Here is a 57,671-nt window from a genome sequence, read left to right as displayed (position 1 = left end):
GACCGCGGCCGCGGAGGACTTCGGTCACATCCTCCACCGCACGCCGTGGGCGGTGCTCGTTCCCGGCTCGGTGAAGGACATCGTGGCCATGGTCCGTTTCGCGCGGCGCCAGGGCCTGGAGATCGCCGCCGCTCGGGGCCTCGGTGAGAGCCACAGCACCTTCGGCCAGTCCCAGGTGGCGGCGGGCATCGTCATCGACATGTCCACGCTGTCGACCATCCACGAGCTTGGCGAGGACAGCGCCTGGGTGGATGCGGGCGTCCGGTGGCACGAGCTGCTCCAGGCCTCGCTTCCCCACGGCAAGAGCCCGCCAGTGCTGACCGACTACATCGAGCTGAGCGTCGGTGGGACCCTGTCCGCGGGGGGCATCGGCGGGCAGGCGTTTCGCTGGGGCCTCCAGGTGGACAACGTCCTGGAAATGGACGTCGTCACGGGTCGGGGTGAGCTCGTGCGGTGCTCGCGCTGGCGTGAGCGACCCCTGTTCGACGCCGTGCGCTCGGGCCTGGGCCAGTTCGGCATCATCGTGCGAGCGAGGGTGCGGCTCGTCGAAGTGCCGCCCCGCGCTCGGACGTACATCGCGCGGTACAACGACCTCCACCGCATGATGGAGGACCAGCGGCGGCTCATCGAGGACGGTCGCTTCGACTACGTCGAAGGCTCCGCCGTCGCCTCCAACGGGGGCTGGGCATATCAGCTCGAGGTGGTGAAGTACTTCACGCCGGGCTCGGAGCCGAACGATGCGAGACTGCTCGCGGGCCTGGGCTTCCAGCCAGGAACGCTCCAGGTGAGCGACGGCAGCTACTTCGACTTCGCCAACCGGCTCGCGCCGCTGGTCGAACTGCTCAAGCAACTCGGCGTCTGGGGCTTCCCCCATCCGTGGCTGGACATGTTCGTCCCCGCCCGGTCCGCCGAGTCCTTCGTCCAGGAGGTCCTCTCGCAGACCACCGAGGCCGACATGGGGCAGGGGCCCATCCTCCTCTACCCCATCCGCTCCTCGGAGCTGACCACGCCCTTCCTGCGCACCCCCAACGACAGACACGTCTTCCTCTTCTCACTGCTGCGCACCGCCATTCCACCGACGCCGGAGAACGTCGCATCCCTCCTGCGGAAGAACCGCGCCATCTTCGACCGGCTCACGGCCATCGGCGGGAAGATCTATCCCGTGGATGCCGTGCCCTTGAGCCCCGCCGACTGGCGCCGCCACTTCCACCCCGCCTGGGAGCGCTTCGAGCACGCGAAGCGGCGCTACGACCCGGACCACATCCTCACGCCGGGACAAGGTATCTTCTGATCAGCCCCACTCCTCCAGCCCCGAAACACATAAGGGCAATGGCATGACTTTGACATTTCATGCCCGCGTACACCGGCGCAGCAAACAACCCTCTTCACTTTACTGACAGAGATGGCCGAACAATCCAGGTGATTGGCTCAACGGCACGGATAGTTCGCGCTATCGCCCAGCTTCGCGCCTCACGGCGGGGCGCATCGTCATGGGGTGCTCTTGAGCGTTCCACCACGACGCCGCGTTCAACAATGCCGGCGCGGAGCAGGCACTCGCCAAGGCAGCCGACCTCACCGAAGACGAGAGGGACCGAATCCTTCACGTCAACCTTCGCAGTGTCTTCCTGTGCATGAAGCCTGATGCTCCGGCAGGGCGGCGGCACAATCCTCAACACGTCCTCTGCCCCAGCCTCATCGACACACCGATGATGGGGCGCTTCAGTGGCGGAACCGCGGAAGGGATATCGCTCAGGAGCCAATCGGGCGCATGGGCAAGCCTGAGCCGAACGCCGCTGCGGCCCCCTGATGACGCGTTCGCCAACGCACATGTGGTGCCGAACCCTACATTTCGGCAGCCACAGACCGGCGGCTTCTGCTGACAGGCAGGAGACCGCCTCCCCCAATCGCAACGCACCGCATCAAACCTCGACGACCGGGAGTACACCTACCCCCTTTTTTACTGGGAGGTATCGGGGATTCTGAACGCCGCCATGGGCCCTGGCCCTGAGGCATCGTGGGATTGTCGATCCCCACGCAACTCCGGCGGGGTGATCGCGATAATCCCTACGATTTCGTCCATTTCAATTTCGAGAGGCCCACCATGGGTTTCGATATCCGCAAGACCTTCAACTCTGCCCGCGCCAACGTCCAGAAGGTAGCCAAGGACGTCCAGAAGACCGTCGAGGACAACAAGGGGCTCATCAAGGGCGCCACGGCGGTTGCCACCCAGAGCGCGAAGGCCTTCGGGTACGGCAAGGACGCCTTCCAGCAGATCAAGAACATCAAGAACGGCGCCGAGGGACTGCTGACCGGCGCAAACCGGGCGTTCGTCAGCAACCCCACCTACGCCGCGGGCGAGTTCAAGGGCCTGACCAAGTTGGGCGCCGGCTTGAAGGCCGCCGCGCGCTACGCGGGCATCCCTGGCGCGGTGATGTCGGGCGCCACGGCCGTCAAGGACATCCGCCAGGCCATCCGCACCGGTAGCAAGGACGACATCGTCACCGCCACGCGCTCGACGCTCGACGCGACCAAGGCGGGCCTGTCCGCCGCGACGGGCGGCATCGTCGGCGGCAAGGTGATGGGCGGCGTGCTCGGCGGCACCGTCTTCAAGGACAAGCTGGAGGCCGGCAAGAAGGCCGTCGACGCCTTCAAGAAGTCGCTCCCCAACGCCAGCGACGACGTGCTCAAGGCCGTCAAGGACGCCGCCACCAAGGGCATCTTCGAGGGTGGCACCGCGAAGGGCGTGGGCCGGGCCGTCAAGTCCGCCGCGGCCGAGACGGCGAAGGCGACCAGCTCCCTGGCCCAGGGCCTGACGGGCAGCGGCACGCGCCAGGCCGCCAAGGCCGCGCTGAAGACGGCGGGCAAGGAGGCCGGTGAGGCGGCCCTCAAGCAGGGCGCGAAGGCCGCCGCTGGCACCGCCGCCAAGGCGCTGGGCCGGTTCGCCCCGGGCGTCAACGTGGCCATCGCCGCGGTCGACGTGGCCAACGCTGGCGCGACGCTGATGGACAAGAACGCGAGCACGGGCAAGAAGGTGACGTCCGTCATCACCGCGGTGGGCTCGGTCGCCGCGGCCACCAACATCCCGATTGTCAGCCAGGTGGGCGCCGCGGTCTCCACGGTGTCCAGCATCGTGGGCGCCTTCTTCTAAAGCAGCGCCCCACCCTTCGGGGTTTGTCAGAGCGGCTCGGCTGGACTATGCCCTGGTCCATGCCGAGCCGTCGCTTTTCTCCCCATTGGCGCGGGCGCTGGCAAGCCTATCTCCCGGGAGCATTCGTGAGCCGCAAGCAAGGGACGCAAGGACCAGGTCATGGAGTCGAGCGCCTCCTGAAGATGAGCCCGGTGGTGAGCCTCGGCTCCGCCAAGGCCCTCGAGCTTCCCACCGTGCAGGCGCCCTCCCTGGAGGGAGTCTCGGTGCGGGTCCCCACCCCGGACGACCTGACCGAGGAGGACCTGCTGCGCGCCTTCCACGAGAAGCGCCGCGCCCTGGCGACCTCACGCGAGCGTCAACCCGGCGAGTCGCTGGAGCTGGGTGACGAGGTGCGGCTCAACATCGTGGGCTACTGCGACGGGAAGCTCATCCCCTTCTCCGCGCGCTTCGGCATGAAGACGGAGCTGGCCCCCATCGAGGCCCTGCCCGGCTTCAGCGAGGCCGTGGCCGAGGGCGCCAAGGTGGGCGAGTCCCTGCAGATTGCCCTGGAGCTGCCGGAGACGTACCCCGTGGAGGCGCTCCAGGGGAAGCCCGCGCGCTTCCTGGTGGACGTCCTCGCCGCCCACGAGGTGACGCTGCCCCCGGAGAGCGCCCCCGAGTTCCTCGAGAAGCTCGGGATGGGCGGCACGCTCGGCGAGGTGATGACCCACCTGCGCGACGAGTTGGAGGACGCGGCGGCGGCACAGCTCTGGGTCCAGGCGCGGGACATGGTGCTCGACGAGCTGATCCGGCGTGCTCCGGTGGAGCTGCCTCGCGCGCTGGTGGACGAGGAGCTGCGCCGCCACTGGGTCCAGGCCGAGGGCCAGGGCATGCTCGAGCACCAGTTCGACGTCGACGAGCAACGGGAAGCGCTCGAGGGCTGGCTCACGGACCCCACCACGCGCGCGGACGTCGAGCGCCGGCTGCACATCGGCATCGTGCTGAAGGCCATCACCGAGGAGCAGAAGCTTCAGCTCACCCCGGAGAAGCTCGAGCAGTTGGTGCGCGACCAGTTGGAGCCCTTCGGGCTCACCGCCGCGGATGCGCACGCCGCCCTGCGCGAGTCGCCCGAGACGACGAAACAACTCGCCGAGATGGGCTGGTACCTGCTCGCGGTGGAGCACGTCATGAACAAGGCGAAGGTCACCTTCGAGGGCGCCGAGCAGGAGGGCTGAAGGCGCCCTCGCAAGGAGCGCGAGCTCAGCCCTCGCTGAACCACAGCCCCGCGCCACCCGCGAGGCCCATGCCCAGGAACAGCGCGGCGAGCCCCCACGTCTGGGCGCGCGACCACCGGAGCGACTCACCATACCGGTAGCCGCACACCAGGATGAGCAGGGCGAACCCCAGGCAGATCGACGCGGGCCCCAGCGCGACCAGCACCTTGCGCGGCGTCCCGCTCACGTCGAGGACAGCCAGCAGCAACAGCGGCCAGAAGCCGATGACGAGCAGGCCGAGCACGAGCCCCAGCCCCCAGCGCCCTTCGGGAGAGGACAGCTCCATGAAGTCCAGGAAGCGCGTCCACCAGGAGCGGGGCGGCTCGCGATGACGTCGGGGGGCTGAGGGTTCCACGTGGGGCGGCTCCAGGGACGGGGTGCGGTGCACCTGGCAGCCTCTTCTAGTGCAGCCCGGGGCGGTTCGCGAAGCGGCTCAAGCCCACTTACGCCTTCTTCACGAACTCCGACTTGAGCCCCATCGCACCGATGCCGTCGATCTTGCAGTCGATGTCGTGGTCGCCGTCGACGAGGCGGATGCTCCGGACCTTGGTGCCGACCTTGACCACCGTCGACGAGCCTTTGACCTTCAAATCCTTGATGACGGTGACGCTATCGCCGTCCTGAAGCAGGTTGCCGTAGGCGTCGCGCACCTCGCGCTTCTCTTCCCCCGGCGCCGCGGCCGCAACTGTCGACCACTCATGCGCGCACTCCGGACAGACGTAGAGGCTGCCGTCTTCGTACGTGTAGGCGGAGTTGCACTTCGGGCACGAGGGCAGGGCGCTCATATCGGCTCCAGAGGAAGGAGGAGCGGAGGCATATACACGAGCGGCGCGCCGAAGGGCTCCCGTTCCATCAACAGCGCTCCTGATGGAACGGAAGACCTGCGTTTTCCCGGCGCTGAGCGCCCGGGAGCGGGCCCGCCTCGTTGTTCCAGCTCTGCAGGTTGTTGAACACGGGCTGGATGATGCGCGTCGCCGAGTTGCCCGAACTCGCCCCGTTGGTGTGGATGCCCAGCACCTGGCGCGCGCCATCGCGGTACAGCCACACGGGCGCGCCGCTCTGCCCGCCGGCGGTATCGGTCTGGTAGAGAAGGGTCCTGGCCGTCACGAACTGAGTCTGCCGCGAATGCCACCATTGCGCGCCCACCGGTATCTTGTCCCCCGGGTCCCCCGAGAGATTCAAGGTGTAGGAACGCAGGTCGCTGTCGGAGCGCGTGGCGAAGCCAAACCAGCCCACCTGGCTGCCGGGCGCCGCGCCTCCGGTCAACAGGATGGCCCCGTAGTCGTGGTTCCGGTCCTGGTTCTGGGTCCCCCCTGGACACTGCGGAAGGAAGTCGCCACGCGCGAACCGTAGGGGCGCTGCGTGGCGTTGCGGCTCGGAATCACCTCGATGCTGCGGACCCAGCCGCCCTGGTTGCGCATGAAGACGCAGTGGCCCGCCGTCACCACCAGCCGGGGCCCCGCGAACCAGCCGGTGCCAATCCATTGGCTCCCCTCGCCCGCCGTAATCAACAGCGAGCAGATGGCGCGCCAGGGGAACTCGGTGGTGGCCGTGAGTGGTGCGCGTCGAGGCGCCGAAGGAGCACCGGGAGAAGACGCTATACGACTGGCGCTACGAGGACCCGCGCTACCGAGACGGGGGCCGCACCTCAAGGCACAAGCCCAGGACCGTGCACTCAGAAACGCCTTGGGCCAGTGTGTCGCGGAGGGCGAGAAGCCACCTCATCCAGTCTTGCGCGACAGGAAGTAGACGTTCTCGCCTGGGTCCGTGTGCGTCGCCTCCAGCGTGAGCCTGTGCGCGCGCAGCAGGTCGCGATACCCGTCGACGCTGTACGAGTGATAGCGGAACGGCACGCCATTCATCGGCTCGCCGTCGATGGAGCCGTGGGCGTCGCCCGAGGTGAAGAGGAACGCGGCGCCAGGTTTCAATGCCCTCGCGATGTTGGCAATCGCCTGTTCCTGCTCTTCGTGGCGCAGGTGGAACAGGACACCCCACGCGATCGCGGCGTCGAACGTCCGCTCCTGAAGAGCACACGACTGGATGGGCGCACAGAGCACCGGCACGTGGGGGAAGTTCACTTGAAATCGCGCCAGCAGCTCGCGGGAGCTATCCACGCCCATCACATGGCAGCCGTGCTCCAGCAGCACCCGCGTCAGCGGCAGTCCAGTGCCGCAGCCGACGTCCAGCACCAAGGCACCGGCCGGAAGTGTTGCCGCGAGCGCTGTCACTTCAGGGACGCCCATGCGGCCTCCGCGTTGGGAGGCATACCAGTCCGCGATCAAATCGTACTCATGCACGCGTCAACCTCGCCTTCGGAAGTATGTTCTAGAGCGAGCGGCCATCGCGCCGCGACCTCCATCTCGGCATGACGATGGGCGCACGGCTCCCGCGCCGTCACAGTTGAGTCACACCCTCAGGACGGGACTCGCGAGCGGAGGTGGCTACGAAGTCTCCTGGGAGTCTCGCCGGCGCCGCTGTCCCCAGAGGGCTGCGAGCCCACGGCTCCGGCGATGCCCATCGAGACATCGTTCACGCCGTTCGAGCTACCGGGCGGAGCTGATGACTGTGCCCCGACTCCCTCCGGGACTGGCATCGCTCTCCATGTCGGCCAAGAACAACGGTGCGGACCGCGCCTACGCGGATCTCTTCAATCAGTACGAGTCCCCATCCAACAGGGAGGGACGTGGTTCCTGTTTCGGCAAGGCCTTGTGAGGCGCGTTGCGTGAAGGAATGGCCGGAGTGGCGATTCCGCCCCTGAATCCGTTTGCTTCGTCACGGAGCGCCAAACCGTGCGTCAAGGCGAGTGAGCGAGGCGCGCAGCTCCGTGGCGTTGCGCTCTATCTGCGGTCATCGCTCCCGGCTGCTCAACGCCTGCAGATGCTCAACCGTCGCCGTGACGCCACCGCAGACGATCACCGCGATGCGTGACGCGGCGGCAAGCACCGACGATGCGGCGTCGAGCGCGGCCAGTGCGGCCCCGCACGCGGGCTCCACCAGAATCCGGTGTTCGTCGAGAAACCGCAGTGAGGCGGCCACGGCTGCCGCATCGGACACGACGATGTTCTCCACCGCATGGCGTGTCGCCCACTCAACCGCCGCGTCGCAAGGCCGCTTCGCGCCGAGCGACGTGGCGACACTCGTAATCGCAGGCAATTCGACGGGCCGCCCCTGCGCAATCGAACGCGCATAGCAGTCTGCGCCTTGGGTCTCGGCCGCGACAACCGGCACATCGCACCAGCCGTTGCGAGCCAGCCCTTCGAGCACGCCGCACAGCAACCCGCCGCCGCCAACTGCCAGCACGACGGCGTCGGGCTTCGGTCCGGCTGCCGCCATCTCGTCGATCATCGTTGAATGGCCCTGCCACAGCTCTGGCTCGTCGAATGGATGCACGAATGCGTCATGAGGACTGAGCACGGATTGCGCAAACATGTTCGCCTCTGCCCAAGACGCGCCGTGGACGAGCAACTCCGCGCCTTCGAGGCGAATCAGGTCGCGTGCGCGCGCGGACGTGCTCTCCGGAACAACGACGAGCACCGGCACGCCGAGTTCGCGACCAGCGTAGGCGACCGCAATGCCCGCATTGCCCCCCGACGACGATACGAAGCGACGGGAGCCTGCCGCGCGCCGCGCGTCACATACCGCACCGACGCCACGCAGCTTGAACGAGCCGGACGGCTGCATCGCCTCGAGCTTGAGCAGGACGTCTTTGCCGAGCCGGCGGGATGCAACATGCGAACGGACGTAGGGCGTCTGGATATGGAGTGGCATATGACGAAGTGCGAGAAACGTCCGCGACATGCGGACAGTTATCGCGACCCTGGACAACCTAAGCCGCGCCACTCATACTTTCCAATACTCTCCAGTGCAGCTCGTCATGCCTAGTGAGTATATCGGCAGAACGGACAGGCATCGCATGCGACAGGTCGAATTGCGCCATCTGCGCTACTTTGTGGCGGTCGCGGAGGCCGGCAGCATGATGGCTGGCGCCCGCGCAGTCGGGATTGTGCAACCCGCGCTTTCCCGGCAGATTCGCGAGCTTGAGGAAGCGGTCGGCACCCCACTACTCATCCGCCGCTCCACGGGCGTCGCACTCACAGCAGCCGGCGCGAGCTTCCTGCGGGATGCTGCGCGCCTCCTCGCCGAACTGCAGGCCAGCCGCGAGCGCGCGCAGCGCAGCGCCGCCGGCCAGCTCGGCGAGCTGCGTCTCGGCGTGCTGCCGAATTACTTTCCGTTGCCGATGGTGTCGAACGTCCTCAAGGCCTTCCGGAGCGCCTGCCCGGACGTCATGCTGTCGATTACGCCCATGCTGTCAGCCGAGCAAGCGGCTGCGATATCACGCGGCGATCTCGATGGCGGCATCATGGCGTGGCGGCAGAGCGAGGCACCGCATCTGTCAGGCATGCGGTTGCTACGCGACCGATTCGTGCTCGCGATGCTATCCACACCGGGCCAGCGCTTCCGCGCGCCTCGTCAACTGGCCGAGCTCGCAGGCGCGCCGTTCGTCTGGTTCGACCCGCTGCGGTCCGCAGCGCATCACCGGTTCTTGCTCGAGCAGTGCCGGCGAGCCGGCTTCACGCCGCGCATCGCGCAGGTCGGCAGCGACATCCCGACGCTCATCGGACTCGTTGCAGCCGGAATGGGCTACGCGTTCGTGCCGGAGAGCATTTCACCTACATGCCCGCGCACGGTACGGCTGGTCGCGATTGACGAGCTCGACGGCCGCTTCGACGTCGAATTCGTGTACGACGGCAAAGCGGACTCGCCAGTCGTGCAGCAATTCCTCGCGGCGCTGCGCACGACCGTCAACACATGAGCGGGACCACACTGGAGATCGCGGCATCGACAAGCGCTGCATGTCACGTGGAGTTCAGGACGGCGGCCGGCGCTCAGTGACGCGTCTCCAGGAGGCAGTGTGCCAGCGCCGCGCGGTGGGGGGAGCGAGTGCCTCGCACGGCATGCGCCAGTGCGCCGGCAAGGCCGGCCATGCGCCTTTTGACGTGGCCGCCTTTCTGGCCGGAGCATGGGTGAGGATTTCGGCGACACGCTCCTAATGCATGCTCGCGGAGGCCATGGCCGCGAACGACACGTCCCGCCCTGCCCGCCTGGCCTCCAGCAACACGGCGCTGTTGATGAGCCCGACATGGGAGAACGCCTGTGGGAAGTTGCCAAGCTGGCGGTGCAGCCCGGGGTGATACTCCTCTGCGAGCAGCCCGAGGTCGCTCCGGATGGAGACGAGGCGCTGGAACAGCGCCCCCGCCTCGTCGAGGCGGCCAACCATGGTGTAGTTGTCGACGAGCCAGAAGCTGCAGATGAGGAACGTGGCCTCATGGCCCACCAGTCCGTCCACGCCCGTCTCGGTCAAGTAGCGCTCCACGAACCCTGCCTTGGTGAGGCCCTTCTCGATGGCGGCGACAGTGCCCAACATGCGCGGGTCATCCGCAGGCAGGAAGCCCATGTGCGGAATCAGGAGCACGCTCGCGTCGAGGGCGTCCGAGCCATAGGACTGCGTGAAGGCCCCCACGCGCGGGTTGTAGGCACGCGCCAGGATGTCGGCGCGAATCTCCTCGCGCAGCGCACGCCAGCGAGGCAGGCGCTTCTTGAGCTTCTCCGGCGCGTTGGCACCGAACTGCTCGACGAAGCGGACGCCTCGATCCACCGCGACCCACGCCATGAGCTTCGAGTGCGTGAAGTGGAGCTGGCGCTCGCTGCGGATCTCCCAGATGCCCTCGTCCGGGCGCTGCCAGCTCTTCTCCACGAAGTCGACGAGCACCTTCAGCGTGTCCCAGGGGAGCGACCCAGCCTCCGGAACCCCGTACACACGCGCCTCGTACATCGCGTTCAGCGTTTCACCGTAGACGTCGAGCTGGAACTGGCCGTACGCGCCATTTCCGATGCGCACCGGCCGGGACTCCTCGTAGCCGGGAAGCCATGGCAGCTCGACCTCGGGGAGCCGGTGCTCACCGGCGACGCCGTACATGATCTGGGCCTCGGCCGGAGCGCCAGCGACGGCACGCAGCAGCCAGTCGCGCCAGGCCCGCGCCTCATCGAGGTAGCCTCCTCGCATCAGCGCCTCGAGCGTGAGGGATGCGTCTCGAAGCCAGCAGTAGCGGTAGTCCCAGTTCCGAACTCCGCCGAGCTCTTCGGGGAGCGACGTGGTCGGTGCCGCGACGATGCCTCCGGTCGGCTCATAGGTGAGCGCCTTCAAGGTGATGAGCGAGCGCACCACGGCGTCGCGAAAGGAGCCCTCGTATCGGCACCGGCTCGCCCATTCATGCCAGTACTGCTCAGTCCGCACCAGGTCCCGCTCCGCATCGACAGGGTGCACCGGCGCAGCCATGTGCGACGCATAGAACGTCAGCGAGCAGGGGAGCCGCTCACCTGCGCGGACGACAAAGTCCGCCTCCAGGCGGGCCTCATCCCAGTCTGGGACGAGCGGAACCGGGCTGCTGAATGCGAGCGCGTCCGGCCCCGAGGTCAGGGTGGCGCGGTGGCGGTCGCACTGAATCCAGGGGGTCAACTTGCCATAGGCAAAGCGCACCCGGAGGTCGGAGTGCATCGGGACCTCACCTTCGAGCCCCTCGACGATGCGGATGATGTCGTGCTCAGTCTCCCCCGGAGGCATGAAGTCGATGATGCGCGCCCTGCCGCCGTCACAGATAACCTCCGTCTCCAACACCAACGTCTCCGGCCGGTAGCGCTGCTGGACGGCCCGGACCTCCGCCGCGGGCCGGAGGCTCCAGTAGCCATGCTCGTTGGTGCCGAGCAGCTTGGCGAAGCAGGCATCGGAGTCGATGCGCGGCAGGCACATCCAGTCGATGGAGCCGCTCCGTGATACCAGTGCAATGGTCGTCAGGTCGCCGATAAGGCCGTAGTGCTCGAGGGGGGATGACATGTCTGGACATTGGGATGTGAAGCGGGCTCGCGCAACGCTCCGCCCCAGCACGCCCGGGCAGCGGAGTGAGCCTCAGCCGCGTCGGCCCGCCATCACAAGACTCCGGGCCGGAGTTCCAGGACTTCTCACTCATGAAGCCAGCTGAACCACCTGCTTGATGCCACCTGGTTCCGAGAGGAGCGCGGGCGCCTCCTGGATGGGAACCCGATGGGTAATGAGGGCGCGCACGCTCCGCGGGAACAAGAACATCGCTTGCTCCAGCTCGCGGAGCGCCAGCTCGTAAGCGCTCCGGCTCGCGTTCACCGTCCCGAGGAGCAGTTGGTTCCTCAGCACGATGTTGCGCATCAGGGTGTCCGTATCCACGGGGTGCGGGCCGCCGTGCGCGGGAATGCCCGTGAAGATGAAGAGCCCATTGGGCCCCAGCGCATCAATGGCCGCGAACGCGACCTTCGACGCGCCCACAGCCTCGTAGATGATGTCGAACGTCCCGACCTTCCTTCCGAGCTCCCCCAGGAGCACGTCCTGACCGGAGACGTAGGTGGCACCGAAGGAGCGGATGAGGCTCGCGCGCTCGCTGGCCGCGGGCTCCAGGGAGTAGACGAAGGTGTCAAAGTGGTTCACCACCATGCTCATGGCGCCCAGGAGCCCCACCGGCCCGGCGCCGAGCGCCAGCGCTCGCACGCGTGCGCGCTCCCAGGGCAGCCTCCGCTGGATGGCCTGTGCTTGCTCCGCGGCCTTGGCGGCCACGGAGAGCGGCTCGACCAGCACCGCCACATCGGAGAGCTTGCGGGGCACCACGACCAGGTGCCCCTCTTCTTCCACCACCCACTCCTGGAGGAAGCCGTGCGCCGCCTTGATGCCCCGCTCCCGGAAATCCCCCGTGACACAGAAGTCCTGACGCTCCGCGCGACAGGGACGACAGCGCGCATGGGGACAGGGCCGGCGAACGGTGGGGATCACGAGGTCCCCCTCCCGGACCAGGGTGACGTCCGGGCCCGTCTCCACCACCTCCGCGAGCGCCTCGTGCCCAAGAATGAGGTGGTCGGAGTCCGGAGGAGGCGTCCCGTATTCAAAGGCACCGATCTCCCGGTCCGTGCCGCAGATGCCCACTTCGAGGACCTTCAGGAGCACCTGAGAGCCCGTCACGGGCCGAGGCTCCGGCGAGGCGACGAGGCGAACTTCACGCGCCCCTGGAAACACTGCCACCGCATGCATGCCGCACCTCGCTCATTGACGGGTCTGTCTTTCAAATAGGCACGCCCTCGCGATGGAAAGCAGGGGCCGGACAGCCGCACCGTGCGGCAGTTCCACGCCCACGTCAGCCGGGCAGTGCGAGTCGGCTCCCTGCCCTCGCCAGGCGACAGCTTGATTCGCAGGAGAGCGGTGCACACCGATGTGCCAGGACGACGAATGACACGAGGGGGGCGTTTCGCAGCCAGGCCTGGTGGGACGACGATGCAAACCCGAAGAGGCCCCCCGCCTGCCGGCCGGGCGCTCATCCGGGGACGGCGGAGCGACACCGCCGAAGCACCATCCATCCTGAACGCCAGCCCCGAAGCCGCGCCGCCCCCGGATGAGCCCCCGCACGAGGGCAGCAATACGCACACGGAGGAGCGCCATGGAGTACGCATCGATTCTCGGCATTTCACCCCCTCCCAGCCGCGTGGGCCTGGGTACCTGGGCCATGGGCGGGTCGCAGTGGGGCGGCACCGACGACGACGAGTCGGTGCGGACCATCCACGCGGCGCTCGACCTGGGCATCACGCTCATCGACACCGCGCCGGCATACGGCTTTGGGCACTCCGAGGAAGTCGTGGGCAGGGCGCTCGCTGAACGAGGCGGGCGTGAGCAGGTCGTCGTGGCAACCAAGGTGGGCCTGGAGCGGCGCGGGGACGGAGTCATCCGCAACTCATCGCGACAACAGGTCATCCAGGAGCTCGAGGTCTCGCTGCGGCGCCTGCGCACCGACTACGTCGACCTCTACCAGGTCCATTGGCCGGACTTCTCCACGCCCTATGAGGAGACTGCCCAGGCGCTGCTCGACCTCCAGCGCGCCGGAAAGGTCCGCGCGGTCGGCGTCTCCAACTACTCCATCGAGGCGATGGAGCGATTCCGGCGTGTGGCGCCGCTCGCCTCGGCGCAGCCCCCGCTCAACCTCTTCGAGCGGGAAGCCCTGGAGGACATCATCCCCTGGTGCCGCACGAATGGCGTGGCCACCCTCACCTACGGCGCACTCTGCCGAGGACTCCTGACCGGGACGATGAACGAGAACACAAGGTTCGAAGGAGACGACCTGCGACAGACCGACCCCAAGTTCCTGCCTCCGCGCTACGCGCAGTACCTGCAGGCCGTCCAGCGGCTCGCGCAGTTCGCGCGCGAGCGCTACGACAAGGGCGTGCTCCCATTCGCGGTCCGCTGGGTGCTGGACCAGCCCGGCGTCACAGTGGCGCTGTGGGGAGCCCGCCACCCCGGCGAGCTGGAGCCGCTGCGAGACGTGATGGGCTGGAGACTCGACGACGAGGCCCTGACGTACACGGACTCGGTGGTGAACGAATCCGTGCCCGAACCCGTAGGCCCCGAGTTCATGGCGCCCCCGGCGCGGCGTCCGGAAGAATCGGGCGAGCGGCCAGGGGCACCCGTCTGACCCGCGGGCCCCGGCCTTGCCCGAGGCCCGTGACGTCCTGGCTCAGAAGCACCTTTCCGAAGTATCGAAGGACGAGTTCGCCACGTACTTGCAGGTGCAGTTGCTCACCTTGCAGTTGAACGAGGCGTTCTCCTGACAGAGCGAGTCCACCTTGCGCCAGGCCATGATGGGCATGTCCTCGAACTCGTCCTCGTGCAGGTACAGCGTGTCCCCCTTGACGGCGAACGCATAACGGAAGGTCTCGTTGAAGGAATCCTCCCTGGTCCCGTAGCAGGAACTCGTCGTGGTGATGACCAGGTGGCTCCCATCCACCTTCCAGGTCCCCAGGATGTTCCCCCAGCTACCGCCCACCTTGAGGACGGACTTGCCCTTGAAGAGAAGGGCACGCGCGTCCTCCGAGCCGCGCTCCAGGCGGTACAGCCCATCAGACACCGAGCCGCCCTTCAGCGCGGGGGCGTCCGTCACCGCCGCCTGGTCCGACTCCCACGAGGTACACCACCCTATCGCGTCGCACTTGAGCGCGGAGTCCCCATCACCTTCGTTCGAGTCACCACACCCCACCACCAGCATGGAGAAAAGCACCAGGTACCGCGTCATCGCCTTCATGTCGTCCTCCCGAGCAGTCACGGTGGGGCAATGAACACCCCCTCCTGACAGGGAGAGACCGGCCGGGCGACACCGTTGCAGGAAATCGACCGGGCTGCCCAGGGAGGGAAGGTCCGGCCCTCTGCCAGGAGGGCGCCTGGGTGACGGGACGCCTTGCGCCATCTCCGGGAAATTCGAACGAAGGCCTGTCACGCGCATCGCCCGTGCCGCCTAGAAGGGGCGAGGACGGCATGAGGTCCGTCCCAGGGAACCTTCTTGATGCATACCGCTGTTGACTTCGCGCCGGAGCAGGAACAGGTCGTTTGCACGGGCCGGAGGGCTCCTGCTCGTGCCCCGATGCCGCTGGGTTGAACGCTTCACTGGGGAGCAGCGTGATTTCCCTCGAGGTACGGGCCTGAACCGGAAGCCTTCAGCATGAGCGTGCGCACGGTCTCCGAACTCGATGCGCTGATGGCACGGCTCGCCGAGGGCGACCGGGGCGCGTTCACGCGTGTCTTCGAGTTGCTCTGGGACCCCATCCAGAAGCTATGCCTGAGCCTGCTCAGGAACGAAGCAGACGCCGCTGACGCCGGCCAGGAAGCGATGCACAAGATTCTCGAACGCGCCTCCGACTTCGACAAGACCCGTCCGGCGATGCCCTGGGCCCTCGCCATCGCGGGCTGGGAGTGCCGGACCCTGGCGCGCCGCCGAGCTCGCCGGCGCGAATCCCACGAGGACGCCATGCCCTCGTGCGCCGGACCTCACGCGGAGGAGGAGTTCCTCCAGCGGGACCTGACCGCCGCCGCGATAGCCGCCCTGGGAGAGCTCTCGGAGTTGGACCGCGAGGTGCTCATCGCCACGTTCTGGGACGAGGCCGCGTCGGTCTCTGGCGCCACGCTGCGAAAGCGCCGTGAGCGCGCACTGGACCGGCTCCGAACGACTTTCAGGAGGCTCTATGGGCTCGACTGACCTCCAACGGCTTCAACGACGGGTGCGCCGGACCTACGAGCTCGCGAGGCTGCGACGCGCGCTCGTGGGCGTGCTCCCGATTGTCGTCATCAGCGCGATTGCCGCCCTTCTCGCGAGCCGGCCCGCGCCACCGCTCACGTTCGGCCTGGCGACCGTGCTGACGGGTGCGCTGATGCTCTGGCATGGCCGCGATGCGCAGAAGGCGTTCCTGCCTGGCGTCATCGCGGGACTCGTCCCGCTCGCCCTCGCGCTCGGCACCGGCGCCATCCACACCTGTGGCACAGCCAACTGCTCCTACCTGTGCATCCCCGCGTGTGTGCTCGGCGGTGTGGTCGCGGGCATGGCCGTGTCGGGGGTCAGCCTCCAGCGTCGCGCAGGCCCCTGGTTCTGGGTCTCCGCCTCCGGGCTCGCGCTACTGACCGGCGCCATGGGCTGCGCGTGCATGGGCGCATCGGGTATCGTCGGGCTTGGCATGGGCTTCGGAGCAGGGATTGTTCCTGGCCTCTTGCGTCGCGCGTTCGGCCAGAGAGACTCCTGAACAAACGCATCTGATTCTCGAACGCTCGCCGATGCGCGGACTCGCACCGTCGCCCAGAATTTCCTCGGAGCGCGGGGCGCCGCCGGGTCATGAGGCGTTCGGCCGCTCGAGAATCGTGAACTCCGGCTTGGCGGAGACCCTCCACAGGGAGACATGACGATGAGAGCCAGTATCTGGACTGCAGTGGGACTGATGATGCTCGCCGGGGCCTGTAAGCAGCAGGCAGCGCCCACCATGAAGGTGACGCCAGCATCTCCAGTCCTTGAACAGGGTGCGGGGCAGCAAGGTCACCTCACCCTCGTCACGGACCGCAGCCTTGTCTGCATGGTGAACGACCAGCACATGGGGCAGCCACAGATACCGGTCGAGGTCAGCGGGCGCACGTATTACGGCTGTTGCGAGATGTGCAAGGACCGGCTCGCGAATGACGCGACGTTCCGGACCGCGACGGACCCGGTGAGTCAGCGGCCCGTGGACAAGGCGACGGCCGTCATCGGCATCACCCAGGACAACACCGCGCTCTACTTCGAGAACGACCAGACCTTCGCCGCCTACGCGCGTCAGGCCGCGGGGACGTCCCGGTAAGGCCAGCCCCCGTCGGCCCCCAACGACTCTCAAGGTGTCACGCTCCACACCTGACGCGCCTAGGAACGCGTCGAGTCAGCCAGTTCGCTCGCACGCATCCGCGGACGGCAGGCTCGGCGCACCTCGTCGCTGTGCGTGAATCACCAAGGAGATGTCGTGTACGGGTTTGCATTGCTCTCGCGTGGCGCCGCCGCCATTTCAGGCTTCGGCGCCGTGCTCGCCTTTGCCTTATCTCCGGCCGAAGCCTCGGCTCAAACGCTGACCCTGCGCGAGTCATTGGACACCGCGCTGCACAACTACGGCGACCTCCGCGCGAAGCAGTCTCGTCGCGACGCGGCCGAGCATGATGTGTCATACACCCGGAAGAGCTATCTCCCCGACGTCGTGCTATCGGCGCAGCAGACGTTCGGCACCGTGAATGCTCTGCATGGGACGCTCTATCATCCTGGCGGCCCCTCCAATGCATCAACCAGTCTCGCGTTGCCGGAGCAGAACTGGAACGCGGCATTCGGCGCCTTGTACTCGGTGCTCGTCCACTGGAACGTCTCCACCTTCGGCCGTCTCGACCGGCAGATTGAGCTGTCGGAGAGGACGCACGAACTGAAACAGCGCGAGCTCGAGCTCGCGCGGTTCCAGCATGGGGTTCGCGTCGCCCACGCGTACCTCAACCTATCGACTGCTCAGCGCATCACCCACATCCAGAAGCAGAGCGTGGCTCGCTTCGGGGTCGTGCTCGAGTCCGTCCAGAGCCACGCCGAGAACGGATTGGTCCCCGGGGTGGATGTCTCCTTCGCGCGCGCCGAACTCGCCAGCGCCAGGTCCCTCCAGCTCAAGGCCTATGACGCCGAGCTCCTGGCGTCGAAGGAGCTTGCGGTCCTGATGGGCGTTCCGTTTCGCGAGTTCCAGCTCGAGCCGACGTTCCACCAGTCGACGCCCGAGCCCGGCGCGCCAGCGCACGTCGCGCCCGGGCATCCCGTCCTCGCGGTGCACGAAGGGCAGGTCCTCCGCGGTGAGCAGGAGAAGAAGGTGGCCGCGGCCGAGCGCCTGCCCACGCTCTTCGCCTTCGGCATGTTGCAGGGGCGCGGCTCGGGCTTTCGCTCCAACTACGCGCAGGACCCGGGCGCGTTCTCGAGCGGGTACCTCAACGGGGTCGGCATCGACCGGGGCAACACCCTTGTCGGGTTGGGGTTGAGCTGGAACCTGGCCTCCGTGCTGCGCAGCTTCTCCAGCGAGGCAGCGCGGGACGCGCGCACCCGCGCGCTCCGCCAGGAGCAGGAGCTGGCCACCCAGGAGCTGGTTGCCCAGGCGCGCTTCGCCGAGCACAAGTTCACCCTGGCGCGAGAGGTGAGCCACCACGCCGTGTTGCAGCGGGACGCCGCCGAGGAGGGGTTCCGGCAGAGCAAGGCCCGCTACGACAGCGGGCTCGGGACGATTGTCGAGCTCACCCAGGCGACCTTCTCCGCGACCCGGGGAGAGGTCGACCTCGAGGTCGCCCAGAACGGCATCTGGCAAGCCCTCCTCCTCAAGTCTGCCGCGACCGGTGACCTCAACGAATTCCTGCAGCAGGTCCGTGGAGTGAAGAAGCAATGAGCATCCTGAAGGTCTCCCTACGAAGGCCCGTCACCGTCCTCGTGCTGGTCGTCGCCATGGTCTTCTTCGGTGTGCGTGCGGCCGGAGACATCAAGGTCGACGTCCTGCCGGAGATGAACCTCCCGGTCGTCTACATCGCGCATACCTTCAACGGGTATACGCCGGCACAGATGGAGGGGTATTTCACGAAGATGTACGTGAACATGATGCTGTTCACGAACGGCATCAAGAACATCGAGACGAAGAACTCCCAGGGCCTGACCCTGATGAAGCTCTCGTTCTACGAAGGCACCGACATGGGGCAAGCGGTCGCGGAGATCAACGCGCTCTCGAATCGCTCCCAGGTTTTCCTGCCCCCCGGCGCGCCGCCCCCCTTCATCATCCGCTTCGATGCCTCGTCGCAGCCGGTGGGGCAGCTGGTGTTCCGCAGCGAGAGCAAGACCAACAACCAGCTCCAGGACATCGCCAACTTCACCGCACGGCCGTTCCTCATCTCCATCCCCGGCCTCACGACGGCGCCCCCGTTCGGCGGCAGCCCGCGCACGATTGAAATCAACATCGAGCCGGAGAAGCTGCGCGTGCACAACCTCACGCCCGAACAGGTCGTGGAGGCCATCGCTCGCCAGAACGTGACAGCTCCCTCCGGGAACGTCCACGTCGGTGACATGAGCTACATCACGCCGACCAACAGCACCCTTCGCGCCGTGGAGGACTTCGGGAACATCCCGCTCCTCAAGGGCTCGGTGGCGAACGTCTACGTCCGGGATGTCGCGACCGTGAAGGACGGAGCCGACATCGCCACCGGCTACGCCCTGGTGAACGGCAAGCGCTCCGTCTATCTCAACGTCGCCAAGGCGGGGAATGCCTCGACGGTGAACGTGGTGCAGCAGCTCAAGGAGTCCATCCCCCGAATCCAGAGCAACCTGCCCGACGACGTGCACATCTCCTACGAGTTCGACCAGTCCGTCTACGTCGTGGGGGCCCTGAAGGGGCTGATTGCGGAGGGCGTGCTCGGCGCGGTGCTGACGGGGCTGATGGTCCTGCTGTTCCTGCGTGACATGCGCTCCGCGCTCATCGTCATCGTCACGATTCCCATCGCCATCATCTCCGGCGTGCTGTTCCTCAAGCTGTTTGGCCAGACCATCAACATCATGACCCTGGCCGGCCTGGCGCTCGCGGTAGGCATCCTGGTGGACGAGAGCACGGTGACCATCGAGAACATCCATCAGCACCTCCAGCGCGGCAAGGCGGTGGCGGTGGCGGTGTGGGACGCGTGCCTGGAGATCGCCTTCTCGAAGCTGCTCATCCTGCTGTGCATCCTCTCTGTCTTCGCGCCCGCCCTCACGATGGGCGGAATCCCCGGGGCGCTCTTCCGGCCGCTCGCGCTGGCCATCGGGTGCTCGATGGTCGTCTCCTTCCTGCTCTCGCAGTCACTGGTGCCGGTGCTGGCGAACTGGATGCTGAAGCAGCACGGCCCGCCCCCGGGCGGTGAGGGCGCCAGCCTCCCCCCTGGGCGCGTGCGCCGCGTGATTGAGCGCATGCTGCCGCACAGGAAGCTGCTCGTCTCGGCCGGCGTGGGAGGCCTCATCATCCTGGCGGTGGTCTCGCTCCAGCGCATTGGCAAGGACGTGCTGCCGCGAGTCAACTCCAGCCAACTCCAGCTGCGGCTCCGCGCGGCGGAGGGAACCCGAATCGAGAAGACGGAGCAGGTCGTCCACCAGGCCATGGGCCTCATCGAAGAAGTCGTGGGCGCCGGGAAGGTCCGAATCTCCTCGGCCTACGTGGGCCAACACCCCTCATCGTTCGCCATCAGCCCCATCTATCTCTACAACGCGGGCCCCCACGAGGCGCTCCTGCAGGTCGCCTTCGAGGGCGGCGTCGGCGACATCGACGCGCTGAAGGAGCGCATCCGGCAGCGAGTGCGCGAGGCGATGCCAGATGTCCAGGTCGCGTTCGAGCCCGTGGAAATCACGGAGAAGATTCTCGGTCAGGGCGCGCTGTATCCCATCGAGGTCCGGTTCTCCGGGATGAAGAAGAAGGTCAACGAGAAATACGCGGGGATGCTGCTCGAGAAGCTCCGGGGCATCGCCTATCTGCGAGACCAGCAGGTGCAGCAGTCGCTGCGCTACCCGGCCTTGAACGTGGAGGTGGACCGGATTCGCGCGGCCCAGCTGGGCATCGACATGCAGGACGTCACGCGCTCCCTGACCGCGTCCACGTCGTCCTCGCGCTACACGTCCAAGAACATGTGGGTCGAGGGCATGATGGGCATCGCCTACGACGTGCAGGTCCAGACGCCCGCGAGCGAGCTGAACAGCGAGCAGGACCTGGCGCAGGTGCCGCTGTTGAAGAACGCGAGCCGCCCCGTCCTCGGAGACGTGGCGACCATCACCCCTGGCATCGCGTACGGGGAGACGCACAACCTGGGGACCATGGCGTTCGCCTCGGTGACCGCGAATGTCCACGGCAAGGACCTGGCGCAGGCCCGGCGCGACGTGCAGGCGGCGATTGCGTCCATGGGCGAGCTGCCCAAGGGCGTCAACGTGCAATTGGCGGGACTCTCCGTCGTCCTCGACGACACCATGCGCAGCCTCGCCAACGGGCTGGTGGTCGCGGTCCTGGTCGTCTTCCTGCTGCTCGCGGCCAGCTTCCAGTCGTTCCGGTTGGCCACCGTGGTCCTGACAGCGGTGCCGGCCGTCGTGCTGGGCGCGGTCATCTCGCTGCGACTCACCGGCTCCACGCTCAACCTCCAGTCCTACATGGGCATCATCATGGCCGTCGGTGTCTCCATCGCCAACGGCGTGTTGCTGGTGGCCAGCGCCGAGCAGCGCCGGAAGGCGGGCGCGAACGCGCACCTCGCCGCGCTCGAAGGCGTATCGCTGCGCGTGCGCCCCATCTTGATGACGACGCTGGCAATGCTCGCGGGAATGCTGCCCATGGCCATCGGGCATGGGGAGGGCGGCGACCAGATGGCCCCCCTGGCGCGAGCAGTCATCGGTGGCCTGAGCGCGTCGACGCTGATGGTGCTGTTCGGCCTGCCGCTCGCGTTCGCCTGGGCGCAGGACGCGGCCCCTACGACGTCCCGGTCTCTTGACCCTACCGATGTGGAGAGTGAACACCATGCCATGGAAGCTGCCTGAAATGCGTACACGAGCGAACCGCTGGTGCATCCTGCTGACCCTCGGTGGACTGGCGAGCGGGAGCGGCTGCCGGACCGCGGAACCCTCCAGGGAGGCCACCGCATCCACCGCGCGCGCGGCCACTGAGACCTTCCGGGTCGAGGCCTCCCGGCTGGCGTCGACCCTGCGACTTCCGGCCGAGCTGGTCGCGAACCAGACGGTGGACGTGTACGCGAAGGTCAACAGCTACGTGAAGCACCTCCGAGTGGATATCGGCGACGTCGTCAAGAAGGGCGACCTGCTGGTGACGCTCGAAGCGCCGGAGATTGAAGCGCAGCTCGCATCCGCCAGGGCGCGGTGGGCCGCGATGGAGGCGCTCCATGTCGCGTCGAAGGCAACCTACGAGCGCACCGTGCGGACCAGCGCGACCGAGGGCGCCGTGGCCCGCGACGCGGTTGACCAGGCGCGGGCGAAGGAGCAGGCGGATGCCGCGCAGGTGGTCGCCGCCAAGGCGCACTACGACGAACTGCTGGCCATGCGGAGCTACCTGGTGATGCGGGCACCGTTCGACGGCGTCGTGACGGAACGGAACGTGGAGCTCGGGACCTATGTGGGCCCCTCGGGCCGGGGCTCGCACAAGCCGATGCTGGTGGTGCGGACCGTCCAGAAGCTTCGGCTCCACGTGTCGATTCCAGAGGCGTACAGCCCCTATGTCCAGGTGGGTGAGACAGTGAAGTTCACCATACGCTCGCTGCCGGGGCGCGAGTTCTCCGCGCGCATCACCCGGAGGGCGGGGGCGCTCGACGCGGCACTCCGCGCGGAGCGAATCGAGGCGGACGTCGACAACCCGGACGGGGCGCTCCTGCCCTTGATGGTCGCTGACGCGAGCATCGCGCTCTCCTCGCAGGGCCCCACCGTCATGATTCCCCGGACGGCGCTGGTGGAGAGCGGAATGGGCACCTACGTCCTGCGGGTGCAGGATGGCGCGGCGAAGCGCGTGCCTGTCTCGCGCGGCATGCGTGCCGGCGAGAAGGTCGAGGTGTTCGGCGCGATTGAGACAGGAGACGTGCTCGTGTTGAAGGCGTCGGAGGAGATGAAGGACGGAATGGCCGTCGCCGGCGGCTGAGCTCCGCCCAGGTCGGGATGAATCATCAACTGGCCGGGCGCCGGAAGCGGATGAGAGGGTGTGCATAAAGCTGCACACCCATCATTCGTCTCTTTGATTGGAATATTACCAGGACCGCCATGTACAACCGCGCCTGTCGACAGGCTGCTCGCTCCAAGCGAGGAGCCGCAAGACAGCGCACACCTCCCGCTGGCGGCCGGGCCTCTGGGCACTCATTGGACGAACCATGTCAATGAGCCGTTCACTCGCATTACCTCTATTGCTTTGCCTGACCGCGTTGGGATGCTCGGCCCCGGAGCCGTCTTCTCCGCCTCCCGACGCGGGCCCATTACCCGACGCGGGCCCTTCTCCGGATGCAGGCCCCTCTCCGGATGCGGGGCCGCACGAGGACCCGGCTCTCCAGGTGCGCATCCAACGCATGCGACGCTACCACTCGCCCGGCGGAGTCGAGATACGCCCCGAGGACTTCGAGAGGACGCCCATCTCCCTCTTCGTCGCGGACGGAACCTCGCTGAACGAAATCCCGGGGAGAATCGGCGGCCCTGGAGAGTTCATCTTCTCGAACGTTCCGGATGGAACGTATTACGTCAAGGTGGGCACGGACTACGTCGTCACCCGCGCTCGTGACGTGGACCTGAGCATCAACCTCATGGGACGCCCTGATGTTCGGCTGCAAGACAGGTCGTCCGCCTATGCGGACATCTCGCTGACCCACTTGGAGCCCTGGCAGTACAGCCCCTTCCCAACGCCGCCCGAGGCGCCAGGCGCCTCGCTAGAAATCATGTCCGAAGAAGTTCCCTTCTCCGCGATTCTGGCGGTGTCTGACGGACTCGCCGAAGGCCAGACCTCGTGGAACGAATCGGGGAGGAACGTTGCCAACGCGGACACTGTTCCAGTCTTCGAACGTGAACGCGGGGATAGGATTTGGGTGCACCAGTACGCCCCGCGACAGGCCGAGGCGCTGCCTGGTGGCACTCCACTCGGATACAGTTCCATGGTGCGTTCCGCGCAGCTTCCCCCGCTCGACTTCGACGGCACCCATCTGATGCCCATCCAAGGAAGCCTCCAAGCTGTGCCCAGCACGCAATCACTCTCCGTGGACTGGAAGGTCTCCGACTTCAAGGCGCTCGCCGAGCAAACACATCCAGGCGCCCAGGCGCGTCCGCTCGTGCTCTCCATCGTCACCACCATCCCCGGGGAAGCGGATGTGAGGGTTCCCACGAATGGGCCCATCCTCGCGGCGATGTTGCGCCCACCATCCATGGCCGAGGATGTCCAGACGACCCTCGTCTATGGCAACCCCTACCCCTCCAACCGGGATGTCCTGGTTCGCGCTTTCGTGAGCCTTCGCATTCCTCGCGCCCCCGGCGCGAATCAGTTCTTCACCACCGGCTCGATTGCATGGGTGGACCGCGTTGCGAACCTCTCGGGCCAGCCCATTCGCCCCCTCGTGCAACCGCCCCGCGCCTTGATGGTGGATGGAGCCGACGGCTACCTCCCGAGAACGCTCACCGGCGGACCTCGGGTCGTCTCCTGGCAGGCGCCTGCGGACGGCGCGCCCGATGGCTATGTCGTGTCACTCGGAGCCCCCACTCGCGCGGGTGGCGCCCACATCTATCTCGCCGGGGACGCGACCTCCGTCGTCATTCCTCCGGACATGCTTCCACCCGGCACCTCCTTTCTCCACATCGACGCGATTCGCTCGGAAGGCTATGCGCGCTCCGGACAGCCAATGACCGCGTATGACCATGTCCCGAGAGGCAGCGCGACCACGGTCAGCGGTGCGTTGACCATCCCCGACGCCATTCACTGACGCCAGCACTCGACGGAGTCGGCGCTGATACAGCCTCACCGACTCCGTTGAGAATTGCTGTTCTGCTTCGTCTCAAGCGCAGTGGGGACCGACGGCATCAACGGCTTCACCGTGGAGCCGAAGTGCTGGAGCGGCGACGACTTCTTCGAGCCCCGCGGCGTCAGGGTGGTCGCCGAGCGCCTCGCCAGCCTCGCCACTGTGCACGGGAAGACCAACGTGGAGCCCATCCCTCCGAGCGCTACGCCTGGGCCCCGCTGCCGCGATTCACCGGGCCCACAGACGAGCCCCCCTTCGCGAGCCTGCTCCGTGTGTGCCCCCTGTTCGGCGTGATGCGCGCCCCGCGCCAACCCCTCGTTCGGTCGCTACCTGATGCGTGCGTCCAAGCCCTCCCCCTGGGCAGGGCGTCATCGCGAGTGGGCGAGGCGCGCACGGTCATCATTCGCCCCGGGTCAGTGCTACGCGAGCGCGACTTTGTACGTAGGCAAAGCATCTATCTGTCCGCGCGACTGTCAGGGATGCGTCGTATGACCTGGCCTGCCGTCACGCGCGAGGCATGGACAAGCACCAACTCCGTGCTCCAGTGTGCGCGGCACCAACGCTCCTGACTCAGGGAAGAAGGCATGAAGACGAAGCTCGCCGCGGTGACACTGGTTGCATCCCTGTTCGCGTCCTCCGCCGCGTGGGCAGCGGTGACGGTGCGCTACTACAACCGCGATTCGCGCGACCACTCGTGGTCCGTCGTGTGCAGCGGCGTGAAGACGTCGGTGACGTTCGGCAAGAGCCAGACGGCCTCCGTCACCATCCAGGGTTCCGGGCCCTGCGCCGTGAAGACGGACGCGGGAACCGTGGTCCTCAAGGGCGGTGAAGACCTGGAAATCAAGGACGGGCGCATTCAGGTGAAGTGAGCCCCCGCCCGCCAGGTAGCGCCAATTTAGCTCAAGTCTGGACCACTTTAACTTAGCCGAACGGAAAATAAGGTCAGCCGGATTGAATCTAGCGCGAACCCGGCACATCCTGCATTGCGTCAGTCTTCCAACTGGAGGCGCAATGAAGAAGTGGTTGGCGATGGCCCTTCTGGTGGGTGTGGGTGTGGCGGGGTTGCTGGTCGAACCGGCGGCGCAGTTGAAGCAAGGAGGGCCCGTCGACACCGCGGACACCGCGTGGCTCCTCACCGCCACCGCGTTGGTGCTGTTGATGACGCCGGGCCTGTCCTTCTTCTACGGCGGCATGGTGCGGCTGAAGAACGTGGTGTCCACGCTGCTGCAGAGCTTCATCGCCATGGCGGTCATCAGCCTGATCTGGGTGGTGGTGGGCTTCAGCCTGTGCTTCGGCGACAGCGTCCATGGGCTCATCGGCGACCCGCGAACCTTCTTCATGTTCAGCGGCGTGGGCGGTGAGACGCACCCGGACCTGGCGCCCACCATCCCCTTGATGCTGTTCGCGCTGTTCCAGCTCAAGTTCGCCATCATCACCCCGGCGCTCATCACCGGCGCGTTCGCGGAGCGCGTGCGCTTCAAGGCATACGTGCTCTTCATGGTGCTCTTCACGCTCGTCATCTACGCGCCGCTGGCGCACTGGACGTGGCACCCGGAGGGCTTCCTCCGTCAGTGGGGCGTGCTCGACTTCGCGGGCGGCACGGTGGTGCACATGTCCGCGGGCTTCGCGGCGCTGGCTGGCGCGCTGGTGCTGGGCCGCCGCAAGGTGCACGTGGAGAACACGACGCACGCGCCCGCCAACATCCCCTTCGTGATGCTGGGCACGGGCATGCTGTGGTTCGGCTGGTTCGGCTTCAACGCGGGCTCGGCGATGTCGGCGTCGTCGCTGGCCACGCTGGCCTTCGCCACCACCAACACGGCGTCCGCGGCGGCGATGCTGGGATGGATTGCCTTCGACTGGCTGCGCGGCCGCAAGCCCAGCGCCATGGGTGCGTGCATCGGCGCGGTGGTGGGCCTCGTGGCGGTGACGCCCGCGGCCGGCTTCATCACCGTGGGGCAGAGCATCGTCGTGGGGCTGGTCGCCAGCTTCGTGAGCAACGCGGCGGTGCACTTCAAGAACCGCACCTCCGTTGACGACACGCTGGACGTCTTTCCCTGCCACGGCCTGGGCGGCGTGGTGGGCATGGTGCTGACGGGCGTGCTGGCCAAGGACGTGGGCCTCATCCACGGCGAGACGCGCACCTTCATGATGCACATGCTGGCGCTGGTGCTGGTGTCGGTGTTCTCCTTCGGCGGCTCGTTCCTGCTCTACAAGGTGGTGGACCGCATCGTCCCGCTGCGCGTCACCCGCGAGCACGAGGAAGAAGGCCTGGACCTGAGCCAGCACGGCGAGACGGTGGGCGAGTCCATCAGCGCGCCCGCGCCACAGCCCGCGCTCACCGCGACGACGGCGGTCGCCACCGAGCTGGCACCGGACGCAGCCCGCCTGCCTCAGCCCGCCTGAACGACACCGAAGTCCTGTGTCGTGGCGTGCCGCCGCTCGGAGTCCCGGGCGGCGGCCTCGTTCGAAGCTTGAGCAGCCTCAGCTGCTCTTCTTCCTCGCCGCGGGCGCGCGCCCCTTGCGTGCCGCGGCCCGGGTGGGCGCGGTCTCCGGCATGGGGCCCGTCGAGGGCGCCCCCGCCTCCGCGGTGGGCTTCTGCCGGCGCTTCAACCGGCGCGGCGGCAGCAGGTCCGGTTCGCCGGGCACCTTCTGCGCCATGAAGATGGCGGCATCCAGCTTGTAGAAGCTCCGCGTCCGGTACCACGTCAGCGCGGACTCGTTGTTCTCCGCCACCTCCAGGACCAGGTGCGTGCAGCCCCGCGTCCGGGCCAGGTGCTGGAGCTGATCCAACATGAAGCTGCCCACGCCCCGCCCCTGGTAGTCCGGGTGCACCGCCAGCTCCTCCACGAAGAGCGGCCGCATGCCCCGCTTCTCGAACCAGCGGGGGTTCACCCAGTTATCGTCCCCGGTGGCCTCGAAGGCGCACTCCGAGTAGCCGACGATGCTACCGTCCACCTCATAGAGGAGCTGTTCGATCCACTCGGAGGTGTAGACCTCCAGGAATCGCCGCTTGGAGCGAGGGCGCTGGTACTCCACCGTCTCCCGGTTCACGTCCCGGAAGACGAGCTTGAGGAACTCCCAGGTCCGGTTCAGGTCCCGCCTGTGGATGCGGCGCACACGGACTTCGAGTGAGTCCGGGGGTTTGGGAGTCTTGGCCTTCGGCATACGCCCGCCTCCTTAGCAGGCGGCCGGTGGGACGCACAGTCTCGTCGCGTGCCACGACCCGGCTGGGTGTACTGCGACATCAGGAGGGTTGCCTCATGGGGGGGTGGGAGGATGGAATGGGCGAAGTTTCCCCGGAATGCCCTGCCTGAGAGTCCCAGCCCCATGACCCTACCCGCTGACGGTGACCTCCGAATTGATGAGGTCCTGCGGAATACGTACAGGATTGTCTCCCTGCTGGGACGGGGAGGAATGGGCTCGGTGTACCTGGCCCAACACCTGCGGCTTCCCGGCAAGCAGGTGGCGGTCAAGGTGCTGCGTGGCGGCGACCACCTGACGCCCGAAATCTTCGCGCGCTTCCGCCGAGAGGCGGAGATTGCCTCGCGGCTGGGCCACCCCAACATCGTCGAGGTGCTCGACTACGACACCCTGGAGAACGGCAACCCGTTCCTGGTGCTGGAGTACCTGCGCGGCGAGAGCCTCCAGGAGCGCCTGGCGCGGGGACGCCTGCCCATGGAGGACGTGGTCTCCTTCACCCGGCAGATGGGCTCGGCGCTCCAGGCGGCGCACGGCGCGGGTGTCATCCACCGCGACCTGAAGCCAGCCAACGTGTTCCTGGTGCCCACCGACTCCGGTGGCGTGGTGGGCGAGCGCGTGAAGCTGCTCGACTTCGGCATCTCCAAGGTCCTCAGCTCCACGACGGTGCAGACGCAGGAGGCGACCATCATCGGGACGCCTCAGTACATGTCACCGGAGCAGGCCCAGGGGAAGAACCGGGACATCGACGCGCGCACGGACGTCTTCGCGCTGGGGTGCATCGTCTACGAGATGATGGCCGGCAAGCCCGTGTTCGGCTCAGGCAGCCTCGCGCAGATGATCTTCCGCGTCGTCTATGAGCCGCCCGAGCCCCTGGCCCCGCTCTGTCCCGAGGCCACGCCGGAGGCCATCTCCGCGGTGATGCGCGCGCTCGCCAAGAGCGTGGACGAGCGCTACCCAGACGTCTCCTCGTTCATCGAGGACCTGACGGGCACGCCGCTGCACTCGCTGTCCACCACCGCGGGCAACCAGCCCGCCCCGCGTCCCCAGGCCCCGGCGTCCGGAATCGCGCTGCCCTCCACGGGCCCGGCCTCGCTGTCCGCCACCGTGCCGCCTGGAAGCCTGAAGGTGGCTCCGGACACGGGCCGCGAGGGCTTCGATTCCACGATGGCACCCGGCACCGGCCAGCAGGGCTTCAGCGCATCCGCCACGGGGCAGATGGGCGTGGCGCAGTTGTCCGCCGCATCGCTCATCGACCCACCTGGCCTGGAGCCCACGCTCATCTCGAAGCAGCTTCCGGCCATTCCCGCGCCGGAACGCCCCGCTCAGCACCACACGGCCGTGAGTGTTCCCGTGCCCGTCCCGGGCGCCACCGAGGCCCCTGCCGCCGCGGCGCTGTTGTCCGCCCCGTCCACGCCCGTCTCACCGCCCCCCGCGGCAAAGGGGCGCGGTGCATTCGTCGGCGCCACCGCGGCGGTCCTGCTGGCCTCCAGCGTGGGACTCGTCTGGTGGATGAAGGGTGGCACCTCCGGCACGGGCTCTCCCACGACGCCCGTGGCGGACACCCGCATGCCCCAGGACGAACAGCAGACCAACGGCACGCAGCAGGCCAACGACACGCAGCAGGCCAACGATGCGCAGCAGCCCAACGGCCAGCAGGCAAACGGCATGCAGCAGGCAAACGGCACTGAACAGGCCAATGGCACGCAGACTCCGCCGGACACAGAGAACGCGCAGCAGGTGGTGGTGGCCACTGTCACCCCGCCCGACAAGCCGCCTTCGCGCCCGGTGACGCGCCCCGAGCCCAAGGAAGAACTGCCCGAGCAGGTCCGCAAGCTGTTGACGGAAGGAGAAAGCGCGTTGGCCTCGGGTGACGCCAGCCGCGCCATCGCGCTGGCGCGCAGCAGCCAGCGCACGAAGCGCTCCATGGCGGCGTATTCACTGCTCACCCGCGCCTACTGCCAGCAGAAGGACCTGGGCGGTGCGGTCAGCGAGTGGCCCAAGGTCGCGTCAGCGGAGCGTGCCAAGGTCAAGAAGTTCTGCCAGAAGCACGACATCGAGCTCTGAAACAGCGGGCCATCCGGGTTGGGGGGCCCTCATGCAACACGAGGTGATTCGCTTGAGAAACATGGTCGCAGTGATTGTCACGGCAGTCGCGCTGGGGGCGTCGCACGCCCTGGCCGCCGCGCCGGTGGAAGCTGGCAAGGTGTACTCCGGTACGGAGGGCGAAGAGGTGGCCGTGGTGCCGCTCACGCCCCGTTCCGACAAGAAGTTCATCCTGCGCGTGAAGGGCACGGGCTCGGAGTTCGACGGCCTGGTGTTCCCCTACGAGCAGAACGACTGGAGCACCCGCAGCACCGAGCAGTTCAACTACAGCACCCAGTGGCACGGGCGGAAGTACACGGCCCTGCACGTACGCGACACGAAGTACGAGCTCTACGTGCCCGGCCGCCAGCGCCCCATCCGCCTGGCCTATGACGAGAAGAAGACCGCCGCGCTGAAGCCGGAGGAGGTCTACGCGCAGCACCAGAAGCAGATGAAGGACGGCACCCTGGCGAAGCTGATGGCCTTCGACCGCAAGGGAGAGGAGTCCGGCCACAACAAGGAACTTGCCGCCACCCTCCAGGAGATGAACAACGCGTGTGGCACGTCCGTGGCCGCCCGCATCGACTGGAGCAGCATCAACGAGGACCACCTCAAGGAGCTGAGCATCTCCAGCTTCTGTGGCACCCCGCTGACCAGCCTCAAGGAGCTGTGTACGGCGTCCGCCATCGCGAAGCAGACCATCCAGGAGAAGGTGAAGCAGGTCAGCTGCCGCTTCGGCTCCGCGCTGGAGCCCAAGATTGAGGCGGACCGCGTCATCTGGACGACCTCCCGCGACGCCTCCAATCAGGACAAGTTCGCCACCAAGTACTTCAAGCAGAACCTGTAGTCGGAGCCTTCACGATGCGATTCCAGCGTTTCGCCCTCGCGGCGATGTCTTTCGCGTGTACCGCCGCCATGGCGGCCGAGCCCATCCAGCCCCCCTGGGGCAAGGAGTCCAACCTCGGCGAGAAGATGATGTTGGAGGCCACGTCGGTGTGCACCGACGGCAAGGGCCACTTCGTGGCACTCACGCCCGACGACGAGGACACCAACGCCGTCCTCTACTACGGCGATGAGAAGCAGTTCGTCCAGGTGCCCCGCCCCGGCCCCTACACGTCGGCCACGTCCTTCCTGGACCCGCGCTTCTTCAACAAGGGCGCGAACCCCAACTTCCGCGGCATCGACTGGCGGGTGATGTCGAGCGTGGAGATTGACCGCAAGGAGCGCACCTGCTCCCTGACCTGCGGTGAGAAGAAGATTCCCCTCACCATGCTGGATGGCGAGCCGGCCGCGGAGCTGCTGCGCAAGGCCACCTTCCACCCCAACCCGCAGAAGTTCGTGCCCTACGCGCTGCTGCGTGACACCAAGGGCGCCTACTACTTCGTGGACCGTGGCTTCCACGAAGCGGAGAAGAAGAACTACCGCGTCTTCATCGGGCCGCGCGGCAACCTGAAGGCCCAGAAGATGACCAACGTCATCTCCGACTCCGAAGGCGAAATCTTCTCCACCAAGCGCGGTGACCTCCGCCTGCTGCTCGACAAGGCGAAGCCCGCCATGTGGATTGAAAACACCAAGCGCCGCCTGGAGCTGCGCCAGGTGCCCGTGGATGAGAACCTGCCGCTCATCTACAACGAGCTCGGCGTGTACGAAGGCGCCCGCCTGGGCACGCCCTGCGACGACCAGTAGCCATCCGTCAGCACGAGGGCCGGGAGCCGGCGTCCCACGGACGTCTTCCCGGCCCTTCGTGTCTTTGGCGTCAGCGACTCACGCACGCTTTCAGCGCCCGCGGCGCGCCGTCGTTTGAGCCCGCCGCTTCGACGCAGCGGGCCAGACAACGCACCGCGTCTTGCGCATCACACGCGCACGGCACTGAGGACGCTCGCCTGGAGTGCGACCCGCCCGCGCTCGTTGGACGTCCAATGACGTTCATCCGTCCACGCGGTGACATGCGCTTCGGCGGAGGGGCACTGGGACGGAACTGGAAACGTGGCATGTTGCGCTCGCCATGGCCGTCAGCGTCTTCGACCTCTTCAAGATTGGAATCGGACCCTCCAGCTCGCACACCGTCGGGCCCATGCGAGCAGCGCGCATGTTCGCTCGGAAGCTGGCGGACACGGGCGTTCTGGAGCGGCTCACCCGGCTCAAGGTGGAGCTGTTCGGCTCGCTGGGCGCGACGGGCAAGGGCCACGGCAGCGACAAGGCCGTGGTGCTGGGCCTGATGGGCGAGACACCGGAGGCCGTGGACGTGGAGGCCGTGCCCGCCATCATTTCCCGCTGGCGCGCGGAAGGCCGCGTGGCGCTGCTCGGTCAGCGCGAGGTGACGTTCCGAGACGGCGAGCACCTGGTCATGCACCGCCGCCGCTCGCTGCCCTTCCATCCCAACGGCATGCGCTTCACCGCCTCCGGCGCGGACGGCGCGGAGCTGGCGTCGGCCGCCTACTACTCCGTGGGTGGCGGATTCATCGTCGACGAGTCCGCCGCCGCCGCGGGCAAGGACCCGCTGAGCAAGGACACCACGCCGCTTCCCTTCCCCTTCCAGTCCGCCGCCGAGCTGCTGGCCCACTGCGAGCGCGAGCGCATGAGCTTCAGCTCGCTCATGCTCGCCAACGAGAAGACCTGGCGCGACGAGGCGGAGATTCGCGCCGGGCTGCTGCGCGTCTGGGACGTGATGCAGGCCTGCGTGCGCCGTGGCTGCACCAGCGGTGGCATCCTCCCTGGTGGCCTCAAGGTGGAGCGCCGCGCCGCGGGCATGTACCAGAAGCTCATCAGCCGTCCCGAGGCCGGCCTCACCAACCCGCTCACCGTGCTGGACTGGGTGAACCTCTACGCCCTGGCCGTCAACGAGGAGAACGCGGCGGGAGGCCGCGTCGTCACCGCGCCCACCAACGGCGCCGCGGGCATCATCCCCGCCGTCCTGCACTACTACTGGCGCTTCGTGCCCGGCGCGAACGAGGACGGCGTGGTGCGCTTCCTGCTCACCGCCGGCGCCATTGGCGTGCTCTACAAGGAGAACGCCTCCATCAGCGGCGCGGAGGTGGGCTGCCAGGGTGAAGTCGGCAGCGCCTGCTCCATGGCCGCGGGCGCGCTCACGGAGGTCATGGGGGGCACGCCGCTCCAGGTGGAGAACGCGGCGGAGATCGCCATGGAGCACAACCTGGGCCTCACCTGCGACCCCATCGGCGGACTGGTGCAGGTGCCATGCATCGAGCGCAACGCCATGGCCTCCGTGAAGGCCATCAACGCCACGCGCATGGCCCTCCACGGCGACGGGCGCCACTTCGTCAGCCTGGACAAGGTCATCCGGACGATGCGCGACACCGGCCGCGACATGAAGGACAAGTACAAGGAGACGGCGCGAGGGGGGCTGGCCGCCAACGTGCTGGAGGTGGCCAACCTGAGCGTGGGCCTTCCGGAATGCTGAGCCACAACCAATCTCCGTCGTAGTCGTTGTGCTGTGCGTGGGTTGCGTGGGGCGCCGGACACGCTTTAAGACGCGCGCCAGGAGCGCGGCCATCCCAGGCCGCCTCCCGAGGACCCACTCCCCATGCTCAAGAAGATTCTCGTCGGCCTCGCCGCCGTCATCCTGCTGTTCGTCGGCTTCGTCGTCACCCGTCCCGACACATTCACCTATCAGCGCACCGCGGTGCTCCCCGTGTCCGCGGACATCGCCTTCGCGCTGGTGAGTGACTTCCGTCGCTGGGCGGAGTGGTCCCCCTGGGACGGTCTGGACCCGCAGCAGCAGCGCACCTACTCCGGCCCGGAGTCAGGCACGGGCGCGGGCTACGCCTGGGTGGGCAATGACCAGGTCGGTGAGGGCCGGATGACCATCACCGACAGCAAGGCCAACGAGCAGGTCACCATCAAGCTGGAGTTCATCAAGCCCTTCGCCGCCACCAACACCTCCACCTTCGCCTTCAGCGCCGCGGAGGGCGGCACCCAGGTCGTCTGGGCCATGTCCGGCGAGAACAACTTCATGAGCAAGGCGATGAGCCTGTTCATGGACATGGAGGCCCTGATTGGGAAGGACTTCGAGAAGGGCTTGGCGACCATGAAGGACGTCGCCGTGGCCGACGCGAAGAAGCGCGCGGAGGCCGAGGCCGCGCGCGTCGCGGAAGAGAAGGCTCGCGCGGAGACCGAGGCCGCCGCTGCTGCTGCGCCGGCCGGGGAAGGCGCTCCCGCCGTGGCCGCGCCCGCCGTGCCGTGATGCACGCCTGACGCCACGAGGTCCGAGCGCGCAGTGGTGGACACTGCCACGCGCGCGAGTGCCGACTCGCCGACGTCCCCCCAAGCCTCGTGGCCCCAGGGGGGACGCGGCCAGCGTAGACGGCGCCTTCACCACTCTCGTTGGCGACAGGCTCCCATGAAACTGCGCAAGCCCTCGGCGAAGACCCGGCCCACCACGCTCAAGAGCGAAAGCCTCGAGCCCCACCGGATGCATGCGGTGGGAAAGGTCCTCACCACGGACCAGGGCATTCCCATCTCGGACACGGACAACTCGCTGAAGGCCGGCATCCGCGGTCCCACGCTCCTGGAGGACTTCCACTTCCGGGAGAAGATGATGCGCTTCGACCACGAGCGCATCCCGGAGCGCGCCGTCCACGCGCGTGGCGCGGGCGCCCACGGTTACTTCCAGGTCTACAAGCCGCTGGAGAAGTACACCCAGGCCCGCTTCCTCACCGACCCGTCCCTGCGCACGCCGGTGTTCGTGCGCTTCTCCACCGTGGGCGGCTCACGTGGTTCGGCGGACACCGTGCGTGACGTGCGTGGCTTCGCCACCAAGTTCTATACGGAGGAAGGCAACTTCGACCTGGTGGGCAACAACATGCCCGTCTTCTTCATCCAGGACGGCATCAAGTTCCCGGACTTCGTCCACGCGGTCAAACCCGAGCCGCACAACGAAATCCCCCAGGCGTCCTCGGCGCATGACTCGCTCTGGGACTTCGTCTCGCTCGTCCCCGAGACGACGCACATGATCATGTGGCTGATGTCGGACCGCGCCATTCCGCGCAGCTTCCGGATGATGGAGGGCTTCGGCGTCCACACCTTCCGGCTGGTCAACGCGGCTGGCAAGGCGAGCCTGGTCAAGTTCCACTGGAAGCCGCTGCTGGGTAATCACGCGCTCGTGTGGGACGAGGCCCAGAAGCTGTCCGGCAAGGACCCGGACTTCCACCGCCGCGACCTCTGGGAGTCCATCGAGCGCGGTGACTTCCCCGAGTACGAACTGGGGCTGCAAATCATCCCCGAAGGCGAAGAGCTCAAGTACGGCTTCGACCTGCTGGACGCCACCAAGCTGCTCCCCGAAGAGCTGGTGCCAGTGCAGCGCGTGGGCAAGTTGACGCTCAACCGCAACCCGGACAACTTCTTCGCGGAGACGGAGCAGGTGGCCTTCTGCGTGGCCAACATCGTCCCCGGCATCGACTTCACCAATGACCCGCTGATGCAGGCGCGGCTCTTCTCGTACCTGGACACGCAGCTCACGCGGCTGGGCGGGCCCAACTTCGCGGAGCTGCCCATCAACAAACCGGTGTGCCCCGTCACCAACCACCAGCAGGACGGCTTCGGGCGGCAGACCATCCCCACGTCGCGCGCCAACTACCACCCCAACTCCCTGGGCGGCGGCTGCCCGGCGCTGGCGAACCCCGCGAGCGCCTTCCGCCACACCCAGGAGCGCGTGGAGGGCCACACGATTCGCGCGCGCAGCGGCAGCTTCAGCGACCACTTCAGCCAGGCCACCCTCTTCTACAAGAGCCTGTCGAAGCCGGAGCAGGAGCACCTCGTGGCCGCGCTCGAGTTCGAGGTTGGCAAGGTGGAGCGCGTGGAGATTCGCGAGCGCGTGGTGAACCAGATTCTGGTGAACGTGGACCCGGAGCTGGCCGTGCGCGTGGCGCGCGCCGTGGGCGTCACGCCGCCGAAGGCGACCAGGCCCCCCAAGCCTTCCAAGGCCGCGGCCAAGAAGATGGCGCCCTCGGTGGAAGTGTCCCCCGCGCTGAGCATGGAGAACTCGCCGCATGACTCCATCCGGACGCGGAAGATCGCGGCCCTGGTATCGGACGGGTTCGCCGGCAAGGAGCTGGACGGCGTGCGCAAGGTGCTGGAGGAGCGCGGCGCGACGCTGGAGCTGGTGGGCCCCACGCTGAGCCCGGTGACGAGCCAGGAAGGCCGGGAGGAGCGGCCCCTGCGGACCTTCTCCACGGCGTCCTCCGTCATGTACGACGCCGTCTACGTGCCCGGTGGAGAGAAGAGCGTCTCGGCCCTGCGGCGCGTGCCGCTGGCGGTGGACTTCGTGCGCGAGGCCTACGTGCACTGCAAGGCGCTGGCGCTCTCCGCGGACGCCAACACCCTGCTGGACGCCGCGGGCGTGCGCGACCTGGGGGCGCCGCCGAGCAAGGGCCTGGACGCCACGCGCGGCGTCGTCCGCAGCGCGAAGGTGGAGACGAAGGGCTTCGGCCAGCTCTTCGCCGAGTCCATCACCCGCCGCCACTGGGAGCGTGAGGCTCCGCCCCCCGTGTAGCTCAGCCTCCTGAGCCCATCCGCCCCGCGAGCAGGCCCAGCACGAAGGCCAGCACGGCCAGCAGTCCCGCCCAGACGGGCGGGACGCCCTTCGCGGAGGCGGAAGGGCTCGCGACACGCACCGCGCCCGCTTCCTCGGGGACGATGACGCGGACCTTGATGACGGCCTGGGTGAGCACGGCCTCCACGTCGGTGAGGAAGCGCTCGTACTCCTCGGCCTGCATCTCCAGCGGCTCGCCGTGGTGAAGCGCGTACCGCTTGGCCACCGCCTCGAAGTTGCGGAGCTGGGCCTCGCGCTTGGACACGTCCACCCAGCCACACGTCAGCGAGGCCCCCGCGCCCTTGCGAGGCACCAGGGAGATGGCCTGCCGCGCCAGCTTCCCGCCCGCGGTGCTGGGCCCCTCCGGCTCGTCGATGCGCAGCACCCGGTGAGGGCCGCGGCCATACATCTTCGTCGACAGCGCGTCACGGAGCTGCTCGGCCAGCAGCGCCGAGTGGTTCGCGAACATCGTCCGCAGCGCGGGAGCCTCCTCCGCGGACACCACCTTCGCGCCCAGGGGCTCCAACGGACTCAGCCGCACCACGCCCACGCTGGCGGGGGACGCACTGGCCTTGGGCGGGCTGGCGCGCTTCTCCGGGCCGCCGCGCGGCCTGGGAGGTTTCGGAGGCATGACAGGCGCTGGAGGCTCGGTCCGCGCGCTGCTGGTGGCGCTGTGTGAGCGCCCCGCCCGGACGGGCCTCGCGTCCGGGACGGGCCCCATCCGCGTCTCCAACGCGGGAGGCTCCAAGGGGGGCAGGTCCTCCTCCTGGGTGAAGGACTCCACGGGGCCCATGCGCGTTTCCTCGAAGCGAGGCTCCACGGGCCCCATGCGCGTCTCCTCGGGGCGCGTGAAGAGCGGAATGTCCCGCGTCGCGTCCTCGTCCTCTTCCGGGGCGATGCGTGGCTCCTCGGAACGCCCCGGGCGACCGGGCCGCCTCTTCCCGTCAGACATGTCCGTCCCTCTCCCGGACGAGCATACTTCAAGGCCGGGACGGCGCCCCTTCACGGACACCTCCCGGCCTTCACCGCCCTGGATGCCGCGGACTCAGGCCCCCGTCGCCGGGGCCGGCGTCTCGCCGCGAGGCAGGACGGCCTGCATCACCAGGCTCAGCGCCACCACCAGCGCGCAGCCGATGACGTTGAACCAGAGGTAGCCCACGTCGGAGAGGAAGAAGAGGGCAATCACCGTCGCCTGGGAGATGACGGCCGCAGCGAACACGGCATGGCCGCGCACGTGTTTCACGAAGAAAGCCACCAGGAAGATGCCCAGCACCGTGCCGTAGAAGATGGAGCCCAGGATGTTCACCGCCTGGATGAGGTTGTCCAGGAGCGACGCGAAGGCCGCGAAGCCCACCGCGACGACGCCCCAGAACACGGTGAACAGCTTCGACGCCACCAGCACGTGCCGGTCAGAAGCGTTGCGCTGGAAGACCCGCCGGTAGAAGTCCACCGTCGTCGTCGTGCCCAGGGCCGTCAGCTCGCTGGCGATGGAGCTCATGGCCGCGGACAGGATGACGGCGATGAGCAGGCCGAACAGGCCGCTGGGCAGCCAACGCTTCACGAAGGAGATGAAGATGTAGTCGGAGTCCTTCGTCTCCGCGCCCGGCAGCGCGCGGGCCACCAGGTCCTTGGCCTCCTTGCGGACGGCGCTCGCCTCCTGCGCACGGCCCTGCAGCAGCGCCCGCGACGCATCCCCGGCCGCGACGTCGCCTGAATCGACGGCCGACAGGTAGCGCTCCACTTCCGCGCGCTTGCCGGACTGGACCTGCTCCCACTTCGACTCCAGCGCGGCGTACTCGGCCGCCTGCGCCGTGCCCTGCACGCGGGTGCGCAGCGCCTCGTTGAAGAGCAGCGGCGGCGTGTTGAACTGGTAGAAGGCGAAGACGAGAATCCCGACGAAGAGGATGAGGAACTGCATCGGGATTTTCAGCACGCCGTTGAAGAGCAGCCCCAGCCGGCTCTCGGAGATGGAGCGGCCGGAGAGATAGCGGCCCACCTGCGACTGGTCCGTGCCGAAGTACGACAGGGACAGGAACAGTCCCCCCGTGATGCCGGACCAGAAGTTGTAGCGGTCCTGCATGTCGAAGTCGAAGCTGACCACGTTCATCCGGCCGAAGGCGCCCGCGACGTCCACCGCCTTGCCGAACGACACGTGCTCCGGCAGCCGCCAGATGATGACGAGGGCCGCAACCAGCATGCCGCCCATCATCACCACCATCTGCTGCTTCTGCGTCTGACTCACCGCCTTCGCCCCACCCGTCACCGTATAGAGGATGACCACCGCGCCCATGATGATGACGGTGGGCTCCAGCGGCCAGCCGAGGATGGCGGAGAGGATGATGGCGGGCGCGTAGATGGTGATGCCGGCCGCGAGTCCCCGCTGGATGAGGAAGAGGAACGCGCCCAACAGCCGCGTCTTCAGGTCGAAGCGTGACTCCAGGTACTCATAGGCCGTGATGACATTCAGCCGGTAGTAGATGGGCACGAAGACGGCGCTGATGATGATCATCGCGATCGGCAGTCCGAAGTAGAACTGCACGAAGCGCATCCCGTCCTCGTAGGCCTGCCCGGGGACGGAGAGGAACGTGATGGCGCTGGCCTGTGTGGCCATCACCGCCAGGCCGATGGTGGGCCACTTCAGCTCACGGCCGCCGCGCAGGTAGTCGTCGCTGGTGGCCGTCCCTCGGGACTTCCAGAGGCCCCACGCCACGATGAACGCGATGGTGCCACCGAGCACCAACCAGTCGAGCCCCGTCACGAATACACCTCCGTGAGCACCCAGCCCAGGGCGAGGAACAGGACGAAGGTGCCCAGCACCAGGATGTAGATGTTGCGCCACGAGCCCAGCAGCGGCGGCGCGTCATCGAGCTCGGGCCGGGGCGCGGGGACCTCGGCGGAGGGCTCACTCGGATTCAGATGGGGGGCAGTGCTCATTGAGAGAGGATGTTGGCCAACAGGCGGTAGGCGCCGGGAACCCCGGCGGGAAGCTGACGGAAGAAAGCGAGGCCCGTGTAGACGAACGTGCCCTTGCCATGGCGAGCGACCAGCAGCGCGCCCTGGAGCGGCGCCTCGCCAGCATCGTGCATGGCGAACACGGGCTGGTAGCGAGCGTCCCATGACGACGCGAAGTAGAGGCCGCGCTCCTGCACCCAGCCCTCGAAGTCCGCGGCGGTCAGCGCATTGGGCGCGCGCAGCAGCGGCTCATCAGCGCGGAGCGGCGTCATCACCGCCGTCTCATCCGTCACCCGGTCGCGGCCAATCTCCAGCGGATAGGGGCCTACGAAGGACGTGAGCGGCCCCACGCGGCTGTTGGTGTTGTACTGCACCACCAAGCGGCCGCCGCCCTCCACGTACTGGAGCAGCCGCTCCCGGTGGACGGTGAGGTGCGTGTTGGCGTTGAAGGCGCGCACGCCCACGAGGATGGCGTCGAAGCGCTCCAGCTTCTCCTGGGCCAGCCGCTCCTCGGGGAGCAGCGTCACCTCGTAGCCCACCGCGCTCAGGCTCTCCGCGACGCGGTCGCCCGGCCCGGGGATGTAGCCGATGCGCTTGCCCTTCGTCGCCAGGGAGAACGGCACCACCGTGGCCGTGGAGGGCTGGCGCACCGTCAGCGGCGGGATGTGGGGATAGGACACGGAACGGGCACGCCAGGACCAGGCGCGGTCCCCCACGTCGACATCCACGGAGAGGTCACCCTTCCGCGCCGAGCCCCGGGGCGGCGTCACCTGGAAGGTGATGGTGCGCTCGTCTCCGCGCGCCGCGAGCTTGAACTCCACCGATGCGGGCTCCACGCGCCAGCCGGGCGGCGCCACCATCCGCACCGTGCCCGGCACCTGGTCCATCCCCGCGGCCAGCACCACCGGCACGGCACGGGACTCGCCGTTGGGGAACATGAGCACGTCCTGCGCCAGCGTGGCGGTGACGGGCGGGACGACCTCGAAGTCACGGTAGAGCTCGCCGCGCACCGGGTCCGTCCAGACGTAGACCACCGGACGCACCGCGCGGAAGCGCCGGCCCGCGACTTTGTATTCGAACGCCACCGACAGCGCGGGAACGCCCTCCGGCTGGCCGGTGAGCGCGCGGTCCTCGCCCTCGAGCGTGTAGAGCCCTCCCGTGACGGGCTCGCGGAGCCAATAGGGCGTGGAGATGGGCGCCGTCGTCGGCAGCGTCACCATGCGCGACAGCTTCAAGGGCACGTTCGCCCCCAGCGCCTTCCCCACGGCCTCGGGTTTCTCGCCCGGCAGCGTCAGCCCCACCCACTCGACGGCGGCGGGCGAGCGATTCAGCGCCACCACGTCCAACGCCACCGGCAGCCCCGGGATGCCCGTGGGCGCGGCGGCACGCACCTCCAGGAACAGACCCGCGCAGGCGGCGATGAGCGCCTCCGTCTCCCGCAGCTTGGGCGCCTTCCACGGATGGGTGTCCGGCAGCGCGGTCAGCGCCTCGTGGACGCGGACGAGCGAGGGAAGCGAGCGGTGGGGGGCGCGCGCATCGAACGCCTTCGCCGCGGCGGCCACCGCGCGGGACACGGCCTCGGAGCCCTTCCAACGCCTCCAGGAGAAGTCGAGCCCCTCGAACACGTCGCGCTTCGGCAGCGTCCCCGCCAGCGGAGTGAAGTACTCCGTACTGGGGCCTCGGTCCACGGCCTGGCCGAAGCCCTGGCTCTTGTGCTGGCTGCGGCTCTCCGCGGCCACCTCGCCCCACGAACGCCCGAGCAGCGCGTCGTAGCCGCCCACCTCCAGCTTCACGTAGCGGGACAGGTCCTCATCGGGTTTGAACCACCATTGGGAGGCGTTCTGCAGCAGGCGGTCCGCCTTCCACGGCTTCACCTCGGAGAGCTGCTCGGGGAAGCGCTTCGGGTCGGCGGCGGCGATGAAGGCCTCCGCCGCGAGCAGCGCGGAGGCCGTGTGGTGGCCGTGGTTCGGCGGCTCCGTGGTGAAGCGGGTGATGATGACGTCTGGCTGGAAGCGGCGGATGGCGAGCACCACGTCCGCAAGCACCTCTTCATGTCCCCAGATGCGCAGCGCCTCTTCCGCGCTCTTCGAGTAGCCGAAGTCCCGCGCCCGCGTGAAGAACTGCTCCGCGCCGTCCACGCTCCGCGCGGCGAGCAGTTCGTGCGTGCGGATGAGCCCCAACAAGGCGTCCTGCTCGGTGCCGATGAGGTTCTGCCCACCATCGCCGCGCGTCACGGACAGGTAACCCGCGCGCAGGCCGCGCTCTCCCACCAGCCACGCGAGCAAGCGCGTGTTCTCGTCGTCCGGGTGGGCCGCGACATAGAGGACACTGCCCGTCACCCCGAGCCGCTTCAGGCCCGCCGCGATTTCACCCGCATGGAGCTGCCGAGGAGGCTGCGCCACCGCCTTCGACCCGATTCCAAGGCTCATGGCCAGCGTCATTCCGAGGAGCAGGTTCCGCATTCGGGCGGACCCTATAACAAGCCTCTCCCCTGCGCGCGGCTCGCGTTCGCCCCAGGATGACACACGCCGTCACGGCCGCACATGACGTGCAAGCGCGCACTTCCGGTGGCGCGCCCGCCGCGACCTGTTATCACGGCATGCCGTGACGTCCCCGTTCTCGACCGCGTGGCTTCGCGGAGATGCGTCCGCGCTCTCCTTCCTTCCCGACGACTATCGACACCGTGAAGCGCGCGCCCGGGCCGTGGCCGCCGCCGCGTCGCGCGCGGTGTCGCCCGCGTTGCTGGACGTCCTCGGCGCGCAGAACGCGCGCCTCGCGCCCAGTCCCGCGCGGGAGCGCAACCTCGCGCTGCTCGCGAAGCCTGGCACCGTGGCGGTGGTGACGGGGCAGCAGATGGGCCTCTTCCTGGGGCCGCTGTACACGCTCTACAAAGCCGCGTCCGCCATCATCACGGCGCGCGCGCTTCGGGAAGAAACCGGCCGGCCCTGTGTCCCCGTCTTCTGGCTCCAGACGGAGGACCACGACCTCCCTGAGATTGACCACTGTGTCATCCCACGTCCGGGCGGAGGGCCCTGTCGCCTGGCGCTCGAGCTTCCCGATGCAGCAACGTCTCGAGCGCCCATCGCCCACCGCCACCTTGGACCGAGCGTCCTCCCCGCCCTGGCCACCCTCCGCGCCGAGCTGGAAGCAGAACCCCATGCGGAGGAATTCCTCTCCTTGCTGGAGCGGGCCTACCGCCCTGAAGCCACGCTCGCGGGAGCCTTCACCGACGTCCTGTCCTCCCTCTTCGCCGACGAGGGGCTCGTCTTCCTCGACCCGAGAGACGCACGACTGGCGCCACTCGCCGCGCCCGTGCACCGCTTCGCCCTCCAGGAAGCGGGGGCCCTCTCCTCGGCGCTCGCGGCCCGAGCGGAGGCGCTCACCCGCGCGGGCTACATGGTGCAGGTCCATGTCCGTCCGGGCTCGCCGCTCAGCTTCTTCTCGCCCGATGCGCTCGATGGCCCGCGCTACCGGCTGGACCCGGCGGAAGCGGGCGCCTGGAGTCTGGTGGGGCACCCGGACAGCAGCGCCATCCCCCAGGACGCGCTGCATGCCGCCCTGGAGCGAGAGCCGCTGCGCTTCACCACGTCCGCGCTGCTGCGCCCCCTCCTCCAGGACACGTGGCTCCCCACGGCGGCGTATGTCGGCGGCCCGGGCGAGCTGGCCTACTTCGCGCAACTGGCACCGCTCTACGCCCACGCGGGACGTCCGATGCCGCTCGCCATTCCCCGGGCCCGCTTCCGCGTGCTCGATGACCGCACGCGGCGGTGGCTGGGCAAGGTGGGGCTCCAGCCGGATGAGGTGAACGTGCCGCGCGACGCGCTGCTCACGCGGCTGGCCGCGCGGGATGCCCCAGAGTCGCTGGAGACACCCGAGGCCCTGGAGGCCCGCCTCTTCGGCGCATTCTCCTCCGAGCTGGAGCGCGTCGCCGGGCAGGTGTCGGCGGTGGACGCGAACCTCCAGGACGCGCTGCGCCGCACCCAGGGCACGGTGCGTGTCGCCGTGTCCCGGCTGACGGGCCGCTACCGCCGCGCGCTCGCCCGGCGTGATGCCACCGCGGCCGAACAGGTGGACCGCCTGCGCACCTTCCTCTTCCCGGAGGACGCGCCCCAGGAGAGGATCCTCGGGCTGCCCTACTTCGCCTGCCGCATCGGGGCGCGCGCCTTCACGAAGACGGTGCTGGACGCGTGCGTCCCCTTCTCCGGTGATTCGAAGGACCTGACGCCATGAGCGCGAACGGCACCGCCTACGGCATCGATGTCCTCGCCTTTGGCCCACACCCGGATGACGTGGAGCTGTTCTGCGGCGGGCTGCTGGCGAGCATGGCCACCCGTGGCTACCGCACCGGCATCGTCGACCTGACGCGCGGCGAGAAGAGCTCGCGCGGCACGCTCCAGTCCCGCGCGGAGGAGACGGAAGCCGCCACCCGCGCGCTGGGGCTGGCCCACCGGGAGAACCTGGAGCTGCCCGACGGCTGGCTCAATCCGTGGGCGGGCTTCGACACGCCCGAGCCCGAGCGCGCCCGCACCGCCGCCGTGGCCCGCGTGGTGGAGGCGCTGCGCCGCCTGCGTCCGGAGTTGGTCGTCGTGCCCTGGGAGCAGGAGCGACACCCGGACCACGAGGCCGCCAGTGCGCTGGTGACGCGCGCCCTCTTCTTCGCGGGCGTGCGCAAGTTCGACGCGGAGCCCGCCGCGGAGCCCTTCACGCCGCGGCAGGTCCTCTACTACCCGATGCGGCACCTGGCCGAACCCAGCGTCATCGTCGACGTCTCCGCCGTCTACGAGCGCAAGCTGGCCGCAGTGCACTGCTATGCCAGTCAGGTGATGCCCCGTCCGGACGCCCCGCCCACGCTGGTGGGCTCACCGCTGTCGGTGTCCTCGCTGGAAGCCAGGGATCGCTTCCATGGCGCGCAGATTGGCGTCACCCACGGCGAGCCCTACATCCTCCGCGAGGCGTTGGGACTGGCCGACCCGCTCGACCACTTTCGCAGGAATAGCTTCGCCAAGCCCCTGTTCTTCCCGTCACGCACATGAACGCCCCGCTCAACGTGGCCATCACCTGCTTTCCAACCTTCGGTGGCAGCGGCATGGTCGCCACGGAGATTGGCCTCGCGATGGCGGAACGGGGCCACCGCGTCCACTTCATTGCTCGGGACCTGCCGGTCCGCCTCCATGGCGCGAACCGGAAGGTCGTCTTCCACGAGGTGACGGAGAGCGATTATCCGGCGCTCCAGCAGTCCGGCACCTATCCCATCGCGCTGGCCTCCAAGATGATCGAGGTCGCCAACTACGAGCGCCTGGACATCCTGCACGTCCACTACGCGGTGCCCCACGCCACCGCCGCGTGGATGGCGCGCGAGGTGCTGGGCCACAAGGCGCCGCGAGTCGTCACCACGCTGCACGGGACGGACACCACGCTGGTGGGAATCGACCCCAGCTACCTGCCGATTACGCGCTTCTCCATCACGCGAAGCGACGCGGTGACGGTGCCGTCGGCCTACCTGCGCCGCGCGACGTGGCGGGGCTTCGACATTCCCGAGAGCGTCCCCATCGACGTCATCACCAACTTCGTGGACACCGCCCGCTATGCCCCGGTGCGAGACCGCGCCTGCCTGCGCGCGCTCTTCCCGGCCCTGCGTGAGCACGAGCCAGTGCTCATCCACGTCTCCAACTTCCGGCCGGTGAAGCGCATCACCGACGTGGTCGCCATCTTCACCGAGGTCCACCGCCACCGTCCCTGCCGCCTGGTGATGGTGGGAGACGGTCCAGAGCGCTCGCCCGCGGAGCGGATGCTGCGGGAGATGGGCCTGGAGGGCCGCGTCGCGTTCCTCGGCAAGCAGGACCGCTTCGAGGAGCTGGTCGCCGCCTCCGACGTCTTCCTGCTCCCCAGCGAGCAGGAGAGCTTCGGGCTCGCCGCGCTGGAAGCGCTCAGCTGCGGCGTTCCCGTGGTGGCCAGCGACCTGGGCGGAATCCCGGAGCTCGTCACGCACGGGGAGACGGGCTTCCTGGCGCCGCTGGGTGACGTCCCGGCCATGGCCCGGCACGTGCTCACATTGGTCGAGGACGCGGAGCGTTGGCAGGGCTTCTCACACCGCGCGCGGGCGCAGGTCCTGGAACGCTTCCAGAAGGAACCCGCCATCGACCGCTACGAGGCGCTCTACCGCCGGCTCCTGACGGGGCCCCTCCGTCGCTGAGGAGCCCCGGGAGTGGCTGGCTACTTCTTGTTCTTCCACTCCGCCAGCGCCTTGGAGACCTGGTCACGGTAGAAGAAGTTCTTGTCCTTCTGCCCCAGGTCCCACGCGGCCTGCGCGGCCTTGCGGGCCTCGCTGTACTTGCCCATCTGCGACAGGACGCCCGCGCGAACCCAGTGGTTGTACCAGGTGGCGTTGGCGGCCACGGCCGCGTCGGCGTGCTTCAGCGCGGCGGCGTAGTCCTTGGTGGCCTCCGCCACGTAGGAGGCGGCGCTCGCGTGCATCATGGCCGTGCTCTTCTGCGCCTGCTCGATGTTGGCCTTCGCGATGGCCGCCGTGTCCACCGTGATGGGCACGGAGACGCGCAGCTTCTCCCACTCCAGGTCCAGCCGCGTGCTGTTGTCCGTGGTGTCGGTGAAGAGGTACGTCAGGCGCTCACGCGACGGAATCTCCGTGGTGGTGGCGCTCACCGAGGCCACGTCCTTGGAGGTGTCGTAGGGCGCGCCGCCCCGCCACAGGCCCAGGTCCGTGTTCAGCATCACCTTCCAACCCTTCTGCGAGGGCAGGCTGACGATGGCGTAGGAGCCCGCCGGAACGGCCTTGCCGCCGAAGGTGACAGGGTGGCTGAAGGTAATCTTCGTCGCCGAGTTGGCGCCGCTGCGCCACGCCTTGTCATTGGGGACCAGCTCGCCCCAGACCTTCCGGCCCTTCACCGCCGGGCTGGAATATTCGACGGAAATCTCGGAGACGCCCACCTCCTGCGTCACCTTCGCCGCGGGGCTGGCGGCCGGCAGCTTGAGTTGAGCCAGCGCGGGCATCGCCGACAGGGTCATGAGCGCGGAGGCCATACAGCTGAGAAGCTGATTCTTCATCGTCCTCACTTCGTCCTTTCCGACCCGGAGGGGTCGCAGAGCCGGCGGAGTGTATAGACGAGGTCTCGCTCCACCTCACGTTCCACCTTGGCCTGCACCGCGTCATGCGGCGAGCGTCCAGGGAGGGGCTCGGGCGCCCTCTACACACGAAAGGAGGTGGACATTCCGTGACATTGCGCGGTTCCCCCGCGCGCCCACACTGGCCATGCTGCGCGCCGAGGAGACCCATGAAGCTCACGCGGCTCGAGGTCCATCACTACCGGAACGTCATCCCTGGCACCTCGCTGGTGTTCAGCCCGTCGTACAATCTGGTGCTGGGGGAGAACGGCACCGGCAGGACGACGCTGCTGGAGCTCATCTCCACGGTGCTCGGCTCGGACTTCTCCGGCCTCATCCATGAGCCGTTCGCGCTGGAGTACGACCTGGCGTTTCCGGGCATGAAGCTGCACGTCTTCGTCCGGAACGAGGAGAACGCGCCGGCGCCGGACACGGAGGCACCGCCGAGAAAGGGCTCCGCGCTGATGCCGCTGCGCACGCCCGCGCTGGATTCCTCGCTGCACCCGCGCATCGAAGTGGACGTGCAGTTCCATTCGCCGTCGGCCAGGTTGGTGATGCGTGCGGACGCGGCGGGCATGGACTGCAAGGTGGACGGCGAGGCCGTGTGGTCGCGGAGCATGCACTGGTCGCTGCTGGACCGGTCGGTGTGGACGCTGCTTTTCATGACGGCGCAGTACATCGACGCGGAGATGAAGGAGCGGCTCAAGGAGCTGCTGCGCCGCACGTTCCTGCTGGCGCCCCAGCGCTTCGATGAAGCGCTGGGGATGTTCGAACGCATCGGCGCCATCCGCTACGCCATGGAGGTGCGGGACGGCGAAGTGTTCCCGCTGGGGTTGATGGCATTGCCCACGTGGATGCCGGGGTGGCTGCGTGAGCAGATGGAGCAGCCGTCCGTTACGGACGTGCTGGAGCTGACGCACGACGCGCGCGAAGGCAGCTTCCTGGCGAAGTTCGTGGCGCTGGCGGGCTTTGAGGCGGGCCGCTTCCGCGTGGAGGTGCTGGAGAAGCGGTCGTTCGAGAACGGCGGGCGCGTGGGCTTTGGGGGCTTTGGCTTCGAGTTCACGCGGCGCGATGGCCGGGTGCTGAACCACGAGGCGTTGGGCTTCGGGCAGAAGCGGCTGCTGTCACTGCTCTATTACCTGGACGTGAACGAGGACTTCGCGATCGCGGACGAGCTGGGCAATGGGCTGCATCCGCGTTGGGTGGAGGCGAGCATGCGGGAGATGGGCGCGCGGCAGGTGTTCCTCACCAGCCAGAATCCGCTCCTCTTCGAGCACACGCTGTTTCCGTCCGCCGAGGCGCTGAGGGCGTCGCTCCTGCTGTGTGGCAACACGCGAGAGGACGGGCCGGAGCGCATCGCGTGGAAGAATCCCACACACGAGGTCGCGGGCCGGCTCTTCGACGCGCACGGGCTGGGCGCGCACCCGCTGGCGGAGCTGCTGCGCCAGCAGGGCCTGTGGTGAGCCCCGACCATCGGCACCTCCCCTCGGGCGCGTGGGTCCCCCTGAGGTGGAGGCTGCTCGCTGGCGCATTTGCGTGATTGCCTCGCGAGCGCGGACGAATCTCCCAAGAAACCGCGCCTCGGGCCTCCTAGGGTGGCGCATGGGAGGCCCGGATGGCGGGAGCGGTTCGCATGCGGCGCATTCGTGTCATCGACAGTCATACCGGGGGCGAGCCCACGCGCGTGGTGACGGACGGAGGCCCGGAGCTGGGAGCGGGCGACCTGGCGAGCCTGCGTGAGCGCTTCCGTGAGGAGTTCGACGCCTTTCGCAAGGCCATCGTCTGCGAGCCCCGTGGGTCCGACGTCATGGTGGGCGCGCTGCTGTGTCCGCCTGTCAGGGCGTCGAGCGTCGCCGGCATCATCTTCTTCAACAACGTCGGCTACCTCGGGATGTGCGGCCACGGGACCATCGGCGTGGTGAAGACGCTGGAGTACCTGGGGCGCATCGGTCCTGGCGTCCACTCGCTGGAGACTCCCGTGGGCGTGGTGAAGGCCACGCTGCATCCGGATGGGCGCGTCAGCATCGCCAATGTTCCGAGCTACCGGTGGGCGCATGACGTGGCGGTGTCCGTGCCGGGACATGGCGAGGTGCGCGGCGACATCGCCTGGGGCGGCAACTGGTTCTTCCTCTCCCGCGTCACGCACCTGCCGCTGGAGCTGTCGCGGACCTCCGCGCTCCTGGCGTACACCTCCGCCATCAAGCAGTCGCTCTCGGAGCAGGGCATCACCGGAGAGGACGGCGCGGAGATCGACCACGTCGAGCTGTACGCCCCCTCTCCGACGCCAGGGGTGGATGCTCGCAACTTCGTGCTCTGCCCAGGGCTGGCCTATGACCGCTCGCCGTGTGGCACCGGGACGAGCGCGAAGGTCGCGTGCCTGGCCGCCGACGGTGTTCTCGAGGAAGGCGCGACGTGGGTGCAGGAGAGCATCCTCGGCAGTCACTTCGAGGCGCGCTACGTCCGTGACGGTGCGCGCATCCTGCCCACCATCACCGGCACCGCGTCCGTCAACGCGGAGGCCACGTTGCTGGTGGACCCGACGGACCCCTTTGCCTGGGGCATCGGATGAGCGCCTTCGACTGCGTCATCGTCGGCGGTGGCATCGTCGGCGCGGCGCTCGCGGATGTGCTCAGCGCCGACGGCGTGTCGGTGGCGCTCGTCGAAGCGCGGTCCATCGGAGCGGGGACGACGGCGTGCGGCATGGGCCACCTGGTGGCCATGGATGACAACGCGGCGGAGCTCGCGCTGACGTCGTGGTCCGTGTCGCTGTGGCGTGAGCTCGCGGATGGACTGCCTCGCGCGGTGGAGTACGACGCGTGTGGCACCCTCTGGCTCGCCGCCGATGACGAGGAGATGGCCGCGGTCTCCTCGAAGGTGGCCAACTACCGCGCCGCGGGTGTCCGTGCCGAGGTGCTCGACAGCGCGGCGCTCCATGAGGCCGAGCCCGCGCTTGCTCCGGGACTCGTGGGGGCGCTGCGTGTCGTGGATGATGCCGTGCTGTATCCGCCGCTCGCCGCGCGGACCTTCGCGCTGCGTGCCCAGGCGCGAGGTGCGCGGCTGATGACGGGGTGTCCGGTTCGGGAGCTGCGCCCGGGGAGCGTCGTGCTCTCCCATGGGGAGGTGCTGACCGCACGGCACATCGTGCTCGCGGCGGGCGTGGCCAGTCCCGCGCTCTGCCCTGGGCTGCCCATCTCTCCGCGCAAGGGACACCTGCTCATCACCCGGCGAGGGGCGCCCGTGGTGCATCACCAACTGGTGGAGCTGGGCTACCTCAAGAGCGCGCACGGCACGGACGGCGCCTCCGTGGCGTTCAATGCCCAGCCGCGTGTCACGGGGCAGCTCCTCCTGGGCTCGTCGCGACAGCCGGGCGATGCGACGCGCGAGGTGGACGCGGCGCTCCTGGAGCGCATGCTGAAGCGCGCAGCCAGGTTCCTTCCGGGGCTCGATGGCTTGCAGGCACTGCGCGTCTGGACAGGGCTGCGTCCGGCGACACCCGATGGCCTGCCCTTGCTGGGGCCTCATCCGGAGAAGCCGTGGCTCTGGCTGGCTTGTGGCCATGAGGGGCTCGGCATCACCACCGCCACGGGCAGCGCGCGTCTGGTAGCGGACCAGCTGCTCGGGCGCACCAGCGCCATCGATGCGCGTCCGTATTCACCCGCGCGCTTCCTGACGGTGTCCGCACGGGAGGTCGCTCATGCATGAGCCCGCGTCGAAGGCCACCCCGCGCGTCACCCTGCGCATCAACAGACATGCGGTCACGGTGCCGGTGGGAACGTCCGTCGCGGCAGCGCTGGCGATGACGGACCGCTTCGTCAGTCGCGCCGACTTGAGCGGGCGCCCCCGCGGGCCCCTCTGCGGAATGGGTGTCTGCTTCGAGTGCCGAGCCACCATCGATGGCGTTCCCGAGGTCCTCATGTGTCTGACGCCGTGCCGTGAGGACCAGGAGGTGGTGACCGATGCGTGAGGCCTGTGACCTCGTGGTCGTCGGCGCTGGACCTGGAGGACTCGCCGCCGCTTGCCGTGCGGCCGAGGTGGGGCTGGATGTGCTCGTCCTCGACGCCCAGCCCGAGCCCGGTGGACAGGTCTGGAGAGGCGAGGCCCGAAAGGGCGCGAATCGCCTCGCGCGCCGGTGGTTCACCCGCTTCGCCGCGTCGGGCGCTCGCTTTCGTCCAGGCGCCCGCGTCGTCGCCGCGCCCGAGCCGGGAGTGCTCCTGGTCGAAGAGGGCGCCTCCTCGTTCGCGGTGCGCTACAGCCGCGCGGTGCTCGCCACCGGCGCACGGGAGCGCTTCCTCCCGTTCCCCGGTTGGACACTGCCAGGCGTGCTGGGCGTCAGCGGCCTCCAGGTGCTCGTCAAGGATGGCCTCCCCATTCGCGGCAAGCGCGTGGTGCTCGCCGGCACGGGCCCGCTGCTGCTCGCCGCCGCCGCGACGATTCACGCCCACGGTGGCGAGGTCCTCTACATGGCCGAGCAGGCCTCCGCCGCGAGCCACTGGGGCTTCGCCCTCCAGCTCTGGCGACACCCGGCCAGGCTGCTCCAAGGCGCCTGGATGTCCGCGGCGCTCATCCGCGTGCCTACGTCCACGGACGCCTGGGTCATCGCCGCCGAAGGCGAGGGCCGGGTGGAGTCGGTCCGCCTGTCCGTGCGCGGTCGCGAGGAACAGCTGCGGTGCGACTACCTGGGCGCGGCCTACGGGCTCGTGCCCAATCTGGAAGTGGCCCGGCTGCTGGGCTGTGAGACGTCGGCCGGCGCGGTGGTCGTGAACGAGCGCCTGGAGACGCGAGTCCCCAAGGTCCACGCCGTGGGCGAGTTGCTCGGCATCGGCGGCGTGGACCAGGCGCTCGTCACCGGAGAGCTGGCTGGACTCGTCGCCGCGGAGCACCCCATCCCCGTCGAGTTGGAGCGCGCCTGGCATCGCGTCCGCGCGTTCGCCGCCCAGCTCGCGCGGCATGACGCGCCACGCGCGGAGCTGCGACGGCTGGCCACACCCGACACGCTGCTGTGCCGCTGCGAGGACGTGCCCATGTCCGCGCTGGAGGGCTGTCAGAACCTGCGCGAGGCCCGGCTGTACGCGCGGCTGGGCATGGGCGCCTGTCAGGGCCGCACCTGCGGCACGGCGGCGCAAACCCTCTTCGGCTGGCCGGGCGAAGACGTGCGCCCACCGTGTCTTCCCGCGCGCATCGGCAGCTTGCGCATTCCCTCGGACGTTTCCTCTACCCACACGAGAGAGTCATGAACCTCTGGACTGGTGTCCTCCCCGCCATCACCACCCCCTTCAATACGGACCTGTCCGTCGACCACGGCATGGTGCGTTCACACGTGCGCTGGCTGGTGTCGCAGGGCTGCACCGGCATCATCCCCTGCGGCTCACTGGGCGAGGGCGCGACGCTGAGCCAGGAGGAGAAGGTCGCGGTGATGCGCACGTGCGTGGACGCGGTGAAGGTGCCCGTCATCCCGGGCATCGCCGCCCTGTCCACGGCGGAGGCCGTGCGGTTGGCTCGCGCCGCGGAGGAGGCGGGCTGCGCCGGAATGATGGTGTTGCCCCCCTATGTCTATTCCAGCGACTGGCGCGAGATGAAGGCCCACATCTCCGCCGTCCTGCGCGCCACGAAGCTGCCGTGCCTGCTCTACAACAACCCCGTCGCCTACAAGACGGACTTCACCCCCGCCCACCTCGCGGAGCTGGCCGCCGAGCATGACAACGCGGTCGCCGTGAAGGAGTCCTCCACCGACGTCCGTCGCGTCACCGCCATTCGCGCCCTCCTGGGAGACCGGCTGGCCGTGGGCGTGGGCGTGGACGACTGCCTCGTCGAGGGCGTGGACGCGGGCGCGCGCTTCTGGGTGGCGGGGCTGGTCAATGCGTTCCCCGCCGAGTCCGTGCGACTGCTCGAGCTGGCCCTCGCCGGAAAGAAGCAGGCCGCTTTCGAGCTGTACCGCTGGTTCCTGCCGCTCTTGCGACTGGACACCGTCACCAAGTTCATCCAGCTCATCAAGCTGGTCCAGCAGGAAGTCGGCTGGGGCCACGAGCGGGTGCGCGGGCCTCGGCTGGAGCTGGCGGGTGCCGAGCGCGAGGAGTGCCTGCGCGTGCTGCGCGAGGCCCTGGCGAACCGGCCCGCGTTGTAGTGCCCCGTCGCGAAGTGCCCTGTATCGAAGCGGGAGGGGCGATGGGCCCCTCCCGGAGTGAGGTCGCCACATGAGCTGGATGGGACTGTCCTTGATTGGCGCCGGACGCGGCGAGCCCGGTGGGCCGACGTTCACCGGCTGGAACCCCGCGGAGGGCGTGGCGCTCGAGCCTTGCTTCCACGGCGCGCGGCCCCAGGAGGTGGAGCGGGCCTGCGTGCTCGCGGAGCAGGCCGCCCCCACGCTCGCGGCGCTGCCCTCGCGTCAGCGCGCCGTGTTCCTGGAGCACATCGCCGAGGCGCTCCTCGCGGCGGAGGCGGACTTCCTCGCCGTGACGCCCAAGGAGACCGGACTTCCCCCCGCGCGCATCCAGGGAGAGCTGGGCCGCGCGGCCGGACAGTTCCGTCAGTTCGCTCGGCTGCTGGAGGAAGGCAGCTGGGTGGATGCGCGCATCGACCGGGCCCTGCCCGAGCGCCGTCCCTTGCCGCGTCCGGACCTGCGCTCCGTGCTGCGCCCGGTGGGGCCGGTGGCCGTGTTCGGCGCGAGCAACTTCCCGCTCGCGTTCTCCGTCGCCGGAGGTGACACCGCGTCCGCGCTGGCCGCGGGCTGTCCCGTCGTCGCCAAGGCCCATCCCGCGCACCCCGCGACGTCAGAGCGCGCGGGCCTGGCCATCCGCGCGGCCGTGGCGGCGTGTGGACTGCACGAAGGCGTGTTCTCGCTCCTGTTCGACGCGGGCACGGAGGTGGGCGCCTCGCTCGTGAGTCACCCCGCCATCCGCGCCGTCGGCTTCACGGGCTCGCGCGGCGGAGGACGCGCGCTGATGGCGCTGGCCGCCGCGCGGCCTGTCCCCATTCCCGTCTTCGCGGAGATGGGCTCCATCAACCCCATCTTCCTCCTGCCGGAGGCGCTGGCCGCCCGTCCCCAGGCGATGGCGGACGCGCTGGCCACGTCCATCCTCCAGGGCGCGGGCCAGTTCTGCACCTCGCCTGGCCTGCTCGTGGCGGTGGAGGGTCCGGGGTACGACGCCTTCCGCGCGCGGCTCGCGGAGAAGCTGGGGGCCGCCTCGGCCGCGCCCATGTTGACGCCCGCCATCGCCGAGCGCTTTCGCGAGGGCGTGAGCCGTCTCGCCGCTCGCACGGACACGCGGACCTGTGCACGGGGTGAGTCGAAGGCCGCGCTGGGCGCTGCCGCGCTGTTCGAGGCGGAGGCCCGCGTGGTGCTCGCCGAGCGCGCGCTCACGGAAGAGGTGTTCGGAAGCTGCGCGGTGCTGACGGTGGCGCGTGACGCGGCGGAGCTGGTGCGCGTGGCCTCCAGCCTGGAGGGCCAGCTCACCGCGACAGTGATGATGGATGCGGGAGACACGGCGCTGGCCGCCGAGCTGCTCCCCACGCTGTCGGACCGCGTGGGGCGCGTGCTGATGAATGGTGTCCCCACGGGCGTGGAGGTCTGCCCGGCCATGGTGCATGGCGGTCCCTTTCCGGCCAGCTCGGATGGCCGCTTCACCGCCGTGGGCACAGGCGCCATCCGCCGCTTCGTGCGGCCGGTGTGCTTCCAGGATGTGCCGGACGCGCTGCTCCCACCGGAGCTGCGCGATGAAAATCCCCTGAACCTGTGGCGCACGGTGGAGGGGGTACTGAAGCAGGAGTGACTCCCAGGTGCCCTGTCTTCACCCGGGAGTCACTCCCGGGCTTCACGGCGTCGCGTCGAAGCGGGCCTCCAGCTTCACGCCCGCGAACGCCGCGCGGGCCCTCACCATGGCGTAGTAGTAGACGCCGGTCAGCGGCGAGGGGATGTCCACCACCTCGTCGTTGCCGGCCAGATACGGCCGGGAGTCATACGCCGTCGTTGACGGCCACTGATTGGCGCGGATGTAGAGGTCCGCGTTGCCCGTGCCGCCGCTCATCTGGAAGCGCAGGTTGCGCGCGCCAGCGGGCACCCAGAGGTAGAAGTACTGGATGTCGTTGCCGGCCAGCGGGCCCCGGTAGCAGCCGTTGTCCAGCATCCGGGTGTCCGCGCCCGTGCATGGCGTGCCGGTGCCAGGCCCCGGGCCCGGATTCGCGCAGGTGCTCGGGTCGGTCGCGGTGGAGACGCAGTCAATCCACTGGTGAAACTCCGCGTCGTTCGCCGAGTCCAGGCTGTCCAGCGACGTGCGATACCCGCTGTAGTTCCCCGCGCGGAACTGGCCGACGAAGGTGTCCACCTGCGCCGGGTGGCGCTCGAACATGAAGCGCACCGCGAGGTAGCCCCAGGAGTACACGCGCTCGGTGCCACTGTTGTAGTCGTTGCGCAGAATCTGGCTGAGCTGGAAGCGCTTGCTGGTGCCCAGCTCCACCGCGGACGCGTTGTCCTCCTTCTTGGAGACGTACTCCCCCAGCCCTTCAATCCACCAGATGGTGGGCTGGCTGATGCTGTCGCCGAAGTCGCCCTTCATGTTGAAGCGGCCATCCAGGTAGTGGACGTACTCGTGGCGCAGGTTCCAGATTTCGAACGCGGGCCGAACCCACTCCGCCTCGTAGGCGATGAAGCGGGCCTGATTGCCGGACGCCGCCGGGTCTCCCTCCAGGTACATGCCGCCGTTGTTCGTGTCGATGCCGAACAGCGCGCCGGCATACGTCTGGTAGTCCAGGCTGCTGTCGAAGATGACCATCTCCAGCGACGTGTTGTTGTCACTGGCGACGGGCAGGCGACCCGTCTTCAGCTTGTCGTGGAAGTAGGACTCCTGCGTGGCGAGCTGGTCGCAGCTCTGCGCAAGCTGCGTGGCCGTCATCTCCTGGGCGCGCATGCGCAGCGTGGCGCCGCAGTTGTGCGTCACGCGGAGCACCGCCTGCTCCAGCGCCCGCCGGAAGTCGCAGATGCCGTAGTACGCGCAGTTGGCGCCGTCGTAGTAGTCGGCCATCTCCGCGGCACCCACCCAGACGCCCGCGGTGGGGCCCGTCATCGAGTGGCTGGTGATGAGCGCCTTCGCCTTGGGGCGTGTCTTCGTCTGCAACGTCCCCGGGTACTGGAGGAAACGGGACAGCTCGCGGGCCGCGTTGACGGAGAGGTACTGGTTGTCGGTGCCCAGCAGGTGCTCGGTGCGCAGGCCGAAGGAGTCCAGCGAGTCGATGATGGACGCGTCCTGCTGCACGGCCGCCACGAAGTCGCTGTTGTAGTGACCGCGGAACAGTCCGACGAAGACGTTGTTGGTGGCGCTGCGCATGTACCAGGAGGCCAGGGCGGTATTGTCGAAGCGGTCCAGCAAGCCCTTGAAGGTGCCCAGGTGCCGCGCGTTCTCCCCCGCGCTGTCGATGAGCGTGACGAACTCCCGCAGCACCGCGCCGTGGTCGTCGTTGACGTCCCGGAAGTGGCTGTTGGCCACGAAGGCGGCCAGTGCCGGACGGATGGCGTTGACCAGCGCCGCGCCGTAGCTGCCCACGACGTCCGGGGCGTAGTACTGCACGTAGTACCCCGCACGCAGGAACATGATGAGCTGGAGCGTCTGGCCGTTGTTGTTTCCCCCGTAGCCTTGCGCGCTGGAGGTGAGCGCGTTGGCGATGGTGACCATCTTGCTCTCGATGAACACCTGACGGGCGAGCGTGCCCGTGACGCTGAACAGCGTGTTGATGCACTCCGTCGAGGAGCCCTTCACCAGCGTGACGAGCGCCGCGCCGGTGGCGGCCCCGAAGGCCGCCGTGTCACACGCCAGCAGAAGGCGCTTCGGTGCCGGTGGGGTGAGGGCCTGACGCAGCTGCTCTGGGGGGACATCCGGCTGCCGCTCGTCGGGTTGGATGCGTTGGTGCGCGTGCTCCAGTCCATGGACGCGCTGAGCAGGCTCGGCCGGGAGAGGACCTCCGGGGCGCGCGTCCGCTCCGGGTGCGAACAGGGCGAGACAACAGATGACGAGGACGATGTGACAGCGACACCAATCTGGGATTGGACTGCGCATGGCTTCGTGCTCCTCGGATGGGGGGGGGCTTGCCGCACGGTGTCGTCCGTTCCGAGTGACACCGACGTGGGTTTCACGCGGTGTTCAAGGTATTCGTGAGAACGTGTGACATTCTTGTGTCTTTCCCATGTGGGGACGAATGGAAACCACCAAAACGCGTGAAACCTTGGAGCACTGGCGGATGGGCTTCATGGGGCGGGTGGCGAATCCGCTGTTCGCGGAGGAGCTGTTCGACCGGGCGCCGGACATCGTCTTTTCGGTGAAGGACATCCGGGGGCGCTACGTGTGCATCAGCGAGGCGTGCGCGGAGCGCTGTGGCCTGAAGAACAAGGCGGCGGCGGTGGGGCACACGGCGCACGAGCTGTTCCCCCAACACATGGCGGACCGGTACGTGCGACAGGACGAGCAGGTGTTCCGGACGGGGCGCGCGCTCGTGGACAACCTGGACCTGACGTTGTTCAACAACCGCAAGCCGGGCTGGTGTCTGACGAGCAAGGTGCCGCTGTTCGATGCCACGGGCGAGGTGATGGGGCTGGCGTGTCTGTCCAAGGACGTGCACGAGCCGGGGCGCGCGGGCCTGGTGGACGAGCGCTTCGCGGGGACCATTGATTACATCCAGGCGAACTATGGAGAGCGGCTGCGCATCGACTCGCTGGCGCGGCGGGCGGGGATGTCCGCGGCGCAGTTCGAGCGGCGGATGCAGCGCATCTTCCAACTATCCGCCGGGCAGTTCATCATGAAGACTCGCATCGACGCGGCGGCGGAGCGGCTGGTGGAGGATGCGCAGCCCATATCCGCCATCGCCCTGGCGGTGGGCTTCTGTGACCAGAGCGCGCTGTCTCGCCAGTTCAAACAGGTGACGGGGCTGAGCCCGCGACAGTACCGGCAGCTCGTCGTCGACACGCGACATGCCACGTCAATGCGGCACGGGCGGTGAGGGCTCACGCGTTTCGGGGTCGTGGTGGTTCAACGTCTGCTCCGCCTGCTCGCGATGGAGGCGCATCGTGGCCGTCTCCTCCTCTTCCGTCCGCTGGCGGCGCTTCACCAGGCCCTGCGTCTCATCCACGAACCAGAACACCACCCGGAAGAATGCCGCGATGACCGTGATGAGCAGCGTGGACAGCACCCAGCTGAGCGCGTAACCGAGCCAGCCTCCCACGGTCACCCGAATGACGTTCGTCCCCGTGAGCGGCACCAGGACGAAGGCCACGTAGTGCGACACGCAATAGGGGCACGACACCAGGTAGCCCAGCCACGATTCCTTGCCCCCCAGCCGTGCGCGCAGCGGCGCGAAGATGCGCTCTCGGGACAGCGTCTGCGACACGCCCATCACCACGGCGGAGACGGCGAAGAGCTGGAAGAGGTCCCCCATGCCGCCAAGGTGGCGATGACGCACCGGGCGAGAAACAGCGGGCCGCCATGAAGG

47 protein-coding genes (1 of these 47 running past the window's edge) are annotated in these 57,671 nt (G+C 68.3%); 31 read left to right on the top strand and 16 right to left on the bottom strand.

All coding sequences use genetic code 11. The annotated features are described in order from the left end of the window. The 3 genes from HNV26_RS10115 to HNV26_RS10105 all read left to right on the top strand — a co-directional run. A protein-coding gene (locus HNV26_RS10115; protein ID WP_171441367.1) for an FAD-binding protein crosses the window boundary here: on the top strand, positions 1–1,291 show its 3' portion. Its footprint begins 158 nt before the window's first position; the window shows 1,291 of its 1,449 coding nt (coding positions 159–1,449); the start codon falls outside the window, past its left edge; it ends in the stop codon at positions 1,289–1,291. 810 nt (positions 1,292–2,101) lie between these two features. Further along, on the top strand, positions 2,102–3,148 hold the full coding sequence (locus HNV26_RS10110; RefSeq protein WP_171441366.1) for a hypothetical protein: 1,047 nt from the start codon (positions 2,102–2,104) through the stop codon (positions 3,146–3,148). A gap of 182 nt (positions 3,149–3,330) precedes the next feature. Then, positions 3,331–4,362 carry a trigger factor gene (locus HNV26_RS10105; RefSeq protein ID WP_171441382.1) on the top strand — a complete coding sequence of 344 codons (1,032 nt, stop codon included), beginning with the start codon at positions 3,331–3,333 and terminating at the stop codon, positions 4,360–4,362. Between the two features lie 25 nt (positions 4,363–4,387). On the opposite strand, the gene HNV26_RS10100 is transcribed toward HNV26_RS10105, so the two are convergent. The 5 genes from HNV26_RS10100 to HNV26_RS10080 all read right to left on the bottom strand — a co-directional run bounded on the left by HNV26_RS10100 (position 4,388) and on the right by HNV26_RS10080 (position 8,169). Then, positions 4,388–4,756 (bottom strand): hypothetical protein, encoded by a 369-nt coding sequence (locus HNV26_RS10100; RefSeq protein WP_366816828.1) that lies wholly within the window; start codon positions 4,754–4,756, stop codon positions 4,388–4,390. An 88-nt stretch (positions 4,757–4,844) separates the two neighbouring features. After that, positions 4,845–5,186, bottom strand: coding sequence for a zinc ribbon domain-containing protein YjdM (locus tag HNV26_RS10095; RefSeq protein ID WP_011556099.1), 342 nt, complete (start codon positions 5,184–5,186; stop codon positions 4,845–4,847). A 67-nt stretch (positions 5,187–5,253) separates the two neighbouring features. Continuing rightward, positions 5,254–5,667, bottom strand: a complete 414-nt coding sequence (locus HNV26_RS10090) for a trypsin-like serine peptidase (RefSeq protein WP_171441364.1) — start codon at positions 5,665–5,667, stop codon at positions 5,254–5,256. A gap of 455 nt (positions 5,668–6,122) precedes the next feature. Beyond that, the gene (locus tag HNV26_RS10085) at positions 6,123–6,644 is read right to left on the bottom strand and encodes a class I SAM-dependent methyltransferase (protein ID WP_216612015.1); all 522 of its coding nucleotides are present in this window, start codon (positions 6,642–6,644) and stop codon (positions 6,123–6,125) included. Between the two features lie 604 nt (positions 6,645–7,248). Continuing rightward, positions 7,249–8,169: a pyridoxal-phosphate dependent enzyme gene (locus tag HNV26_RS10080; RefSeq protein ID WP_171441362.1), complete on the bottom strand. Its 921-nt coding sequence runs from the start codon at positions 8,167–8,169 to the stop codon at positions 7,249–7,251. A 145-nt stretch (positions 8,170–8,314) separates the two neighbouring features. Between HNV26_RS10080 and HNV26_RS10075 the strand changes: the two genes are divergently transcribed. Next, a complete protein-coding gene (locus HNV26_RS10075) occupies positions 8,315–9,214 on the top strand; it encodes a LysR family transcriptional regulator (RefSeq protein ID WP_171441361.1) in 900 nt (299 codons plus the stop codon). 234 nt (positions 9,215–9,448) lie between these two features. On the opposite strand, the gene HNV26_RS10070 is transcribed toward HNV26_RS10075, so the two are convergent. Together HNV26_RS10070 and HNV26_RS10065 are read right to left on the bottom strand one after the other, a co-directional pair. Next, positions 9,449–11,293: a glycoside hydrolase family 15 protein gene (locus HNV26_RS10070; RefSeq protein ID WP_171441360.1), complete on the bottom strand. Its 1,845-nt coding sequence runs from the start codon at positions 11,291–11,293 to the stop codon at positions 9,449–9,451. Positions 11,294–11,422: 129 nt separating this feature from the next. Further along, positions 11,423–12,439, bottom strand: a complete 1,017-nt coding sequence (locus HNV26_RS10065; protein ID WP_366816827.1) for a glucose 1-dehydrogenase — start codon at positions 12,437–12,439, stop codon at positions 11,423–11,425. Between the two features lie 472 nt (positions 12,440–12,911). On the opposite strand from HNV26_RS10065, the gene HNV26_RS10060 reads away from it, so the two are divergent. Further along, positions 12,912–13,937, top strand: coding sequence for an aldo/keto reductase (locus HNV26_RS10060; protein WP_171441358.1), 1,026 nt, complete (start codon positions 12,912–12,914; stop codon positions 13,935–13,937). Between the two features lie 42 nt (positions 13,938–13,979). On the opposite strand, the gene HNV26_RS10055 is transcribed toward HNV26_RS10060, so the two are convergent. Then, the gene (locus HNV26_RS10055) at positions 13,980–14,564 is read right to left on the bottom strand and encodes a hypothetical protein (protein ID WP_366816826.1); all 585 of its coding nucleotides are present in this window, start codon (positions 14,562–14,564) and stop codon (positions 13,980–13,982) included. A 393-nt stretch (positions 14,565–14,957) separates the two neighbouring features. Here HNV26_RS10055 and HNV26_RS10050 point away from each other — a divergent pair, with 393 nt between their 5' ends. From HNV26_RS10050 to HNV26_RS10010, 9 genes are all read left to right on the top strand, one after another. Next, complete coding sequence (locus HNV26_RS10050) at positions 14,958–15,491, top strand: RNA polymerase sigma factor (RefSeq protein WP_171441357.1); 534 nt, start codon at positions 14,958–14,960, stop codon at positions 15,489–15,491. Next, complete coding sequence (locus HNV26_RS10045) at positions 15,478–16,029, top strand: hypothetical protein (RefSeq protein ID WP_171441356.1); 552 nt, start codon at positions 15,478–15,480, stop codon at positions 16,027–16,029. Before HNV26_RS10050 ends, HNV26_RS10045 begins: the two co-directional genes overlap by 14 nt. Positions 16,030–16,188: 159 nt before the next feature. Next, positions 16,189–16,614, top strand: coding sequence for a hypothetical protein (locus HNV26_RS10040; RefSeq protein ID WP_253816404.1), 426 nt, complete (start codon positions 16,189–16,191; stop codon positions 16,612–16,614). A gap of 156 nt (positions 16,615–16,770) precedes the next feature. Then, positions 16,771–18,204 (top strand): TolC family protein, encoded by a 1,434-nt coding sequence (locus HNV26_RS10035; RefSeq protein ID WP_366816825.1) that lies wholly within the window; start codon positions 16,771–16,773, stop codon positions 18,202–18,204. Further along, a complete protein-coding gene (locus tag HNV26_RS10030) occupies positions 18,201–21,344 on the top strand; it encodes an efflux RND transporter permease subunit (RefSeq protein WP_171441355.1) in 3,144 nt (1,047 codons plus the stop codon). The genes HNV26_RS10035 and HNV26_RS10030 overlap by 4 nt, the downstream gene beginning before the upstream one ends. A 1-nt stretch (position 21,345) precedes the next feature. Continuing rightward, positions 21,346–22,449 (top strand): efflux RND transporter periplasmic adaptor subunit, encoded by a 1,104-nt coding sequence (locus tag HNV26_RS10025; protein ID WP_171441354.1) that lies wholly within the window; start codon positions 21,346–21,348, stop codon positions 22,447–22,449. 418 nt (positions 22,450–22,867) lie between these two features. Then, positions 22,868–24,262 carry a hypothetical protein gene (locus HNV26_RS10020; protein WP_253816403.1) on the top strand — a complete coding sequence of 465 codons (1,395 nt, stop codon included), beginning with the start codon at positions 22,868–22,870 and terminating at the stop codon, positions 24,260–24,262. Between the two features lie 620 nt (positions 24,263–24,882). Then, complete coding sequence (locus HNV26_RS10015) at positions 24,883–25,167, top strand: hypothetical protein (RefSeq protein ID WP_171441353.1); 285 nt, start codon at positions 24,883–24,885, stop codon at positions 25,165–25,167. A gap of 142 nt (positions 25,168–25,309) precedes the next feature. Then, positions 25,310–26,701, top strand: a complete 1,392-nt coding sequence (locus HNV26_RS10010) for an ammonium transporter (RefSeq protein WP_171441352.1) — start codon at positions 25,310–25,312, stop codon at positions 26,699–26,701. Between the two features lie 78 nt (positions 26,702–26,779). Here the strand turns inward: HNV26_RS10010 and HNV26_RS10005 are convergent, their stop codons facing one another. Further along, positions 26,780–27,463, bottom strand: coding sequence for a GNAT family N-acetyltransferase (locus tag HNV26_RS10005; protein ID WP_171441351.1), 684 nt, complete (start codon positions 27,461–27,463; stop codon positions 26,780–26,782). A gap of 162 nt (positions 27,464–27,625) precedes the next feature. On the opposite strand from HNV26_RS10005, the gene HNV26_RS10000 reads away from it, so the two are divergent. From HNV26_RS10000 to HNV26_RS09975, 6 genes are all read left to right on the top strand, one after another. Further along, positions 27,626–29,563: a serine/threonine-protein kinase gene (locus HNV26_RS10000; protein WP_171441350.1), complete on the top strand. Its 1,938-nt coding sequence runs from the start codon at positions 27,626–27,628 to the stop codon at positions 29,561–29,563. Positions 29,564–29,624: 61 nt separating this feature from the next. Beyond that, the gene (locus HNV26_RS09995) at positions 29,625–30,428 is read left to right on the top strand and encodes a hypothetical protein (RefSeq protein ID WP_253816402.1); all 804 of its coding nucleotides are present in this window, start codon (positions 29,625–29,627) and stop codon (positions 30,426–30,428) included. 14 nt (positions 30,429–30,442) lie between these two features. Beyond that, positions 30,443–31,267, top strand: coding sequence for a hypothetical protein (locus HNV26_RS09990; protein ID WP_171441348.1), 825 nt, complete (start codon positions 30,443–30,445; stop codon positions 31,265–31,267). Positions 31,268–31,586: 319 nt separating this feature from the next. Then, positions 31,587–33,002 carry an L-serine ammonia-lyase gene (locus HNV26_RS09985; RefSeq protein ID WP_090493423.1) on the top strand — a complete coding sequence of 472 codons (1,416 nt, stop codon included), beginning with the start codon at positions 31,587–31,589 and terminating at the stop codon, positions 33,000–33,002. A gap of 123 nt (positions 33,003–33,125) precedes the next feature. Continuing rightward, positions 33,126–33,785 (top strand): SRPBCC family protein, encoded by a 660-nt coding sequence (locus tag HNV26_RS09980; RefSeq protein ID WP_171441347.1) that lies wholly within the window; start codon positions 33,126–33,128, stop codon positions 33,783–33,785. 156 nt (positions 33,786–33,941) lie between these two features. Further along, entirely contained in the window at positions 33,942–36,092 is a 2,151-nt protein-coding gene (locus HNV26_RS09975; RefSeq protein ID WP_171441346.1) for a catalase, read from the top strand. Between the two features lies 1 nt (position 36,093). Here HNV26_RS09975 and HNV26_RS09970 read toward each other — a convergent pair whose 3' ends face one another. The 4 genes from HNV26_RS09970 to HNV26_RS09955 all read right to left on the bottom strand — a co-directional run bounded on the left by HNV26_RS09970 (position 36,094) and on the right by HNV26_RS09955 (position 41,545). Beyond that, entirely contained in the window at positions 36,094–37,083 is a 990-nt protein-coding gene (locus tag HNV26_RS09970) for a hypothetical protein (protein ID WP_171441345.1), read from the bottom strand. A gap of 93 nt (positions 37,084–37,176) precedes the next feature. Then, complete coding sequence (locus HNV26_RS09965) at positions 37,177–38,889, bottom strand: sodium:solute symporter family protein (RefSeq protein WP_171441344.1); 1,713 nt, start codon at positions 38,887–38,889, stop codon at positions 37,177–37,179. Then, positions 38,886–39,065, bottom strand: coding sequence for a hypothetical protein (locus HNV26_RS09960; RefSeq protein WP_011556135.1), 180 nt, complete (start codon positions 39,063–39,065; stop codon positions 38,886–38,888). Before HNV26_RS09960 ends, HNV26_RS09965 begins: the two co-directional genes overlap by 4 nt. Next, positions 39,062–41,545: a PIG-L family deacetylase gene (locus tag HNV26_RS09955; protein ID WP_171441343.1), complete on the bottom strand. Its 2,484-nt coding sequence runs from the start codon at positions 41,543–41,545 to the stop codon at positions 39,062–39,064. The genes HNV26_RS09960 and HNV26_RS09955 overlap by 4 nt, the downstream gene beginning before the upstream one ends. Positions 41,546–41,687: 142 nt before the next feature. Here HNV26_RS09955 and bshC point away from each other — a divergent pair, with 142 nt between their 5' ends. Genes bshC through bshA form a run of 3 tightly spaced genes read left to right on the top strand, consistent with a single transcriptional unit; the run spans position 41,688 to position 45,276 of the window. Next, entirely contained in the window at positions 41,688–43,313 is a 1,626-nt protein-coding gene (gene bshC, locus HNV26_RS09950; RefSeq protein ID WP_171441342.1) for a bacillithiol biosynthesis cysteine-adding enzyme BshC, read from the top strand. Next, entirely contained in the window at positions 43,310–44,116 is an 807-nt protein-coding gene (gene bshB1 / locus HNV26_RS09945) for a bacillithiol biosynthesis deacetylase BshB1 (RefSeq protein ID WP_171441341.1), read from the top strand. Before bshC ends, bshB1 begins: the two co-directional genes overlap by 4 nt. After that, on the top strand, positions 44,113–45,276 hold the full coding sequence (gene bshA / locus HNV26_RS09940) for an N-acetyl-alpha-D-glucosaminyl L-malate synthase BshA (RefSeq protein WP_171441340.1): 1,164 nt from the start codon (positions 44,113–44,115) through the stop codon (positions 45,274–45,276). The genes bshB1 and bshA overlap by 4 nt, the downstream gene beginning before the upstream one ends. Positions 45,277–45,296: 20 nt before the next feature. Here bshA and HNV26_RS09935 read toward each other — a convergent pair whose 3' ends face one another. Next, positions 45,297–46,106, bottom strand: a complete 810-nt coding sequence (locus tag HNV26_RS09935; RefSeq protein ID WP_253816401.1) for a DUF2911 domain-containing protein — start codon at positions 46,104–46,106, stop codon at positions 45,297–45,299. Between the two features lie 266 nt (positions 46,107–46,372). Here HNV26_RS09935 and HNV26_RS09930 point away from each other — a divergent pair, with 266 nt between their 5' ends. From HNV26_RS09930 to HNV26_RS09900, 7 genes are all read left to right on the top strand, one after another. Beyond that, the gene (locus tag HNV26_RS09930) at positions 46,373–47,665 is read left to right on the top strand and encodes an ATP-binding protein (protein ID WP_171441338.1); all 1,293 of its coding nucleotides are present in this window, start codon (positions 46,373–46,375) and stop codon (positions 47,663–47,665) included. A gap of 170 nt (positions 47,666–47,835) precedes the next feature. Next, a complete protein-coding gene (locus tag HNV26_RS09925) occupies positions 47,836–48,771 on the top strand; it encodes a 4-hydroxyproline epimerase (RefSeq protein ID WP_171441337.1) in 936 nt (311 codons plus the stop codon). After that, on the top strand, positions 48,768–49,904 hold the full coding sequence (locus tag HNV26_RS09920) for an NAD(P)/FAD-dependent oxidoreductase (protein WP_171441336.1): 1,137 nt from the start codon (positions 48,768–48,770) through the stop codon (positions 49,902–49,904). The genes HNV26_RS09925 and HNV26_RS09920 overlap by 4 nt, the downstream gene beginning before the upstream one ends. Next, positions 49,897–50,166 carry a (2Fe-2S)-binding protein gene (locus HNV26_RS09915; protein ID WP_171441335.1) on the top strand — a complete coding sequence of 90 codons (270 nt, stop codon included), beginning with the start codon at positions 49,897–49,899 and terminating at the stop codon, positions 50,164–50,166. Before HNV26_RS09920 ends, HNV26_RS09915 begins: the two co-directional genes overlap by 8 nt. Beyond that, the gene (locus HNV26_RS09910) at positions 50,159–51,436 is read left to right on the top strand and encodes an NAD(P)/FAD-dependent oxidoreductase (RefSeq protein WP_171441334.1); all 1,278 of its coding nucleotides are present in this window, start codon (positions 50,159–50,161) and stop codon (positions 51,434–51,436) included. The genes HNV26_RS09915 and HNV26_RS09910 overlap by 8 nt, the downstream gene beginning before the upstream one ends. Further along, complete coding sequence (locus tag HNV26_RS09905) at positions 51,433–52,323, top strand: dihydrodipicolinate synthase family protein (RefSeq protein ID WP_171441333.1); 891 nt, start codon at positions 51,433–51,435, stop codon at positions 52,321–52,323. Before HNV26_RS09910 ends, HNV26_RS09905 begins: the two co-directional genes overlap by 4 nt. A 70-nt stretch (positions 52,324–52,393) precedes the next feature. Then, the gene (locus tag HNV26_RS09900; protein ID WP_171441332.1) at positions 52,394–53,968 is read left to right on the top strand and encodes an aldehyde dehydrogenase (NADP(+)); all 1,575 of its coding nucleotides are present in this window, start codon (positions 52,394–52,396) and stop codon (positions 53,966–53,968) included. Positions 53,969–54,010: 42 nt separating this feature from the next. Here the strand turns inward: HNV26_RS09900 and HNV26_RS09895 are convergent, their stop codons facing one another. Beyond that, positions 54,011–56,245: a M9 family metallopeptidase gene (locus HNV26_RS09895; protein WP_171441331.1), complete on the bottom strand. Its 2,235-nt coding sequence runs from the start codon at positions 56,243–56,245 to the stop codon at positions 54,011–54,013. Between the two features lie 139 nt (positions 56,246–56,384). Between HNV26_RS09895 and HNV26_RS09890 the strand changes: the two genes are divergently transcribed. After that, the gene (locus HNV26_RS09890; protein ID WP_253816400.1) at positions 56,385–57,182 is read left to right on the top strand and encodes an AraC family transcriptional regulator; all 798 of its coding nucleotides are present in this window, start codon (positions 56,385–56,387) and stop codon (positions 57,180–57,182) included. Here the strand turns inward: HNV26_RS09890 and HNV26_RS09885 are convergent. Then, positions 57,162–57,671, bottom strand: a 510-nt coding sequence (locus tag HNV26_RS09885; protein WP_253816399.1) for a hypothetical protein, incomplete at its 5' end; no start/stop codon positions are given. The two genes, HNV26_RS09890 and HNV26_RS09885, sit on opposite strands and share 21 nt — an antisense overlap.

Source organism: Myxococcus xanthus (assembly GCF_013116825.1).
Lineage (GTDB): Bacteria > Myxococcota > Myxococcia > Myxococcales > Myxococcaceae > Myxococcus > Myxococcus xanthus_B.
The sequence above is the reverse complement of the archived record's forward strand: the minus strand, read 5'-3'. Positions and strand labels throughout refer to the sequence as shown.

What these genes read in the sequence shown, in the direction of transcription:
- HNV26_RS09930 (WP_171441338.1), top strand. Translation starts at nt 46,373, where the DNA reads ATGAAGCTCACGCGGCTCGAGGTCCATCACTACCGGAACGTCATCCCT.
- HNV26_RS10105 (WP_171441382.1), top strand. Translation starts at nt 3,331, where the DNA reads ATGAGCCCGGTGGTGAGCCTCGGCTCCGCCAAGGCCCTCGAGCTTCCC.
- HNV26_RS10070 (WP_171441360.1), bottom strand. Translation starts at nt 11,293, where the DNA reads ATGTCATCCCCCCTCGAGCACTACGGCCTTATCGGCGACCTGACGACC.
- HNV26_RS10095 (WP_011556099.1), bottom strand. Translation starts at nt 5,186, where the DNA reads ATGAGCGCCCTGCCCTCGTGCCCGAAGTGCAACTCCGCCTACACGTAC.
- HNV26_RS09970 (WP_171441345.1), bottom strand. Translation starts at nt 37,083, where the DNA reads ATGTCTGACGGGAAGAGGCGGCCCGGTCGCCCGGGGCGTTCCGAGGAG.
- HNV26_RS09975 (WP_171441346.1), top strand. Translation starts at nt 33,942, where the DNA reads ATGAAACTGCGCAAGCCCTCGGCGAAGACCCGGCCCACCACGCTCAAG.
- HNV26_RS10045 (WP_171441356.1), top strand. Translation starts at nt 15,478, where the DNA reads ATGGGCTCGACTGACCTCCAACGGCTTCAACGACGGGTGCGCCGGACC.
- HNV26_RS09955 (WP_171441343.1), bottom strand. Translation starts at nt 41,545, where the DNA reads ATGCGGAACCTGCTCCTCGGAATGACGCTGGCCATGAGCCTTGGAATC.
- HNV26_RS09915 (WP_171441335.1), top strand. Translation starts at nt 49,897, where the DNA reads ATGCATGAGCCCGCGTCGAAGGCCACCCCGCGCGTCACCCTGCGCATC.
- HNV26_RS10005 (WP_171441351.1), bottom strand. Translation starts at nt 27,463, where the DNA reads ATGCCGAAGGCCAAGACTCCCAAACCCCCGGACTCACTCGAAGTCCGT.
- HNV26_RS09925 (WP_171441337.1), top strand. Translation starts at nt 47,836, where the DNA reads ATGCGGCGCATTCGTGTCATCGACAGTCATACCGGGGGCGAGCCCACG.
- HNV26_RS09920 (WP_171441336.1), top strand. Translation starts at nt 48,768, where the DNA reads ATGAGCGCCTTCGACTGCGTCATCGTCGGCGGTGGCATCGTCGGCGCG.
- bshA (WP_171441340.1), top strand. Translation starts at nt 44,113, where the DNA reads ATGAACGCCCCGCTCAACGTGGCCATCACCTGCTTTCCAACCTTCGGT.
- HNV26_RS09895 (WP_171441331.1), bottom strand. Translation starts at nt 56,245, where the DNA reads ATGCGCAGTCCAATCCCAGATTGGTGTCGCTGTCACATCGTCCTCGTC.
- HNV26_RS10030 (WP_171441355.1), top strand. Translation starts at nt 18,201, where the DNA reads ATGAGCATCCTGAAGGTCTCCCTACGAAGGCCCGTCACCGTCCTCGTG.
- HNV26_RS09935 (WP_253816401.1), bottom strand. Translation starts at nt 46,106, where the DNA reads ATGACCCTGTCGGCGATGCCCGCGCTGGCTCAACTCAAGCTGCCGGCC.
- HNV26_RS09980 (WP_171441347.1), top strand. Translation starts at nt 33,126, where the DNA reads ATGCTCAAGAAGATTCTCGTCGGCCTCGCCGCCGTCATCCTGCTGTTC.
- HNV26_RS10025 (WP_171441354.1), top strand. Translation starts at nt 21,346, where the DNA reads ATGCGTACACGAGCGAACCGCTGGTGCATCCTGCTGACCCTCGGTGGA.
- HNV26_RS09910 (WP_171441334.1), top strand. Translation starts at nt 50,159, where the DNA reads ATGCGTGAGGCCTGTGACCTCGTGGTCGTCGGCGCTGGACCTGGAGGA.
- HNV26_RS10040 (WP_253816404.1), top strand. Translation starts at nt 16,189, where the DNA reads ATGAGAGCCAGTATCTGGACTGCAGTGGGACTGATGATGCTCGCCGGG.
- HNV26_RS10080 (WP_171441362.1), bottom strand. Translation starts at nt 8,169, where the DNA reads ATGCCACTCCATATCCAGACGCCCTACGTCCGTTCGCATGTTGCATCC.
- HNV26_RS10020 (WP_253816403.1), top strand. Translation starts at nt 22,868, where the DNA reads ATGCGACGCTACCACTCGCCCGGCGGAGTCGAGATACGCCCCGAGGAC.
- HNV26_RS09890 (WP_253816400.1), top strand. Translation starts at nt 56,385, where the DNA reads ATGGAAACCACCAAAACGCGTGAAACCTTGGAGCACTGGCGGATGGGC.
- HNV26_RS09960 (WP_011556135.1), bottom strand. Translation starts at nt 39,065, where the DNA reads ATGAGCACTGCCCCCCATCTGAATCCGAGTGAGCCCTCCGCCGAGGTC.
- HNV26_RS10060 (WP_171441358.1), top strand. Translation starts at nt 12,912, where the DNA reads ATGGAGTACGCATCGATTCTCGGCATTTCACCCCCTCCCAGCCGCGTG.
- HNV26_RS10110 (WP_171441366.1), top strand. Translation starts at nt 2,102, where the DNA reads ATGGGTTTCGATATCCGCAAGACCTTCAACTCTGCCCGCGCCAACGTC.
- HNV26_RS10000 (WP_171441350.1), top strand. Translation starts at nt 27,626, where the DNA reads ATGACCCTACCCGCTGACGGTGACCTCCGAATTGATGAGGTCCTGCGG.
- HNV26_RS09990 (WP_171441348.1), top strand. Translation starts at nt 30,443, where the DNA reads ATGCGATTCCAGCGTTTCGCCCTCGCGGCGATGTCTTTCGCGTGTACC.
- HNV26_RS09995 (WP_253816402.1), top strand. Translation starts at nt 29,625, where the DNA reads ATGGTCGCAGTGATTGTCACGGCAGTCGCGCTGGGGGCGTCGCACGCC.
- bshB1 (WP_171441341.1), top strand. Translation starts at nt 43,310, where the DNA reads ATGAGCGCGAACGGCACCGCCTACGGCATCGATGTCCTCGCCTTTGGC.
- HNV26_RS10010 (WP_171441352.1), top strand. Translation starts at nt 25,310, where the DNA reads ATGAAGAAGTGGTTGGCGATGGCCCTTCTGGTGGGTGTGGGTGTGGCG.
- HNV26_RS10015 (WP_171441353.1), top strand. Translation starts at nt 24,883, where the DNA reads ATGAAGACGAAGCTCGCCGCGGTGACACTGGTTGCATCCCTGTTCGCG.
- HNV26_RS09985 (WP_090493423.1), top strand. Translation starts at nt 31,587, where the DNA reads ATGGCCGTCAGCGTCTTCGACCTCTTCAAGATTGGAATCGGACCCTCC.
- HNV26_RS09905 (WP_171441333.1), top strand. Translation starts at nt 51,433, where the DNA reads ATGAACCTCTGGACTGGTGTCCTCCCCGCCATCACCACCCCCTTCAAT.
- HNV26_RS10075 (WP_171441361.1), top strand. Translation starts at nt 8,315, where the DNA reads ATGCGACAGGTCGAATTGCGCCATCTGCGCTACTTTGTGGCGGTCGCG.
- HNV26_RS10085 (WP_216612015.1), bottom strand. Translation starts at nt 6,644, where the DNA reads ATGGGCGTCCCTGAAGTGACAGCGCTCGCGGCAACACTTCCGGCCGGT.
- HNV26_RS10050 (WP_171441357.1), top strand. Translation starts at nt 14,958, where the DNA reads ATGAGCGTGCGCACGGTCTCCGAACTCGATGCGCTGATGGCACGGCTC.
- HNV26_RS09900 (WP_171441332.1), top strand. Translation starts at nt 52,394, where the DNA reads ATGAGCTGGATGGGACTGTCCTTGATTGGCGCCGGACGCGGCGAGCCC.